The 43356-nt window shown below is 58.4% G+C and carries 41 protein-coding genes, 1 tRNA gene and 1 pseudogene; 22 read left to right on the plus strand and 21 right to left on the minus strand.

Going from position 1 to position 43356, the window contains the following annotated elements:
* The coding region (locus ASD60_RS13175) for an electron transfer flavoprotein subunit alpha/FixB family protein (protein WP_201783977.1) at positions 1 to 532 on the plus strand (532 nt) is incomplete at its 5' end.
* Positions 533 to 580: 48 nt separating this feature from the next.
* Here the strand turns inward: ASD60_RS13175 and ASD60_RS13180 are convergent.
* Positions 581 to 2449 (minus strand): sigma-54-dependent Fis family transcriptional regulator, encoded by a 1869-nt coding sequence (locus ASD60_RS13180; RefSeq protein ID WP_056854427.1) that lies wholly within the window; start codon positions 2447 to 2449, stop codon positions 581 to 583.
* 314 nt (positions 2450 to 2763) lie between these two features.
* Between ASD60_RS13180 and ASD60_RS13185 the strand changes: the two genes are divergently transcribed.
* From ASD60_RS13185 to ASD60_RS13205, 5 genes are all read left to right on the plus strand, one after another.
* Positions 2764 to 3564 carry an SDR family NAD(P)-dependent oxidoreductase gene (locus ASD60_RS13185; RefSeq protein WP_056854428.1) on the plus strand — a complete coding sequence of 267 codons (801 nt, stop codon included), beginning with the start codon at positions 2764 to 2766 and terminating at the stop codon, positions 3562 to 3564.
* Positions 3565 to 3724: 160 nt separating this feature from the next.
* Complete coding sequence (locus ASD60_RS13190) at positions 3725 to 5395, plus strand: flavin-containing monooxygenase (protein ID WP_056854429.1); 1671 nt, start codon at positions 3725 to 3727, stop codon at positions 5393 to 5395.
* 114 nt (positions 5396 to 5509) lie between these two features.
* The gene (gene gabD / locus ASD60_RS13195; RefSeq protein WP_056854430.1) at positions 5510 to 6958 is read left to right on the plus strand and encodes an NADP-dependent succinate-semialdehyde dehydrogenase; all 1449 of its coding nucleotides are present in this window, start codon (positions 5510 to 5512) and stop codon (positions 6956 to 6958) included.
* A gap of 110 nt (positions 6959 to 7068) precedes the next feature.
* The gene (locus ASD60_RS13200) at positions 7069 to 8400 is read left to right on the plus strand and encodes a carbohydrate porin (RefSeq protein WP_056854431.1); all 1332 of its coding nucleotides are present in this window, start codon (positions 7069 to 7071) and stop codon (positions 8398 to 8400) included.
* Positions 8401 to 8486: 86 nt separating this feature from the next.
* Positions 8487 to 9269: a (S)-acetoin forming diacetyl reductase gene (locus ASD60_RS13205; protein WP_056854432.1), complete on the plus strand. Its 783-nt coding sequence runs from the start codon at positions 8487 to 8489 to the stop codon at positions 9267 to 9269.
* A gap of 139 nt (positions 9270 to 9408) precedes the next feature.
* Here ASD60_RS13205 and ASD60_RS13210 read toward each other — a convergent pair whose 3' ends face one another.
* Genes ASD60_RS13210 through ASD60_RS13225 form a run of 4 tightly spaced genes read right to left on the minus strand, consistent with a single transcriptional unit; the run spans position 9409 to position 13072 of the window.
* On the minus strand, positions 9409 to 10392 hold the full coding sequence (locus ASD60_RS13210; RefSeq protein WP_007970858.1) for an LLM class flavin-dependent oxidoreductase: 984 nt from the start codon (positions 10390 to 10392) through the stop codon (positions 9409 to 9411).
* 44 nt (positions 10393 to 10436) lie between these two features.
* Positions 10437 to 11243 (minus strand): sugar phosphate isomerase/epimerase family protein, encoded by an 807-nt coding sequence (locus tag ASD60_RS13215; RefSeq protein ID WP_056854433.1) that lies wholly within the window; start codon positions 11241 to 11243, stop codon positions 10437 to 10439.
* Between the two features lie 15 nt (positions 11244 to 11258).
* Positions 11259 to 12059 carry a sugar phosphate isomerase/epimerase family protein gene (locus ASD60_RS13220; RefSeq protein WP_056854434.1) on the minus strand — a complete coding sequence of 267 codons (801 nt, stop codon included), beginning with the start codon at positions 12057 to 12059 and terminating at the stop codon, positions 11259 to 11261.
* The gene (locus tag ASD60_RS13225) at positions 12056 to 13072 is read right to left on the minus strand and encodes an LLM class oxidoreductase (protein ID WP_056854435.1); all 1017 of its coding nucleotides are present in this window, start codon (positions 13070 to 13072) and stop codon (positions 12056 to 12058) included. Before ASD60_RS13225 ends, ASD60_RS13220 begins: the two co-directional genes overlap by 4 nt.
* A gap of 157 nt (positions 13073 to 13229) precedes the next feature.
* Here ASD60_RS13225 and ASD60_RS13230 point away from each other — a divergent pair, with 157 nt between their 5' ends.
* Entirely contained in the window at positions 13230 to 14111 is an 882-nt protein-coding gene (locus ASD60_RS13230) for a LysR family transcriptional regulator (protein ID WP_056854436.1), read from the plus strand.
* 77 nt (positions 14112 to 14188) lie between these two features.
* Here the strand turns inward: ASD60_RS13230 and ASD60_RS13235 are convergent, their stop codons facing one another.
* The 3 genes from ASD60_RS13235 to ASD60_RS13245 are packed head-to-tail and all read right to left on the minus strand — an operon-like array spanning position 14189 to position 16113.
* A complete protein-coding gene (locus ASD60_RS13235) occupies positions 14189 to 14590 on the minus strand; it encodes a DoxX family protein (protein WP_008017967.1) in 402 nt (133 codons plus the stop codon).
* A 16-nt stretch (positions 14591 to 14606) separates the two neighbouring features.
* Positions 14607 to 15278, minus strand: a complete 672-nt coding sequence (locus ASD60_RS13240; protein WP_056854437.1) for an alpha/beta hydrolase — start codon at positions 15276 to 15278, stop codon at positions 14607 to 14609.
* A complete protein-coding gene (locus tag ASD60_RS13245; RefSeq protein WP_056854438.1) occupies positions 15271 to 16113 on the minus strand; it encodes a DODA-type extradiol aromatic ring-opening family dioxygenase in 843 nt (280 codons plus the stop codon). Before ASD60_RS13245 ends, ASD60_RS13240 begins: the two co-directional genes overlap by 8 nt.
* A gap of 113 nt (positions 16114 to 16226) precedes the next feature.
* On the opposite strand from ASD60_RS13245, the gene ASD60_RS13250 reads away from it, so the two are divergent.
* Positions 16227 to 17126: a LysR family transcriptional regulator gene (locus ASD60_RS13250; protein ID WP_056854439.1), complete on the plus strand. Its 900-nt coding sequence runs from the start codon at positions 16227 to 16229 to the stop codon at positions 17124 to 17126.
* Between the two features lie 27 nt (positions 17127 to 17153).
* On the opposite strand, the gene ASD60_RS13255 is transcribed toward ASD60_RS13250, so the two are convergent.
* The 5 genes from ASD60_RS13255 to ASD60_RS13275 all read right to left on the minus strand — a co-directional run bounded on the left by ASD60_RS13255 (position 17154) and on the right by ASD60_RS13275 (position 20941).
* Positions 17154 to 18107, minus strand: coding sequence for an alpha/beta fold hydrolase (locus ASD60_RS13255; RefSeq protein WP_056854440.1), 954 nt, complete (start codon positions 18105 to 18107; stop codon positions 17154 to 17156).
* Between the two features lie 55 nt (positions 18108 to 18162).
* On the minus strand, positions 18163 to 19530 hold the full coding sequence (locus tag ASD60_RS13260) for an MFS transporter (RefSeq protein WP_056854441.1): 1368 nt from the start codon (positions 19528 to 19530) through the stop codon (positions 18163 to 18165).
* Between the two features lie 90 nt (positions 19531 to 19620).
* Positions 19621 to 20235, minus strand: coding sequence for a nitroreductase family protein (locus tag ASD60_RS13265; protein WP_007970836.1), 615 nt, complete (start codon positions 20233 to 20235; stop codon positions 19621 to 19623).
* A 70-nt stretch (positions 20236 to 20305) separates the two neighbouring features.
* Positions 20306 to 20659, minus strand: coding sequence for a putative quinol monooxygenase (locus ASD60_RS13270; RefSeq protein WP_056854442.1), 354 nt, complete (start codon positions 20657 to 20659; stop codon positions 20306 to 20308).
* A gap of 84 nt (positions 20660 to 20743) precedes the next feature.
* Positions 20744 to 20941: a tautomerase family protein gene (locus ASD60_RS13275; protein ID WP_056854461.1), complete on the minus strand. Its 198-nt coding sequence runs from the start codon at positions 20939 to 20941 to the stop codon at positions 20744 to 20746.
* A 166-nt stretch (positions 20942 to 21107) separates the two neighbouring features.
* Here ASD60_RS13275 and ASD60_RS13280 point away from each other — a divergent pair, with 166 nt between their 5' ends.
* Positions 21108 to 22010: a LysR family transcriptional regulator gene (locus tag ASD60_RS13280; protein WP_056854443.1), complete on the plus strand. Its 903-nt coding sequence runs from the start codon at positions 21108 to 21110 to the stop codon at positions 22008 to 22010.
* 25 nt (positions 22011 to 22035) lie between these two features.
* Here ASD60_RS13280 and ASD60_RS29400 read toward each other — a convergent pair.
* Positions 22036 to 22248 (minus strand): annotated as a pseudogene (locus ASD60_RS29400) (MFS transporter); the annotation flags it as partial.
* Positions 22249 to 22770: 522 nt separating this feature from the next.
* Positions 22771 to 22858, minus strand: a tRNA-Ser gene (locus tag ASD60_RS13285).
* Positions 22859 to 22981: 123 nt separating this feature from the next.
* On the opposite strand from ASD60_RS13285, the gene ASD60_RS13290 reads away from it, so the two are divergent.
* Positions 22982 to 23653 carry a Bax inhibitor-1/YccA family protein gene (locus ASD60_RS13290; RefSeq protein ID WP_008006561.1) on the plus strand — a complete coding sequence of 224 codons (672 nt, stop codon included), beginning with the start codon at positions 22982 to 22984 and terminating at the stop codon, positions 23651 to 23653.
* A 65-nt stretch (positions 23654 to 23718) separates the two neighbouring features.
* On the opposite strand, the gene ASD60_RS13295 is transcribed toward ASD60_RS13290, so the two are convergent.
* Positions 23719 to 24156, minus strand: a complete 438-nt coding sequence (locus ASD60_RS13295; protein WP_056854444.1) for an Lrp/AsnC family transcriptional regulator — start codon at positions 24154 to 24156, stop codon at positions 23719 to 23721.
* A 135-nt stretch (positions 24157 to 24291) separates the two neighbouring features.
* Between ASD60_RS13295 and ASD60_RS13300 the strand changes: the two genes are divergently transcribed.
* Complete coding sequence (locus ASD60_RS13300; protein ID WP_056854445.1) at positions 24292 to 25185, plus strand: DMT family transporter; 894 nt, start codon at positions 24292 to 24294, stop codon at positions 25183 to 25185.
* A gap of 127 nt (positions 25186 to 25312) precedes the next feature.
* On the opposite strand, the gene ASD60_RS13305 is transcribed toward ASD60_RS13300, so the two are convergent.
* The gene (locus ASD60_RS13305) at positions 25313 to 26938 is read right to left on the minus strand and encodes an NADP-dependent glyceraldehyde-3-phosphate dehydrogenase (RefSeq protein ID WP_056854446.1); all 1626 of its coding nucleotides are present in this window, start codon (positions 26936 to 26938) and stop codon (positions 25313 to 25315) included.
* Between the two features lie 255 nt (positions 26939 to 27193).
* Here ASD60_RS13305 and ASD60_RS13310 point away from each other — a divergent pair, with 255 nt between their 5' ends.
* From ASD60_RS13310 to ASD60_RS13350, 9 genes are all read left to right on the plus strand, one after another.
* Entirely contained in the window at positions 27194 to 28081 is an 888-nt protein-coding gene (locus ASD60_RS13310; protein ID WP_056854447.1) for a Dyp-type peroxidase, read from the plus strand.
* A 153-nt stretch (positions 28082 to 28234) separates the two neighbouring features.
* Positions 28235 to 29002 carry a GntR family transcriptional regulator gene (locus ASD60_RS13315; protein WP_056854448.1) on the plus strand — a complete coding sequence of 256 codons (768 nt, stop codon included), beginning with the start codon at positions 28235 to 28237 and terminating at the stop codon, positions 29000 to 29002.
* Positions 28999 to 30729 (plus strand): fumarate reductase/succinate dehydrogenase flavoprotein subunit, encoded by a 1731-nt coding sequence (locus tag ASD60_RS13320; RefSeq protein WP_056854449.1) that lies wholly within the window; start codon positions 28999 to 29001, stop codon positions 30727 to 30729. Before ASD60_RS13315 ends, ASD60_RS13320 begins: the two co-directional genes overlap by 4 nt.
* Positions 30730 to 30756: 27 nt before the next feature.
* Complete coding sequence (locus tag ASD60_RS13325; RefSeq protein ID WP_056854450.1) at positions 30757 to 31002, plus strand: 4Fe-4S dicluster domain-containing protein; 246 nt, start codon at positions 30757 to 30759, stop codon at positions 31000 to 31002.
* A gap of 227 nt (positions 31003 to 31229) precedes the next feature.
* Positions 31230 to 32636 (plus strand): ABC transporter substrate-binding protein, encoded by a 1407-nt coding sequence (locus tag ASD60_RS13330; protein ID WP_162250576.1) that lies wholly within the window; start codon positions 31230 to 31232, stop codon positions 32634 to 32636.
* A 135-nt stretch (positions 32637 to 32771) separates the two neighbouring features.
* Positions 32772 to 33557: an ABC transporter permease gene (locus tag ASD60_RS13335; RefSeq protein WP_056854451.1), complete on the plus strand. Its 786-nt coding sequence runs from the start codon at positions 32772 to 32774 to the stop codon at positions 33555 to 33557.
* Complete coding sequence (locus ASD60_RS13340; protein ID WP_056854452.1) at positions 33554 to 34402, plus strand: ABC transporter ATP-binding protein; 849 nt, start codon at positions 33554 to 33556, stop codon at positions 34400 to 34402. The genes ASD60_RS13335 and ASD60_RS13340 overlap by 4 nt, the downstream gene beginning before the upstream one ends.
* Positions 34399 to 35361, plus strand: coding sequence for a HEAT repeat domain-containing protein (locus ASD60_RS13345; RefSeq protein ID WP_056854453.1), 963 nt, complete (start codon positions 34399 to 34401; stop codon positions 35359 to 35361). Before ASD60_RS13340 ends, ASD60_RS13345 begins: the two co-directional genes overlap by 4 nt.
* Positions 35358 to 35651 (plus strand): DUF971 domain-containing protein, encoded by a 294-nt coding sequence (locus ASD60_RS13350; protein WP_056854454.1) that lies wholly within the window; start codon positions 35358 to 35360, stop codon positions 35649 to 35651. Before ASD60_RS13345 ends, ASD60_RS13350 begins: the two co-directional genes overlap by 4 nt.
* A 24-nt stretch (positions 35652 to 35675) precedes the next feature.
* Here the strand turns inward: ASD60_RS13350 and ASD60_RS13355 are convergent, their stop codons facing one another.
* From ASD60_RS13355 to ASD60_RS13365, 3 genes are all read right to left on the minus strand, one after another.
* A complete protein-coding gene (locus ASD60_RS13355; RefSeq protein ID WP_056854455.1) occupies positions 35676 to 36644 on the minus strand; it encodes a 2-hydroxyacid dehydrogenase in 969 nt (322 codons plus the stop codon).
* A 155-nt stretch (positions 36645 to 36799) separates the two neighbouring features.
* A complete protein-coding gene (locus ASD60_RS13360) occupies positions 36800 to 37408 on the minus strand; it encodes a TetR/AcrR family transcriptional regulator (RefSeq protein WP_056854456.1) in 609 nt (202 codons plus the stop codon).
* Between the two features lie 29 nt (positions 37409 to 37437).
* A complete protein-coding gene (locus ASD60_RS13365; RefSeq protein ID WP_056854457.1) occupies positions 37438 to 37821 on the minus strand; it encodes a tautomerase family protein in 384 nt (127 codons plus the stop codon).
* Positions 37822 to 38200: 379 nt separating this feature from the next.
* On the opposite strand from ASD60_RS13365, the gene ASD60_RS13370 reads away from it, so the two are divergent.
* Positions 38201 to 39481, plus strand: a complete 1281-nt coding sequence (locus ASD60_RS13370) for a serine/threonine transporter (RefSeq protein WP_056854458.1) — start codon at positions 38201 to 38203, stop codon at positions 39479 to 39481.
* Between the two features lie 240 nt (positions 39482 to 39721).
* Here ASD60_RS13370 and acnB read toward each other — a convergent pair whose 3' ends face one another.
* Entirely contained in the window at positions 39722 to 42322 is a 2601-nt protein-coding gene (gene acnB / locus ASD60_RS13375; RefSeq protein ID WP_056854459.1) for a bifunctional aconitate hydratase 2/2-methylisocitrate dehydratase, read from the minus strand.
* Between the two features lie 457 nt (positions 42323 to 42779).
* Here acnB and ASD60_RS13380 point away from each other — a divergent pair, with 457 nt between their 5' ends.
* Positions 42780 to 43250, plus strand: a complete 471-nt coding sequence (locus ASD60_RS13380; protein ID WP_056854460.1) for a DUF1289 domain-containing protein — start codon at positions 42780 to 42782, stop codon at positions 43248 to 43250.
* Positions 43251 to 43356 lie beyond the last annotated feature (106 nt).

Below are 43356 nucleotides of genomic sequence, written 5' to 3' on the forward strand. Positions count from 1 at the left end.
TGACACCTTCAAGCGTCCGATCTACGCCGGTAACGCCATCGCGACCGTTCAATCGAACGCTGCGGTCAAGGTCATCACCGTGCGTGCCACCGGTTTCGACCCGGTTGCCGCTGAAGGTGGTTCCGCTTCGGTTGAATCCGTTGGCGCTGCACACGACGCTGGCATCTCCAGCTTCGTCGGCGAAGAACTGGCCAAGTCCGATCGTCCGGAACTGACCGCTGCCAAGATCGTCGTTTCCGGCGGCCGCGGCATCGACAAGCTGGGCGCTGCCGTTGGTGCTTCGCGCGCCGCGGTCGACGCAGGTTTCGTACCCAACGACATGCAGGTCGGCCAGACCGGCAAGATCGTTGCTCCACAGCTGTACATCGCCGTCGGTATCTCCGGCGCGATCCAGCACTTGGCCGGCATGAAAGACTCCAAGGTGATCGTGGCGATCAACAAGGACGAAGAAGCGCCGATCTTCCAGGTGGCCGATTACGGCCTGGTAGCAGACTTGTTTGAGGCAGTGCCGCAGTTGCAGCAATTGATCTGAACTTGAAACGATGGGGCCAGGCGCTACGTTCGTAGCGCCTGTGCATGCTCAGTTATAGGAGCCTTTGCCCGGCATTTTGATGCCGTGCTGGTTCACTTTGCGATAGAGAGTTGCACGAGAAATTCCCAATTCTTGTGCGGCCAGCAGAGGTTTCCAACGATTGCGTACAAGGGTATCAATCAATGTCTGACGTTCGGGGCTGCCCGATACCGCTTCCTGCCCCATTACCGGCGTGCTTGTGCCTAGGGTGGCAGGCAAGTCCTTCACGCCGATGATGTGGCTGGTACAGACTGCACACGCGTAGCGCAGTACGTGATGCAACTGACGCATATTACCTGGCCAGTTGTAGTTCAAGAGCATTTCCAGTGCCGCTTCGCTCAGTTCGAGCTTGTCTCCCGAGCGGTGACACTCCTCATCCAGCAGCCTGTTGATCAGCGCGAGCTTGTCTTTGCGCTCACGCAGCGGCGGTATGTCGAAGCGCGCACCGCTCAAACGAAAATACAGGTCTTCGCGAAAGCCGCCGGTTTCCACCAGCGTGGAAATATCACGGTGACTGGCGCAAATGACCTGAATGTCAATCGACTGTGGCCGGGCTCCACCCAACGGCGCCACTTCACCCTCGCTTAGGACCCTGAGCAAGCGAGTTTGTAACATCAGTGGCATATCGCCAATTTCATCCAGGAATAGCGTACCGCCATCGGCTTGCTGCAGCAGGCCGCGCATGCCTTTGCTGGATGCGCCGGTGAACGCGCCGGCGACGTATCCGAACAACTCGCTCTCAATGAGGTTCTCGGGTATCGCCGCACAGTTCACCGCAACGAAGGGTTTGTCACGGCGTTTGCTCGCTCTATGCAGTTGCAGGGCGAAGTATTCCTTGCCAGCTCCCGTCTCTCCATGGATCAGAACGGGCAACCCGCGGTCCTTGACACGCACGGCCAGCTCTAGTGCTTGGGCGACTTTGGGATCAATTGATGAAACGACATTGTTCTCAACGGTCACACTGGTTGGTCTACGTGGAGCTTTGAGTCGAACGTGCAGCCCCATTGAAGGCAGGTAGTGAACACTGTCGTCGCTGGCGGCAGGTAATCGTGCCGAGCCGAATGCTTCATGGATACTGACGGGAATTCTGCCGTGGCGCTGTAACAAGAGGCGTCGGGCGGCGGGGTTGAGCGCCTGAATCACTCCATCGCGGTCCCAGGCGAACAGGCATTGTGGCTGGCTGTCGATGTAGCCGGGCAGGGGATGTGCGCGCAGCACCCACAGATCCTGAGTGCTGTACATGAAATAGGCGTTCTCGATGTCAGTGGCGCTCTGGATGACCATCTGCCTGATCAAGTGCTGACTGCGCCGGTCATCCGGAGAGCGGATCGAAGAGACATCCAGAACAGCCAGGATCTCGCCGTTTGGTGAAAACACCGGCGCGGCGGAGCAGGTGATTCCGATAAAAGCGGCGCGGAAGTGGTCGTGTTTATGAACGGTGACCGGCTGTTTGTCGATCAGGACCGCACAGACGCCCGTTGTTCCTTCTACGCTTTCGGACCAACAGGTCCCGACATCCATGCCCGCGCGGCGGTATTCGCTGCGTATGGTCGATTCAATGCGGTAGTCAACCGTGCAACCCAGCGTGTCGGTGAGCATCACACAGTAATCGGCTTCACGTACCCGGTTGTGCAGGCGAGATATCTCATCGCCTGCCAGGTGCAGGAAGTCGTCGACGCGCTCACGGTGCTCATGGAGCTGGTGAGCCTCAAGAATTCTGGGCCCCTGCAATGAACCAGGGTCGAGTTTATGGTGCTGCACCGAGCGACGCCACGAATCGAGGATGATGTTGGGTACCGGCAGGGTCGGAGCACTTTCGGCAGTGCGTAACACTCGACTCACGTGGTCGACGTGAGTCTTTGCGTAGCCAGAGGACATGGTACCTCCGAATGGTCAGATCTTATTTTTTGTAAAGTTCATTAAAGGCTTGTTGGGCAGCCCTCACAAGCTGATTCGATCAGCCGTTCCTGCGTGAGACATAACATCTCAGTATTCGCAGCCCGATCGGAGGTGCGAGAGCCATTATGTCTTTATCAAACCACCAGACTCGACACATTTCATAAGTAGTAAGCCGCTCTATTCTGGGGCTTTCAGCCAATTATTCGAGATTTGGCATTCGACTTGCTTTTACTGTCTCAGCGAGCCGCGTGAGACGGCCGCATCTCAACAACAATAATGAACAGAGGCATCAAATGAGCGTATCCAAAGCTATCGACTTCTCCCTGACAGGCAAAGTTGCCCTGGTGACCGGTGCTGGACGTGGTATTGGACAGGGCATTGCGCTGAGCCTGGCCCAGGCTGGCGCTGATCTGGTACTCGCTGATTACGACATCGGCATCGCGGAAGAGGCCGCCGCCAAGGTTCGCGCCCTAGGTCGTCAAGCTGTCGCCCTGCAAGTTGATGTAAGTAAGCCCGAGAGCGTCGCCAGCATGATCGAACAAGTCAGGAGCGCGTTTGGTCGCCTCGATGTGGCGGTCAACAACGCGGGCGTGGTCAGCCTCGGCAAGGTCGAAGAATTGCCGGTCAGCGAATGGGACCGGATCATGAACATCAACGCGCGCGGTGTGTTCCTGTGCTGCCAGGCGGAACTCAAATTGATGCGCGAACATAAGCTCGGGCGAATCATCAATCTCGCCTCGATCGCCGGCAAAGTCGGATTCCCGGACCTGTCCCATTACAGCGCTTCCAAATTTGCAGTGATCGGCTTTACCAATGCCTTTGCCAAAGAGGTTGCCCGTGAAGGCATCACCGTCAATGCACTTTGCCCGGGAGTGGTCGGCACTGGCATGTGGCGTGGTGATGAAGGGCTTTCTGCACGCTGGGCTCAGCCTGGCGAGACGGAAGTGCAGTCCTGGGAGCGCCACCAGTCCAGCCTCCTGCCCCAAGGCGAGGCCCAAACGGTTGAAGACATGGGCCAATTAGCGGTTTATCTGGCCTGTGCGCCCCACGTCACCGGACAGGCGATCGCCGTAGATGGCGGCTTCTCGCTCTAGTTGAGCGAGCGGAAATTTACTAACCCGCTTAACCAAATATTTCTTGATCACTTCCCTGGCTGTTCAGTCATGGGAAGCAGATACGGCTTGCTTGCAGCTTTCAAAAACGCGCTGGCGTTAGTTGAAGCCTGCGGCGAATAGATCGAAACAGGAGAACATAATGACAACTACAGTTCTGGCCAAACGTTCTGTTGGCACCGATATCATTGACTACGACGCCATCGTAATCGGCGCGGGCTTTGGCGGCATTTACATGCTCAAAAAGTTGCGCGATGAACTCGGTTTGAAAGTTCGAACCTTCGATAAGGCGGGCGGCGTCGGTGGCACCTGGTACTGGAACCGCTATCCGGGTGCATTATCCGACAGTGAATCCTTCGTCTATTGCTTCTCCTGGGATCGTGAGCTTTGCCAGGAGTGGGACATCACCACGCGTTATCTAACTCAGCCGCAAATTCTGTCCTATCTGAACCACGCGGTTGATCGACATGACCTGCGTCGCGATATCCAACTGGAAACTGCGATCACCTCTGCCGTGTTCGACGAACAAAGCAGCCGCTGGCTCCTCAGCACCGATGATGGACATCAGTACAGCGCCAAGTATCTGGTCACGGCGTTGGGTCTGCTTTCAGCAACCAATGTTCCGAAGATCAAGGGCCTTGATCAATTCAAGGGCCAGATGTACCACACCGCCAACTGGCCTGCTGATGCTGTGCTGGAAGGCAAGCGTGTGGGCGTCATTGGCACAGGTTCGACAGGTTGCCAGGTCATCACCGCGATTGCCCCGATAGTCGGCCACTTGAGTGTGTTCCAACGTTCCGCGCAATACACAGTGCCGGTGGGTAACGGCCCACTCAGTCGCGAATACGTGGATGACATCAAACGAAACTACGACGCCATCTGGAAAGAGGTGCGCTCCTCGCGCCTGGCGTTCGGTTTCCAGGAAAGCGATATTCCAACCATGAGTGTCGATGCCGCCGAGCGAAAATCCATCTTTCAGCGAGCCTGGGACGGTGGCGGCGGTTTTCGCTACATGTTCCAGACCTTCAATGACATCGCAACCAGCGAAGAAGCGAACATCGCCGCCCAAGACTTTGTGCGGGAAAAAATCGCGGAAATCGTCAAGGACCCGGAAACCGCGCGCAAGTTGATGCCCCGCGACCTCTATGCGAAACGGCCACTGTGTGACAGCGGTTACTACGCCACCTTCAACCGGGAAAACGTGTCGCTGGTCGATGTAAAAGCCAATCCTATCGAAGAAATCACCGCCAAGGGCATTCGCACCGCGGACGGGGTGGAACACGAACTGGATGTACTGGTATTTGCCACCGGCTTTGATGCCGTGGACGGCAACTACAAGCGCATCGATATACGCGGGCGCGACAATGTGTCGATCAACGATCACTGGGCCGACGGACCTTCGAGTTATCTATCGGTCGCCACCGCCAACTTCCCCAATATGTTCATGATTCTCGGCCCGAACGGTCCATTCACCAACCTGCCACCCACCATTGAAACCGAAGTTGAATGGGTATCAGAGCTGATCGGCTTCATGGAGGAAAACGAGTTGGCATGCGTGGAACCCGATCCGCAGAGCGAGCATGAATGGGGTGTGACCTGCCAGGAAATTGCCGATCAAACGCTCTTCGCCAAGACCGACTCTTGGATCTTCGGTGCCAACATCCCCGGCAAGAGCAATAAGGTTTACTTCTACATGGGCGGACTGGGGGCATTCAGCGAACAGCTTACGTCGGTAAAAAACAATGACTACCGAGGCTTCAAGTTCAAGGCCGTGACTGTGTCGGACAAGCACGTGCGTATCGCCCTGCATTGATCGACGGGACGCAACTGGCAATCACGGATGCATTCGCCTGTAGCGCAGGGCGCACAGGCGAGTGTTGAACAGGTGCGGCTCCGCCGGAGCTGCGCGCCCAATGGAGAACATGCAGTGATACTGAATAACCCTCAACTTTTCCGCCAGCAATCCTATATCGATGGTGAATGGACCTCTGGTGACAGCGCCGCCACCATCACAGTTGTTAATCCGTCGTCCAATGCCTCCATTGGCCAGGTGCCACGTATGGGCAAGGCCGAGACTCGTCGTGCTATTGCGGCGGCCGAACGCGCGCTACCTTCTTGGCGTGACCTGTCGGCAAAGGAACGCGCCACTCTGCTGCGGCGCTGGTACAACCTGATCATTGAAAATCAGCACGATCTGGCTCAGATCATGACCCTGGAGCAGGGTAAGCCACTGCCCGAAGCATTGGGCGAAATCACCTTCGGCGCGTCCTATATCGAGTGGTATGCGGAGGAAGCCAAGCGTGTATACGGGGATATTATTCCGGGTGCCACGGACAAACGCCTGCTGGTCATCAAACAGCCCGTCGGAGTTTGCGCAGCCATCACCCCATGGAACTTCCCTAGCGCCATGATCACCCGCAAAGCTGGCCCTGCATTAGCGGCCGGTTGCACCATGGTCATCAAGCCAGCCTCTCAAACGCCTTTTTCAGCATTGGCGTTGGTCTACCTGGCCGAGCAGGCGGGCATCCCAAAAGGGGTGTTGTCGGTGGTGACCGGTGCGGCAGCAGAGATTGCAGAAGAGCTGACCAGCAACCCAACTGTGCGCAAAATTTCATTCACCGGCTCTACTGAAATCGGCCGTCAGATCATGGAAAAATGCGCTCACGACATCAAGAAAGTCTCGCTGGAGTTAGGCGGTAATGCGCCGTTCATTGTCTTTGAAGATGCCGATCTTGATGCTGCCGTAGAGGGAGCGTTGGCCTCCAAATTTCGCAATGCCGGGCAAACCTGCGTCTGTGCTAACCGCCTGTATGTCCACGACAAGGTATACGACACCTTCATCGACAAGCTCGCTTCAGCGGTGGGCGCACTGAAAATCGGCGACGGTTTTTCTGAGGGCGTCACCCTTGGCCCATTGATTGATGGCAAGGCCGTCGCCAAAGTCCGCGAGCATATTGAAGATGCTTTGGCCAAGGGTGCCAAAGTCATCAAAGGAGGCGCCGCCCATGCCCTTGGGGGCAACTTTTTCGAGCCGACCATCCTGGTGGATGTGCCCGATAGCGCCCGGGTAGCTAAAGAAGAAACCTTCGGCCCGCTCGCGCCAGTCTTCCGCTTCTACGATGACGCCGAAGTCATCGGCAAAGCCAACGACACCGAGTTCGGCCTGGCGGCGTATTTCTATACCGCGAACCTGGGAAGGGCGTTTCGCATCGGTGAAGCCCTGGAGTACGGAATTGTAGGCGTAAACACCGGAATCATCAGTTCCGAAGCCGCGCCCTTCGGCGGTATCAAGGCGTCCGGTGTCGGCCGGGAGGGATCGAAGTACGGACTCGAGGACTATCTCGAAATCAAGTACCTGTGCCTGGCCGGCATCTAACCCGCCACTGTACTTTTTTCAAACAACCACTTTTTTCATGACCGCAACGGCGTTGCCCTGCGGTCTGGCTAACGCTGTGTCGTAAAAACATAAAAACAAGGAAAGTCGACATGAATACCTATTGGCAACTGCCGTTGGGGCTTGGGTTGCTGGCGTGCCTACCTGTATCTGTATCAGCAGCAGACTCCTCGCCCCGATGGGGATTGGGAGATTGGGGCGGTGAACGCAGTGAGTTACTGGAAAAGGGAGTGGACGTTATCGTCGGTTATACCGGAGAAGCGGCCACCAATCTGCAAGGTGGCTACAACCATGATCACACCGCACGCTACACGGCTCAATGGGCACTCGGCACGCACCTGGATCTGCAAAAGCTCCTTGGCTGGAATGATGCAGAGTTCCAACTTTTGGTGACCGAGCGTAACGGCAACAATCTCTCCAATGATCGGATTGCCGACCCTCGTACGGGTCAACTCAGTTCCGTGCAGGAGGTATGGGGACGCGGTCAAACTTGGCGCTTGACCCAGATGTGGTATCGACAGAAGTTTTTCGACAGTGCCCTGGACCTCAAGCTGGGACGATTGGGTGTCAACGAGGACTTCAACAGTTTTCCTTGTGACTTCCAGAGTCTGTCGTTCTGCAGTGCTCCCGTCGGCAACGTTGCGGGGGATGTGTGGTACAGCGGTCCCGTTAGCCAGTGGGGGCTGCGAGCCAGGTACAACATCGATCAACAGTGGGCCGTGCAGATCGGGGTGTACGAGCAAAACCCTTCGAACCTGGAGACCAACAACGGCTTCAAGCTTAGCGGGAGTGGTACCAAGGGTGCACTCGTACCCGTAGAGGTGATCTGGACGCCGACGCTGGGCACTGAGTCATTGCCGGGTGAGTACCGCTTGGGCTACTACCACAGCAGTGCCAGCGCGAATGATGTGTACGACGATGTTAACGGCCAGCCACAAGGGTTGACCGGCCAGGCACCCAAGTCCCGCAGCAGCAAACATGGCGCGTGGATCATGGGCCAGCAGCAACTCACCACCCATCACGGCGATGCGTCACGCGGCTTGAGCGTCTTCGCCAGCGTGACCGTACACGACAAGGCCACTAGCGGCATCGAGAGTTTCCAGAACATCGGCGCGGTCTACAGAGGACCTTTCGATGCCCGGCCGAAGGATGACATCGGTTTGGGAGTCGCTCGGCTGCTGGTCAACGATGACGTGAGCAAACGCCAGCGCCAGATCAATGAAAGCTCGGGCATCGACGACTACGATAACCCGCAATTCGTCCCCGTTCAGCACAGTGAGTACGACATCGAACTCAACTATGGGATTCATGTTTCCGACTGGCTGACCGTGCGTCCGAACCTGCAGTACGTCCGTCACCCCGGCGGGGTTTATGAAGTGGATAACGCCTTGGTCGCAGGCCTGAAAATCCAGGCCAGCTTCTGACGGTTGACTGACTGGCGTGCCTGCCAACGCGGCTTTTTAGTACTCGCTGTCTGATTTCCCCATAACGATCGAGAAGGAAAAATGAAATGAGTAAATCTCACGCAAAAGTTGCTTTTGTCACAGGTGCAGGTCAAGGAATCGGTGAGGCCATTGCGATGCGACTGGCGTCAGATGGTTTTGCAGTGGCCTGTGCTGACATGAACATCGAAAGTGCAAGTTTCGTGGCGGACAGAATCAATAAGGAGGGTGGCCGAGCCCTGGCGATACGGGTTGATGTGGCCGATCGTGAGGATGTCTTCAAGGCCGTGAAGCAAGCAGTGGAGGCTCTGGGTGATCTACACGTGGTCATCAATAATGCGGGCATTGCGCCGATTGCACCAATTGAATCGATAACCCCAGAAATTTATCGGAGAACCTTTGATATCAATGTGGGTGGCGTTCTGTGGGGTATACAGGCGGCTGTTGATGCATTCAAAACGCTGGGGCACGGCGGCAAAATCATCAGCGCCTCCTCGCAGGCCGGTCACGTCGGCAATCCGGACCTGGCGGTGTATGGCGGGACCAAGTTTGCCGTACGGGGCATCACCCAAACGGCGGCCAGGGAGTTGGCCCACCTCGGCATTACGGTGAATGCTTACTGCCCAGGCATTGTGAATACACCCATGATGCGTAAGGTGGCTCAAGATGTGGCGGACAATGCCAACCAAAGCTTTGAATGGGGAATGCAGCAATTCGCCCAGCATATTGCGTTGAAGAGACTGTCTCAGCCAGAGGACGTTGCGGCCTGTGTGTCATTCCTGTCCGGGCCTGACTCTGACTACATGACAGGCCAGGCGGTCATTATTGATGGTGGCATGGTTTTCAATTGAGTCTTGACTGACGGTCATGCGTTGCTGAAGCAATGTCATGCCGAACAGGCGTCGTCCATCACTCAAGCGGATTGACGACGCCTTGTACCGGGGCATTCACCAATACCGTTTTCTTGCGTTAACTCAGCACATGGATGTCTCAGTCAAGCAGGTCGGCAATGGATTGCGCGGCCAGTTGATAGGAGCGGCAGCGTGCGTCGGGGTCATGAATTCTCGCATCGATGATCACCTCGTCCGCCTTGGTGGTCGCGATGAACTGACGCAGCCAGCTTCCCACATCATCCTGATCGCCTACCGCAGTGCAAGCCATGGCTTGCGCCAGATTATGCCGATCCGCGTCGGCGAGCCTCTCCATGTAACCCTCTTGCGGGCTCGGCAGCTTCCCTGCTTTGCCCGCGTATAAATTGGCCACCCAATGACGGTGCGAACTCGCCAGGTAATCGGCTTCGGCGCGTGAGGGGGCCGCGAAGACATTGGCGCCAGCGATGACATAGGGGCGGTCAAGCAACATCGAGGGCCGGAACGAGGCGCGATAGTGCGCGATGGCCTGCATCAGGAATCGAGGCGCGAAATGTGAAGCGAACGCGTAGGGGAGCCCCATTTTTGCAGCGAGATCTGCGCTGTTGAGGCTTGAACCCAATAGCCATAGCGGAACGTCATGGGTTTCAGGGATTGCACGAACCGGCTGATTTCCGTTGTCCGCCAGGTAGTCCGTCAATTGCTGGATATCCTGGGCAAAGTCTCGCTCGGAGGCATCACCGCGCATGGCACGAATAGCCAGCCCTGCCGACCCCGGTGCTCTGCCAATGCCCAAATCGATGCGACCGGGAAACAAGGTATTCAATGTCCCGAACTGCTCCGCCACTATTAGAGGCGAGTGGTTGGGTAGCATGATTCCACCGGAACCGATACGCAGTGTGCTGGTTGCCATAGCAAGATGCTGGATGAGCAAGGTGGTCGCCGAAGAGGCAATTCCCGGAAGGTCGTGGTGCTCGGCGATCCAATAGCGTTTGTAGCCATGGGCTTCCACGTGTCGCGCCAGGGAGGCGGCGTCATCCAGCGTGTTGGCAAAGGTTTTTCCTTCGCCGATCATCATGAGGTCAAGCACAGAAAGGGCTGTCATTGCATGTTCCGTTTTTGAGTTGAGTTCTGTGACGCGGCCATCCGCTACTTCAGCGTGAAATCCGACCAGGACGGATGACGTTCCAGGCGTTGATCGATTTCCCGTAGCGTTGCCAGGCAGCGCTGGAGCTTGAGGTAAATGTCACCCCCGTAATCCCAGCCGAGCACGCCAAGGCTGCCGGTATAACCGACGCGATTCAGCGCGGCGATCAAGGCGAAGTTGTCCATCTCACCGCGGTCGACTGGCTCCATGGTCGCCACGCCGCCCCAGCCCAACTGCGAAAGTGCACTGCCAGAAGTCACCACTTGCATGAGCCAGGGTTTCATTGCTGCAAGGCGCCGCTCCAATTCGCCTTCCTGGCTGGCGTACCAGTGATACCCATTGAACGAGGCCCCCAGGCGTGGGTGAGAAAAGAGCTCGCAAATCTGCACGACTTGCGTAGTGGTCTGGGTGACATGATGAAGATGCGGATACAAGGCGATCCGTAATCCGCGCCGCTCGGCAATGGGCAGCAGCGACTCGATAAACCGCAGAATGGCTTGGGCGCCATTGACGGTGGTCTGAATCGCCAACTCGATCAGCTCTACACCCTCGACGGTTTCGACGATGCGCCGTATCAGGGCATCGTTGCGTCCCTCATGTAGCACCAGATAAAGGCCTTCAATGTGCAGGCCATGGTTTTCCCGGACGCTGGGCAACAGGCTGAGGTCGGTCAGGGGTGTGCCACCCCAGGCGGCGACAGTGATGCCGTCGTAGCCGATCTCGGCCAACATTTCGCACTGTGTCTGAAAGGCGTATACGCCCATCGATGAGTAGAAGAAGGAATCGAGCGCATGGATGCGATGAGCCATGATTTATCTCCTGGCTCAGCGGGGCGAGTCGGTCACGACAGCCCACTCGGGGTGGGCAGCCAACCGTTGTTCCATGGACCGAAAGGCGGTGGCCGATCGGCGCAGGTTGCCGTAGACATCGCCGCCCATGCTTTCCCAGCCTAGCACGCCAAACCGTCCGTCAAAGCCACGCCGTTCGAGCGCGCCCAGCAACACGAAGTTGTCCATTTCCCCCTCATCGAGCGGTTCGATGGTTGCAAGGCCGCCCCATCCGAGCGGGGAGCGTCGAGTGCCAGCGATGTTCACCTGTTTCAACCAAGGCCACATCGCGTCAAGGCGCTGCTCCAAGGCCTGTTCTTCAGTCGCGTACCAGTGATATCCATTGAACACGATGTTGAGTCGCGGATGATTGAACTCCCTGCACAGGGCGACTGCCTCGGTGGTCGTCTGCATGCCGTAGCGGGCGTGCGGATACAGGCTGATCTCCAGGCCTCGGCGCTCGCAGATCGGGAGTAGGCGCTGGATCATTTGGCGGTCGAAGTTGGTGACTTCGTCGCCGGAGTGCAGGGCCAGTTCGATGGTGGTGCAGCCCTCGATAGTCTCGAACAGGTTGGTCACAAACGATTCCAGGCCCCTGCGATAAATCAGGTAGACGGCACCGACGTCCAGGCCCCAGGTGGGTTTGACCTGGGCGATCGACTTCAAATCGTTACTCCAGGCAGACATCGTCAATCCTTGGTAGCCAAGCTCGGCGAGCATCTCGCACTGCGCCGCCAGGGGATAGGTCCCCATGGCTGTCTGAAAAATGAAATCCATGTGATGCAAAGGACGATTCATGAGTGGGTCTGCGCTGTAGTTGGTTTGGCGGGTAAGGACGCACTTGGAAAGTGCGGCAAGAGGTATTCGCCTAGCTCGTCGATGACTTCCGAGGCGTGGCGTCGTTGAGGTTTGAAGTGCAGGGCTACGTGACTGACGCCTTGGTCCTGTTGACGTTTCCAGTGTTCGATCAGCGCGTTTCGTCCGGCACGCAGCACGCGCCCTGCCTGGAGGGGATGGTTCGGATCTCGGTCCAGGTCGAACAGAGTGCCGTAGCCATAGGGCTTGTAGACGTTGTCGCCGCAGGCTGCACGCCACCGCTCGATGATCTGGGGAATCAAGGCTGGGTTGGAAATGTAGGAAAGAATGCCGTCGCTGTTTTTACCAACCCACTCAAACGACTGGCCGGCTTGACCAATGATCATGGTTGGCATGCGTGAGCCTACTGGTTTGGGAACTAGGTCGATGTCTCCATTCAACTGGCCATAAAACCGAGACGGGTGCACGGCCCAGTGTGTTTCCGAAGCGGCGCGGATGATTGCCAGCGCATCACGGAAACGCTCTGCGCGATTGCTGAAGTCGAGTCCGAAGGCAGGGTATTCCACCGGTCGATCACCTGTGGCCAGGCCCAGAATAAATCGCCCGCCCAGCAGTTGGTCGATACTCGCGGCCTGCTTGGCAACAATCAACGGATCGCGCAGGGGCAGGACAATGCCGGCAGTACCAATGGCTATCTGCTTGGTCACGGCAGCGAGGAAGCCGGCGTATACCAACGGATCAAGAATTTGCCCCACGTCACCGAAGTTCGGATCGTAAAAGGGCACGTCCCGTAGCCAAATGGCAGAAAACCCCGCTTCGTCAACCTTATGAGCTAACTGCGCGTGATCCTGCAGGGTCGGGCCCGGGCTATCGGGATAGCTTTCCAGCGGTGCAATAAAACCGAAGGTCAAATGGCCGGGTTGAAAAACCCGTGCGAAGCCGGGGTGCTGATTGAGCGCCGGTGCGAGTTCAAGGGGGGAAGGCATCGAAGTCATTCGAGGTCTCTCATGTAGTCAGATGACGTTAACTTCGCGGTGCGATAGAGCGGGTGAAGTCACAATGGCGGTGACTATAAGTTGTATGATTGGAAAGAAAAACAGGATGAAATTCCGATCATTTACGAAAATAACGCTCAAATACATTGAGGTGGCCATGGATCATTTTGGAGCGCTCGGCGCGTTCGTTCATGCCGCGCAAACCCGCAGCTTTACCGAAGCCGGGCGCAGAACCGGCGTGTCGTCATCTGCCGTTGGCAAGGCGGTTGCGCGATTGGAGGAAGAACTGGGTGTGAGGCTGTTTCATCGGTCCACGCGGGCCATCACCCTGACGTCCGAAGGCAGCCTGTTTCTGGAACGCTGCCATCGAATTTTTGCGGAATACGAAGTCGCCAAACGGGAGATCACTCAGGCTGCCGGTAAACCCCAGGGAAAGTTGCGCCTCGGTTTGCCGCAGCTGGGGATGAGGCTGATGCCTCACTTGATTGCGTTTCAGCAGGCCTATCCCGACGTGGAGCTGGAGCTGGAGTTCAGTGATCGGTTGGTCAACGTGATCGAGGAGGGTTTCGATGCCGTGATGCGGATCGGTGAAGTTGAAGACTCGCGGCTGATGATGCGCAAGCTCAATGGCTACAGTCACCGCCTGGTGGCATCTGCTGCATATCTTTCACTGCGAGGTGTTCCTTCACGACCCTCGGAACTGTCCAGCCATTCATGTCTGCGTTACCGATTTCCCACCAGCGGTAAACTCGACCCCTGGCCTCTGGTGACGAAAAAGGGGCAGACCAGTGTTGAACTGGGACAGTCAGCTACCGCCAACGCAATTGAACCGTTGATGGCAATGGCTGAGGCGGGGCTGGGAATCGCCTGTCTCCCTGATTTTTTCGTCGAGGGCGCGATTGCTGAAGGACGATTGGTGCCGGTACTGGATCGCTACGTTCGTGACCACCGCACGTTCAGCATTCTTTGGCCATCGAGTCGCCATCCGTTGCCCAAGATCAAGGCGTTCGTGAGTTTCATGACATCGCGCCTGACGTGATGACTTACGGTTGAGTTCAAACGAAAACCACCGACGCTCCGGGGCAGGGCGTCGATGGATGTTGAGCCAGCAGTAACCTACGCGTTGCTGGATGCTTTTGTCGCCATGGCGCCGTCGCCCAGCAACGCGACAACCAGTGCTGTTGCCGCCAGGTAGACAGGATATTCCCAGCCGCCATTGGCGTTAGTGAAGCTCCAGCCATTACCGAAATGGACGGTAGCGGCCACGAACAGTTGAACCACCGCCAGAGCGGCCACCCAGCGTGCGTAGACACCCAGCACCAGCATCAAGCCGCCGATGACTTCAAAGGCCATGACCGGGTACGCCAGGAAACCCGGGAAACCAATGGACTCAAAAAAACCTGCGGTGCCAGCGGGGGTGAACACCAGGACCTTGGTCAGGCCGTGAGCAATGAACATGATGCCAAGGGCCAGGCGCATAACGAGTGCGGCATACGGAGCGGTACGTGAATCGATCATGGTGCAGTTCCTTTTTTTACTTGGAGAGAGACAGCGTGTGGTTCAGCCATTGCGAGAAGTCCGCCAGTTCTTCAGCGACGATCTCGTGGGCCATGTCGTAGAAATGCGTTTCATGGACAACGCCGATTCGATCCAGCCAGGCATCCGCTTCTTTCGCCCAGGCCACAGGCAGGACGTTGTCCTGCTGCCCATGGGCAATGAATGCGCGGACGGACTTGAGCCGATCGGCAGAGGCGATCCGAGGATCAAGTTCACGCAGCATTCGGCCGCTCAAAATGGCGAAACCGGCAACCTGCTCAGGCTCGGTGAGCCCAAGGCTCGCGCTCATGATGCCGCCCTGGCTGAAGCCGGCGATCACGGTCGGCAACGGTGGCAAGGCGTCGATGAAACGCTGCAGCAGTTGACGGCTGGACTCCGCTTGCTCTTGATTGAAGGAGGGGCCGTTGCCGGTGAAGGTCACCTGGTACCAGGCGTAGCCCTGTGGGCCGACTTGCAGCGGACCACGCAGCAGGATCACTTCCAGCTCTTGCGGTAACCATTTGGCCAGTGAGGCTAGATTCGCTTCGTTTGACCCCACACCATGCAGTAAAAGCAGACGGCCCTTGGGCGCCGCAGTATTGCTCCCTTTGCGGAAAAACAGGCCCGTTTGCGGCTCGCGTGCCGCTTCAGAAAATGTCATGTCACCCATGGTCTGTCATGCCTTGATTGAGCTGAATGGATTGAGATCCATTCTTGTGGTTAGAGGAAAAAAGGTAGCTGTCCATCGACAACACTCCGTAGCTCACGCCGCCCTCAAGAACACGGGTTTCATAGTGTTCGCCGGCCGCGCCAAGGGCGATGAGCAACGGCAAAAAATGCTCGTCAGTCGGGTGTGCGCGTTCGGCGGATGGGGCGTGCTGCATGAAGTTCAGCAGTAGATCGGTGTCCCCTGCCTTCAGGGCCTTGGCGGTCCAGGCGGCAAATTCTTTGACGTAGTCCGCCCCATGGCTGGCAGCCCCGCGAAACTCATACAAGTTATGGGTCAGGCTCCCGGAAGCCACGATCAGCACGTTCATATCGCGCAGGGGCATAAGCGCTTTGCCCAGTTTCCAGGCCTGGTAGGTGTCGAGTCCGGCAGGCATGGATACCTGAACGACGGGAATGTCGGCTTCAGGGGCCAGATAAAGCAGAGGCACCCAGGCGCCGTGATCCAGGCCTCGACGGGCGTCAAGCCGAGACTTCCATCCCGCGTTCTGTAGCAGACCCACGATATGGGCGGCGAGGGCCGGAGCGCCCGGTGCCGGGTAGCGCAACTGGTACAAGGCCTCGGGAAATCCACCGAAATCGTGAATGGTTTCGGGGGTGGTGCTCTCCGTAACACAGACTTCGCCGCGGGTCATCCAGTGCGGGGAGAGAATGACGATGGCATCGGGTCGCGGCAGTTCGCGACCGAGTTCGGCCAGACGTTGACCCGCCAGACCAGGCTCGATGGCGAACATTGGAGCACCATGCGACACAAACAACAGGGGGAACGACGTGTTCATGGTGAATGCTCCTCAATGATTTGATCTGCGTTTCAATGGCCTCAGTTTATAGGCTGTGAAAATGAGATAAATTAGGCCAAATGCGATTAACAGTTCCACTTAAAGAGACAATGATGGACAGAGCGCTAGAGATGCAGGTCTTCTGCACCGTGGTCGATAAAGGCAGTTTTATCGGCGCTGCCGAACCGCTGGGAATGTCTAAAGCGGCCATCTCTCGCTACGTGAGCGGCCTCGAAGAGCGACTCGGCGCGCGGTTGCTGCACCGCACGACCCGACGGCTGTCATTGACGGAGGAGGGGCGTCAGTTTTATCACCAGGCGCGTGAAGTCCTGGCGCTCATGGATCAGGCCGAAGAGGCCGTATCGTCCACCGCACCGGAGCCCAGTGGCGTTTTGCGGGTGAATGCGCCGGTCAGTTTCGGTGTGCTCCACTTGGCGCCCATCTGGGGCGAATTCATGAAGGCTTATCCCAACGTCGAGCTGGACATCAGTTTGAATGACCGACTGGTGGATCTTGTGGAGGAGGGCTTCGACGCCGCTGTTCGTATTGCTCGCATGGAGAGCTCTACCTTGATAGGGCGCCGACTGGCGGGCACGCGGATGTGCCTGTGTGCTTCACCCGAGTATCTGGCGAGCCACCCTCAAGTGCGCACGCTGGCAGACCTGGCAGAGCACGGAGTGATTGCGTACACCAACTTCGCCAGTGGCAATGAATGGCAGTTTACGGGCCCTGATGGCAGCGAAAGTGTGCGCACCCGCTCGATTGTGCGCTGCAACAATGGCGATACCTGTCGCAGTATCGCCCTGGCGGGGGGCGGCATTGCCTTGCAGCCCAGCTTCATGGTGGCCGACGATCTGCGCAAAGGGGACCTGATCGAGATTCTGCCTGAGTACCAATCCGTCGAGTTAGGTATTTACGTGGTCTATCCCACGCGCAAGCACTTGGCAACCAAAGTCCGGGTGTTGATCAACTTTCTCGCTGAACGATTTGCCAACCCTCAATGGGAGCAGTAGAGAGGACTTCGCCGGACGGCGGCAGACTCAATACTTGTCCAGGAAGCCTCGCAGGTCGGCCGAGAACTTTTCCGGATTTTTCAACGCCAGGAAGTGATCGCCCTGTTCGGCCTTGGTATACACATGCAGCGCAGATCCGGAAACGACCGAATTCATCCAGCGCTGGCTGTCCAGCCAGTCGCTGTATTCGCCAGTGAAAATCGCGGTAGGAACATCAATCTTTGCCTGGATGACATCCCGCCAATCGTTGGTGACGTGATCGAACAGCACGCGCTCCATAAACGCCATGTCATCCTTCATAACGGCTTGAGCCAGGCTTATTACGTTGTGAAACCAGGCTGAGTCCAGTGCAGTGGCGCGTTCCAGCACCCGAGTCGCGCTGATCAGTTGATTGGTGGGTGCTCCTTTGGCGTAGGACGCAATCATGCGCTCGGGCGAGGTGGTGAACGCCCCGGCTTGCAGTCGTTCCTGTTCCGTCCAGTCTTCGTGACAATAAACGGAGGGTGCCTGGTCAATGATGCTCAGCGTGCGTATGCCTTGTGTGCCGAACAGGTCGATATAGGCCCACAGAATCGACGCCCCCATCGACCAACCGCAGTAATCGGCTTCGGACACGCCCAGGTGATCGGCAAACTGTTTTACGTCCATGGCATAGCGGGAAATCCGGTTGCCGAAGCTGACCTTTTCGGAGAGTCCCTGGTTTCTGACATCCAGCACGTACACGTGATAGTGCTGGCTGAGGATGTGCATGAGGTGGAAATACAAGGCGCCGTTGGCTGACCATCCCGGGATGAAAATCAACGGCGTGCCAGCCCCGGCCTCCCAATAGGCGAGGTTGACCCCGTCGCTGGTGACAAAGCTGTTGAGTTTCAGGCTATCAAAGTCAGAAACCCGAACAGGTTGGCCAGGTATTTCATGGGGAAAGTGAAAGTCTTTGCCCAGCAGTGAAAGCAGCGATTGATTGTTCAGTGGGTAATTCAAAGTGCAATCCAATCCGGTTGAAGATATGGCGAGGAGGGCAGCCCCCCTCCGCGATTTATGGACGTCGAGCGGTGGCCGAATACAGATTGACCGCGATGCAAACCGCCAGGACCAATGCTGAAAACAGCATCGCGCTGGATAGCCCCGCAGAAAAATCGGTTTTGTCCGTATGAGCGATCATCGTGCCGGACACAGCAACACCTATTACTCCGCCCAGTTGCCGGGCGGAGGCCATCAGGCCGGAGGCGATGCCTGCGTCATGCTGCGTGACCGAGGACAGCATCGAGTTGGTTATGAACGGTACTGACATGGCGCTACCGATTCCCACCAGCATCAACGCACCGTTGAGCAGCCAGAGCGAGCTGTTGGATGTGGTCTGAGAGAGCGCGATGAATCCTACGATCTGAACCGTGAAACCCGTCGTGATAATGCGAGTGGCACTGAATCGCCGGGCGAACCTCGATGAGAGCATCGTGGAAAGTGTCAGCACCGCTGTCAGCGGGATAAACGACAATCCGGTTTTGAATGCGTCGTAGTGCAGGAACGCTTGAAAGTAGATGCTGAAAACAAAAACCGTCCCATAAAACGTCAAATTAATCGCAGCGCCTGCAAGCGCCATGCTCCCCAGCACTTTGTTCTTCGCCAGGTGGGTGGGCAGCATGGGATGTTTTACCCGACGCTCGATCAGGATGAATGCCACCGCACTGATCACGGCAATGGCCATTGCCGTCAGTGTCTCGCTTGCCCAGCCTTTTGCACTGGATTCGGTCAAGCCATAGGTCAGTGACGCCAGGCAAATCGCGATACTGATTTGCCCTGGCAAATCGACCTGCTTATTAACCCGAGGGGAGGCAGGGGCATAGCGCAGAATCAGCCCGACAGCCAGAAGGCCGATCGGAATATTAAGCAGAAATACGCTTCGCCAGCCGAAGTACTCGATCATCAAACCGCCAATCACAGGACCGGCGGCCAATGCGATACCCCCACAGGCGCCCCAGAGTGCAACCGCGGCACGACGCGCGTCGGGGTCATGAAATGACACGCGAATCAGGGTAAGTGATGTCGGTATCAGAAAAGCCGCACCGATGCCCTGCACGACACGCATGGTGATCAGCATGCTCATGCTGGCGGCGGCACCACAGCCAATGGAGGCAAGCGTAAAGAGAGCGAAGCCCGCTGCAAACACGGACTTCGCTCCCCATTTGTCGCCCCAGGCGCCCCCCAGGATGAGCAGGGCAGAAAAAGGCAACGCGTAGCTGTTGATGACCCACTGCAGGCCTGTGAGGTCGCTACCGAATGCACTCTTGAGGGCGCCCAGGCCGACGTTGACGACACTCACATCGAGTTGAACGACAAGGAATCCCAAACAGGCTGCGATCAGGATCGCGCGAAGCGAGGCGGGTGAGATGGGGTTCTCGGACACTGGCTTACAGTCCAGGCATGTTGTAGGCGCGTGTTGATCATGAAAGGCCCGCGCAGCCAGGGAGTACCTGGCTCTCGCTGGCAGCATGGCTTACACGAATTGCAGAACTTCGTTAACAGCTTTGCGAGGCTTTTGAGGCCAGTTGGCCGAACCAGGGTAGCCAACGGTGATCAACATCACCGGGATCTCCGTCGCGCCAAGACCGAACGCTTGTGCCACTGCCGATTGGTCGAAACCGATCATTGGCGTCGAAACAAGGCCTTGACCTTTGGCGGCGAGCATCAGGGTCATGGCCGCCAGCGAGCCCGAGCGGATTGCCTCATCGCGTTGCAACTGCGGGTTTTGCTGGTACATGCCTTGAGCGGCGCCGAGCCACATGTCGTAGATCGACTGGTCGATAATGCCGGCGTCCAGCGTCGGTTTCAGGGCCGAAGGTAGGGTTTCATGGGGATTGAGGGTGCCACAGACAATGAAGGTCACGGCGGCGTCCATGACTTTCTGTTGGCCGTAGGCCAGCGGCAGCAACCGTGCCTTGGCTTCACTGCTGCGAACGGCCAGGAACTTCCAGTTTTGGAGGTTGAAGGCCGAAGGGGCGTGCGTAGCCAGATCGATCAGGTCGCTGACCTGTTGGTCGGTCAACTCACGTTCCGTGTCGTAGCTGTTGGCGGAAATTCGGGACTTAATAACTTCAGCAATACCGGACATGGTGGTCTCTGTGCAGGGTGGGAGTGTGCGCAGCCACGGCGGTTACCGTCGGCGTGCACAGTCAATAGACTTATCGACTGAAGCCGTCGAAAGGGGTCATGTAGACCGCGCCGAACGGATCCAGGCGTTTGCGCACTTCAGCATCCGGCGTGCCGTAGACCACCAGACTGGTGATGGTGCACAACTCAAGGAAACGTTTGCCGAAGGGTGCGAAGGTGGTGTCTACGTGACTGACGATGGCGTCGGCGTTATAGCGTTCAAGGATGTGAACCGTGCTGTTGTCTTCGTTGACGCTGTATTCGTAAACCAGCGTGCCAGCCTCAGTGCGGGTGGCGGCGACGATGTTCGAGATCAGCGTCTTGAACTCTGCAAACGCTTCGGGTTTTACAGCTAGGGAGAACAGGCAGGAAATATGTGGGTGCATGAGTAGCCCTTGCTTCAGAGGCTTCCTGAAAAGCCTGTTGAGGATGCATCGCTGGCCAAGCCGATGCATTCGATGGCGGTGGGGTCAGGTTTTTTCGGGGGCGTCCCCGAACAGCTTGCCGGCGCCAGCCCAATCCGAAGCCGCCACGTCCTCGAAAATGACGTAGATGTAATTGGCATCCGTACCGGTGTGCTTAACGATGCTTTCGGTGATGTCGGCGGCAACAGCAGCTTTTTGCGCGTGTTCTTTACCTTCGAACCAGCTCACACGTACGACGGGCATGATGATGTCCTTTTTGGGCATTGATGATCGGGAGGAGGTGCACGCCGTGCGAGAGCAAACTGCACCGTTGTATTGCTGGAGCTCATCTTACTGTTGCGTCTGCTGGCGATAAACGGCCTAAAACTATAATCTGGGTAGATCAAATCTCTACAATCGGCGAGCTGGCATGGTACCTATCGAATCGTTTCAAGGCGTCATCACCTTCGTCGTGGCGGCGCGTTCGATCAGCTTCACCCAGGCTGCCGAGCGCCTCGGGGTGTCAAAATCCGCCGTCGGTAAAGCCATTGCGCGCCTGGAAGAACGCTTGGGTACACAGTTGTTTCATCGCACCACGCGTCGCATCTCCCTGACCGCCGATGGTGAGGCTTATTTCGTTGCGTGTTCTTCCGCCCTTGAAGAAATCGGTGCCGCAGAGAGCGGATTGGGCCCCGGTGGAGGCGAGCCCTCTGGACGCCTCCGAGTCGACATTCCCGTGGCATTCGGGCGTCGGGTCGTGGCCCCATTGCTGTTCGAGATCGCCAACAAGTACCCGGCTTTGCAACTGAGCCTGACATTCTCCGATCACCTGGTTGACCCCTTCGAGGAAGGCATCGATTTACTCGTTCGCTTTGGAGAACTTCAGGACACCAGCGGTCTGGTAGCGCGGCGCCTGACCCGACAACGCTGGGTCATTTGTGCCTCCCCTGACTATCTGATGCGCTTTGGCGTCCCGCAGACGCTGGAAGACCTGAGCCAGCACCGTTGCATTGTCGGGCATCGACGCGGCCAGCCGCTGTCGTGGCGGGTCATGCAGGCAGGGCAGACCGTACGTTACGCGCCACCTTCGACACATCAGATTGGCGATGGGGAAGCCATGATTCTCGCGGCGGTCGCTGGCGCCGGTTTGTGTCAGATGCCACGCAGCCTGTTCCATGAGGATATCCAGGCGGGCAGGCTGGTGGAGATTCTGCAAGGGTATGAACCCGAAGCTGTCGATGTACATGCCGTGTGGCCGAAGGTGTCTCACCTGCGACCGAAGGTCAGGTATGTGGTCGATGAGTTGGTCAGGCTCTGTGAGCATTGGCAGTGATGCAGTCTAATAAGCGGAAAAGGCCTCACTTGAAGGTTTTCTGCGTGATAGAAATGACCAGCGCAACACTGGCGACAATGATGACCGCCCAGAAGTACTCCATGCTCGCGACCAGGGTTGATTGTTGGTGCAAGGATTGGGCAATTGTCGCTACGGATATCTGACTGGCTGGCCCTGCGCCTACAGAGGGTGTCAGGGCCTGAGTCAGCGCATGAATCTGTTCCAGATAGAGCGGGTCGCCAGGTCTTTGAAAATTTCGGCTTCGATCACATCAATCGAACGTTAACTTGCATGCTCGTGCAGGGGCCTCCTGCTTTCCGACGGTCGTCGCAGCAGACGTTCCAATCAGAGCCTTCGATAATTTTTTACATCTAGGTTTTCAGAGGCAGCCAAACTTATAAAAAAGGGATTCGCTGCCTGGAGGACTTGAGACGGGCGCCCAATCCGGGTGGTACACCTCTGTGGGTAGAAGCGCGGGGTCTGCCTTTTTATGCCGCTTTGAACCGGCATGACCGTACGAGGTAAGCTTTGGTCGATTGGAGCGCGGGGGTATGACAAGGGTGGACCATGATTGTGGCTATCTGGTCCGCTTCGAGCTTTGGACGACAGCTCTGTGCTATCACGTTCGAGCGCGACGTTCCCCGGGAAGCCAAGGCAGCAGGTAGAAAAATCAAACAAAAGAGAGTGGGGGAACAGATGGGGGAACAGAAATCCCAGAAAGCAGAAAGGCCCCATAAAATGGGGCCTTTCAGTACAAATATGGCGGAGGCGATGGGATTCGAACTCATGGACCTGTTACAGTCGACGGTTTTCAAGACCGTTGCCTTAAACCACTCGGCCACACCTCCGTTTGCGTTGCGGGCGCCATAATACCTGAATGAAACACACTGTCAAACTCTCTGCATAGCTTGTTACAGGGCGTCTGTTATGATCTTTGCGACTGAACGTTTCAAACCAACAGGAGTGTCGCCATGCGCGAACAGGATTACGCAGTTAATAACAGCGTGCAGGCTGAGCAGCTAGAGGTTAGCCGCGTCCTGCGCAACACATACGGCTTGCTCGCCCTGACCCTCGCTTTCAGCGGTGTAATGGCTTTCGTTGCCCAGCAGATGCGTGTTGGCTACCCGAACATCTTCGTGGTGCTGATCGGCTTCTACGGTCTTTTCTTCCTTACCAACAAACTTCGTGATTCCGCGTGGGGTCTGGTGTCGGCATTTGCCCTGACCGGTTTCATGGGTTTCCTGCTCGGCCCGATCCTCAACCGTTACCTTGGCATGCAGGGCGGTGCTGAAGTCGTCAGCTCGGCCTTCGCGATGACGGCACTGGTGTTCGGCGGCTTGTCGGCCTACGTACTGATCACCCGTAAGGACATGAGCTTCCTCGGCGGTTTCATCACTGCAGGCTTCTTCGTGCTGCTGGGTGCGACGCTGGCGAGCTTCTTCTTCCAGATCAGCGGCCTGCAACTGGCGATCAGCGCAGGTTTTGTGCTGTTCTCCTCGGTCTGCATTTTGTTCCAGACCAGCGCCATCATCCATGGCGGCGAGCGCAACTACATCATGGCGACCATCAGCCTGTATGTATCGATCTACAACCTGTTCGTCAGCTTGTTGCAGCTGTTCGGCATCATGAGCCGCGATGACTAAAAGTCGGCACTAACGAAAAACCCGCTTCGGCGGGTTTTTTATTGTCTGCGATTGGGTGAAATGACCTACGCCATCGGCGGCAAACGGCGTTTTACCGGGGTTTTCTTGACGATGGCGGTGTTGGTTTCTGCGTGGGTATTGAGTCGGTCGAGCAGGGTATCCAATTGCTCCATCGAACGGACGTGCAGGCGGGCGATGAAGCAGTCGTCACCGGTGACTTTATCGCATTCGGTGAACTCGGGGATGGCCATGATCTGCCGTTCCACTTCATGCAACTGGCCCGGCAGCGGGCGAATGCGCACGATGGCCTGGAGTTGATAGCCGAAGCATTTCGGGTCGATTTCCACGGTGTAGCCCTTGAGCACACCTCGTTCTTCCAGACGACGCAGGCGCTCGGCAACGCTGGGCGAGGACAGCCCGCTGATTTGCGCCAACGCTTTGAGCGAACGTCGTGAGTCTTCCATCAAAGCCGTGATCAGCACCTGGTCGATGTCATCGGTCATGGCGAAACCTCTATTAGGCAGTTTTACAAGATCGCCTTCGCATTAAAGGCAGATTTGGATTTTAGCCTTCTTTTTGCGCTGGAGAAGCGCTTCGGCTGATCGGCATAATTTGCCCATCAACACAGGAGTCTAATGATGGACAACTCAATACGTCGCGGCTCATTTGAAATGACCGCTGCCATGCTCATCTCCGGCACCATTGGCTGGTTTGTGCTGGTTTCAGGGCAACCGGTACTGGATGTGGTGTTCTGGCGCTGCTTGTTCGGGGCCGGTACCTTGCTGCTGATCTGCGCGGCTTTCGGCTTCCTGCGCCCCGGCATTTTGACTCGTACCACTTTCCTGTTGGCCGTGCTCAGTGGTGTGGCGATTGTCGGCAACTGGGTGTTGTTGTTTGCCTCCTATTCCCGTGCTTCGATTGCCATCGGCACAGCGGTCTATAACGTTCAGCCGTTCATGTTGGTGGGGCTTGCGGCGATTTTTCTCAACGAGAAAATCACCTTGCAAAAGCTTGCATGGCTGGGCGTGTCGTTCCTCGGGATGTTGGCGATTGTCAGCGCCCATGGAGGGCAGGGCGAGAGTGGCAACGAATACCTGCTGGGCATTGCGTTGGCGCTGGGTGCGGCATTTCTTTACGCGATTGCCGCATTGATCATCAAACGCCTGACGGGCACGCCGCCGCATCTGATTGCCCTGATTCAAGTGAGTACCGGTGTACTGCTACTTGCGCCGTTTGCGCACTTTTCGGCCATGCCGCAGACAACGAGCGCGTGGTCCAGCCTGGTGACGTTGGGTATTGTGCACACGGGTGTGATGTACGTGCTGTTGTACGGCGCTATCCAGAAACTGCCGACCGCATTGACTGGCGCGTTGTCATTCATCTATCCGATCGCGGCGATCTTCGTCGACTGGTTTGCCTTCGGTCATCGCCTGGAGTTGCTGCAATGGGTCGGGGTTGCCGCGATTCTGCTGGCGGCTGCGGGTATGCAGCAGGGTTGGAGCCTGAAATTTCGTCGGGCCGTTACGCCGTAACGAGAGGTCAGATGTTCCAGCGCGGTGCGGTCTTCGCCAGTCGCTGGTGCACTGCGTCAAGGCGCAGCGGCTTTATGCCGATGTTGCCTTGGTGTTGCACCAGCGCTGGCAGTAAGACTCAGCCTACTTAGAAGATGTAGTCGGTGGTCAAAAAGCTCGAGCTGCGACCACTGATGATCTCGCTGATCAGGTCTTTGTTGGTCTCCTGGAATTTGGTGGCCACCAGCGTGCGGATCGAAAACACCCGCAAAGCGTCATGTACCGACAGGGTACCTTCGGCGGAGTTCTTGCGCCCGTTGAACGGGTAAGTGTCCGGGCCGCGCTGGCACTGGGCATTGAGATTGATGCGCCCGACCTGGTTGGCAAAGGTGTCTACCAAACGGCCAACGGCCACCGGGTTGGTGCCGAAGATACTCAACTGTTGGCCAAAGTCCGATTCCAGGACGTAATCGATCACGGTGTCCAGATGTCGATAGGGCACGATGGGTACGACCGGGCCGAACTGTTCTTCCTGGTAAACGCGCATCTGCGGTGTCACCGGGTACAGCACGGCGGGGTAGAAAAAAGACGCCCGGGCTGCGCCACCATTGGGGTTGACCACCTTAGCGCCTTTGTTGACGGCGTCGGCCACCAGCGAATGCAGATAGTCGACCTTGCCTGACTCCGGTAAAGGCGTCAGGGCTACACCGCTTTCCCAAGGCATGCCGGGTTTGAGGGTGGCGAGTTTGGCGTTGAATTTCTCGATAAAAGCATCGACCACATCCTCGTGGACAAACAGGATTTTCAACGCGGTGCAGCGCTGGCCGTTGAACGACAGGGAGCCGGTAACTGCTTCGTTGACCGCGTTGTCCAGGTCCACTTCCGGCAGGACGATGCCGGGGTTCTTTGCATCCAGCCCCAGTGCCGCACGCAAGCGGTGAGGTTTTGGATGGAGTTTTTTCAGGTCGCTGGCGGCTTTGTTGGTACCGATGAAGGCAAAGATGTCTATCTTGCCGCTGGCCATCAGCGCACTGACGGTTTCCCGACCGCTGCCATAGATCACGTTGATCACCCCGGCGGGGAAGCTGTCGCGAAAGGCTTCGAGCAACGGGCGAATCAATAGCACGCCGAGTTTCGCCGGTTTGAACACCACGGTATTACCCATGATCAGCGCCGGAATCAACGTGGTGAAGGTTTCGTTCAACGGATAGTTGTAAGGCCCCATGCACAATGCCACGCCCAGCGGGACGCGGCGGATCTGGCCGAGGGTGTCCTGTTCCAGCTCGAAGCGGCTGGAGCGGCGGTCGAGTTCCTTGAGTGCGTTGATCGTGTCGACGATGTAGTCGCAGGTGCGGTCGAACTCTTTTTCCGAGTCCTTGAGATTCTTGCCGATTTCCCACATCAGCAATTTGACCACGGCGTCGCGTTGCTCCCGCATCCGCGCAAGAAAGCCTTCAACGTGCTGGATGCGTTCGGCCACCCGCATCGTCGGCCACAGGCCCTGGCCGCGATCATAGGCACGGACGGCGGCGTCCAGAGCGGTCAAAGCGGTGTCGGCGTCCAACAGTGGCGTGCTGCCGAGGATCACTTGTTCGTCGCCATTGGCCCCGCTCAGGTACACCGGGCTGCGGACCTGGGCGAGGGCACCGGGCCAGGTTTTCAGGACACCGTCGACCAGGTATTCGCGCTGCTCGGTCGGACCGTCGAGACGGTATTTTTCCGGGATGCTGCCGGCCTCGGGAAACAGGTTGCCGAGGAGATCTGCTGTGCTCATGTCGCTACCCCGTGTGAGATGTCAGCCAATGCTGATGGCTTGCCGTTCGGAAATCGCTGCAAAGGTTATACGCCTTAATGAGCTGGTTTTTTAAGACAATCGAGCGCTAATGGGCAGAATAGAGGGGCTGGGATCGGGTTCTTGTGCCTCAAGCGTAGACCGCTTTGGCCGGATCTAGAAATGCAACTTTTGACCTCGGAGCACACAACGGCCGGTGCTGCGGTTAAACTTCGCGATCTTTATCAAGGAGTTCATATGAGTCATTACCAGCCGGGCATTCTCGCCACCCCCGTTCCACCTCACGCCCGTCATATGTTCTTCGCCCTGGAATCCGCCGCACAATTGCCGGCGGCGCTGGATAAGCTGCTGCAACTGGTGGATGGCAAATCGGCAGTGGTGGGTTTTGGTGAGTCGCTGGTCAAGGCGCTGAATGGCCACATCCAGGGCCTGCGAGCGTTTCCTGCGTTGACCGGTGTCGGTGTCGACAATCCGTCGACGCAGCAGGCGCTGTGGTGCTGGCTGCACGGTACTGACCGTGGCGAATTGCTCAATCGCAGCAACGCCTTTGAAGCCGCGCTGGCACCGGCTCTGCGTCTGGTGCAGGTGACTGAAGGCTTTCGTCACCGTGACGGCCATGACCTGACCGGCTACGAAGACGGCACGGAAAACCCTCGCGACGAGGCCGCTGCGGCTGCCGCATTGGTAAACGACGGCCCTGAAGGGACGGTGGGCGGCAGTTTCGCCGCGATCCAGCAATGGCAGCATGACCTCAAGCGTTTTCACGCAATGGCGTCCCATGAAACGGACGACATCATGGGTCGCCGCTTGAGCGATAACGAAGAGCTCGATGACGCGCCGATCTCTGCCCACGTCAAACGCACCGCTCAGGAAAGCTTCGCCCCCGAAGCGTTCGTGGTCCGTCGCTCGATGCCATGGATTGAAGATGAACGTGCTGGCCTGATGTTCCTTGCCTTCGGTTTTTCCCTCGACGCTTTCGAAGTCCAATTGCGTCGCATGAGCGGCCTGGAAGACGGCATTACTGATGGTCTGTACCGCATCAGCCGACCGATCACCGGGGGCTACTACTGGTGCCCGCCAATGCAAGACGGCCGACTGGACTTGCGTGCATTGCACATCGGCTGATCCTCGCAGGGCATGATCGACGTGGTGCGCTGGGACAGGGCGCCACAATGCCCTGCGCCAGTGCACTTCTAACCTTATGCGTAAACAGTATTTCTCAAGAGGAACGGCGACTCTCTAAGATCATGTCATAACTCGTTATAACAAGTGATCTTGATGACCGATAACGTTCTATCTCTCAGCCCTCTTTCCAACAGCAGTATTCCGCTGCACACCCAACTGCGTGACGTACTGCGCGCCCGCATTCTTGACGGTGAATACCCGCAAGACAGCCAGATGCCGTCGGAAAGCGAACTCGGCACGCTGTTCAAAGTCAGCCGAATTACCGTGCGCCAGGCCCTCGGTGATCTGCAGAAGGAAGGGTTGATCTACAAGATCCACGGCAAGGGCACCTTCGTTGCCAAGCCGAAAACCTTCCAGAACGTCAGCACTCTGCAAGGCCTGGCCGAGTCCATGACCGGTCGCGGCTACGAGGTGATCAACCGCCTGCGCAGCTTCAAGTTCATCGCCGCCGATAAATTGGTGGCTGAGCGATTGCAGGTCGCCGAAGGCGAGACCGTGGCGCAGATCAAGCGCGTTCGGCTGATCAACCGTGAGCCGATTTCGCTGGAAATCACCTACTTGTCCAAAGCCATCGGTGAGCGCCTGGAGAAGGCGGATCTGGTGACCCGCGACATTTTCCTGATCCTCGAAAACGACTGCGGCGTGGCCCTCGGGCACGCCGACCTGGCGATTGATGCGGTGCTGGCCGACAGCGACTTGACCCAGGCGCTGAACGTCGAACCTGGCTCGCCGATCATGCGCATCGAGCGCCTGACCCACGATGCCCAGGGGCGCCCTGTGGACTTTGAACACCTTTATTACCGTGGCGATGCGTTCCAGTACCGCCTGCGGATCGACCGGCAAAAAGGGGAGCAGGCATGAGTCGCAAGACCCTCGAACAGGAATACGACATCGTCGTCATCGGCGGCGGCACCGCCGGCCCCATGGCGGCGATCAAGGCCAAGGAACGCAACCGTGATCTGCGGGTGTTGTTGGTCGACAAGGCCAACGTCAAGCGTAGCGGCGCGATCAGCATGGGCATGGATGGCCTGAACAACGCGATCATTCCCGGCCACTCGACAGCGGAGCAGTACACCAAGGAAATCACCATTGCCAACGATGGCATCGTCAACCAGGCGGCGGTGTACGCCTACGCCACCCACAGCTTCGAAACCATCGAGCAACTGGACCGCTGGGGGGTGAAGTTCGAGAAAGACGAAACCGGCGACTATGCGGTGAAAAAGGTCCATCACATGGGTGCCTACGTGTTGCCGATGCCGGAAGGTCACGACATCAAGAAGGTCTTGTATCGCCAGTTGAAACGGGCGCGGGTGAGCATCACCAATCGCCTGGTGTGCACCCGGTTGCTCAAGGACGAAGAGGGCGCGGTCAACGGCGTGATGGGGTTTGATTGCCGCACCGCTGATTTTTATGTGATCAAGGCCAAGGCGGTGATCCTCGCCTGTGGTGCCGCCGGGCGCCTGGGATTGCCGTCCTCGGGCTACCTGATGGGCACCTACGAAAACCCGACCAATGCCGGCGACGGCTACTCGATGGCCTACCACGCCGGGGCTGAACTGGCGAACCTGGAGTGCTTCCAGATCAACCCGTTGATCAAGGATTACAACGGCCCGGCCTGCGCCTACGTCACCGGTCCGCTGGGGGGCTACACCGCCAACAACAAGGGCGAACGCTTTATTGAGTGTGACTACTGGAGCGGGCAGATGATGTGGGAGTTCCACCAGGAGCTCGAAAGCGGCAACGGGCCGGTGTTCCTTAAACTCGATCACTTGGCCGAGGAAACCATCCAGAACATCGAAGAGATCCTGCACAGCAACGAGCGCCCGAGTCGTGGTCAGTTCCACGCCAATCGCGGCACCGACTACCGCACGCAGATGGTCGAGATGCACATTTCCGAGATCGGCTTCTGCAGTGGGCATTCGGCGTCCGGGGTGTGGGTCAACGAAAAGGCCGAGACGTCGGTCAAGGGCTTGTACTCGGCCGGTGACATGGCCGCCGTGCCGCACAATTACATGCTCGGCGCGTTCACCTACGGCTGGTTTGCCGGCAACAACGCGGCGGATTTCGTCGCTGATCGCGAGTTCTCTGTGCTGGATGCCCGGCAGATCGAAAGCGAAAAACAACGGGTCTACGCGCCGTTGGATCGTGAGCATGGACTGCCACCGGCTCAGGTCGAGTACAAGCTGCGCCGCTTCGTCAACGATTACCTGCAGCCGCCGAAAGTGACCAAGAAGATGCAGATCGGCTTGCAACGCTTCAGCGATATCCAGCGCGACCTCGATCAGATCAAGGCCCACAACGCCCACGAACTGATGCGCGCCATGGAAGTCAGCATGATCCGCGACTGCGCGGAAATGGCTGCACGAGCTTCGCTGTTCCGCGCCGAAAGTCGCTGGGGGCTTTACCACTATCGGGTCGATCACCCGCAGCGCGACGACAGCGACTGGTTTTGCCATTGCCACTTGAAAAAGGGCGATGACGGTCGGATGACCAGTTTCAAGAAAGCCGTCGAGCCTTACATCATCCCGCTGGGCGCCGAAGAAATGCAGGCCTACGACCGGTTGCGGGTCGGTGCCGATGCGGCATGACGTGGTCCCTATAAGAGAGTTCTAAACATGGCCTATCAACCCCAGGAAATTTTCTTTCGTTCCAACGCACCGGTCACGGTCGATGAAGAGCTTTGCATCGCCCACAAAGGTTGCACCGTGTGCGTTGACGTTTGCCCGATGGACCTTCTGGCAATCAACCCGGCCACCCAAAAGGCCTACATGGCCTTCGATGAATGCTGGTACTGCATGCCCTGTGAAAAGGACTGCCCGACCGGGGCGGTGAAAGTCGACATCCCTTACTTATTGCGCTGAACAATGCGGGAGCGAGCCTGCTCGCGATGAGGCCGGCACAGCTTGCATTTGCATTGACAGAGCGAACGCCATCGCGAGCAGGCTCGCTCCCACAGTGGAACGAGTTCAGACAACCCAAAGCCATCCGGCAACCACCGGACGCCTGATCCACAACACCCCTCGTTTCCCACCACGCCCAGATCGTGGCGGAGACGAACATCCAATAAATGATTCGAGGGGAAACACTCATGATGTTGCGTGCAGCGTTGGCCGGTCTGGTACTGGCGTCATTCACCTTGTCGGCCTCGGCCGAAACCATCCGCATTGCCATTGGCACTCAGGACACCACCATCAACTGCGCCGCCGGTGGTCTGTTGATCCGCGAACTCGGCCTGCTGGACAAATACTTGCCCCACGACGGCCCATACAAGGATGCCAAATACGAGGTGCAGTGGAAGAATTTCACCAGCGGCGCGCCGCTGACCAATGAGATGGTCGCCGGCAAACTCGACTTCGGCGCGATGGCCGATTTCCCGGGCTCATTCAACGGCGTGGCGTTTGAAGCAGCGGGCAAGCACAGCCTGTTCATCAGTGTGTTGTCAGGCAGCACCAAAGGCAGTGGCAACGGCATCGTGGTGCCGAGTGCATCAGGCGTGCAGTCGTTGGCGGAGCTCAAGGGCAAGACCATTTCGGTGCCGTTCGCCTCCACCGCCCATGGCATGTTGCTGCGCGCCGTGGCCGCCCAGGGCTGGGACCCGCTCAAGGACGTGAACATCATCGCCCAGCCGCCGGAAGTCGCCGGCTCTGCGTTGCAGGCGGGCAAGATCGACGCCCATGCCGACTTCGTACCGTTCGCCGAACTGTTCCCGAGCCGCGGTTTCGCGCGCAAGATCTACGACGGTTCCCAGGCTGGAGCGCCAACGTTCCATGGCGCACTGGTCGACCAGAACTATGCGAAAAAGTACCCGGAAATTGTCGTCGCCTATCTGCGGGCGAGCATCGAGGCCAATCAGTTGCTCGCCGCGGAGCCCGAGAAATACAGCGAGCTGATCGCCAAGGTCACTGGCGTCGATGCCGAGGTGAATTACCTGTTCCACGGCCCTCTGGGCGTGCAAACCCGCGACCTGAGCTGGAAACCGGAGTACCGCCAGGCGGTGGGCACGGCCATCGATACGCTCAAATTGTTGAAGAAAGCCGATCGCGGTCTGGATCTGAACACCTTCATTGACGATCAGTACATCCGCGCCGCGTTCAAGGCTTCGAACCTGGACTACACCGCGCAACTGGCGAACTACGCGCAGGCGCCGCTCACTGCAACGGATGCGTCCACCGGCAAAGCCATCACCGACTTCAGCCACGTGGCGGAAATCTGGGTGCGCGGTGAGCCGAAAGTCCGCCAATACGCCTCGACGCAAGCGGCGTTCAGCGCATTGGCCAGCCTCAAGCAGGAAGGCAAAAACATCCGCGCGGTGTATGCCCAGGCCAGCGACAGCGGGATCAAGTTGCTGGCGGATCAGGCGTGGTTTGCCAGCGATGCCAACGGGCGCCTCAGCGCGTTCCTGCTCAAAGGCCAGGCCCAGCAATTCGCCAGCGCCCAAGGCGGCAAGGTTTTCGACTTCACCGATGCCACCGCGCAGGCTGTGGCTGTTCGCTAACCCAAAAACGCCGCAATCCCCTGTGGGAGCGGGCTTGCCCGCGATGGGGCCAGACCAGCCGATACCGATGTCGACTGACACTCTGCAATCGCTGGCAAGCCAGCTCCCACAGGTTTTCAAGTGAGAGGGAATATTGTGTACGGACCCTGTTTACGCTGGCTCCCCCGAGTCGCCTCGCTGTTGTTTTGCCTGCTTTTCTGGCAACTCGCCGCCAGCCACCACTGGAATCTCGGCCTGGTAACCTTCGCCAACGTGCCGACCCCCGGGGCGGTTGTTGAGGCGGCGCTGGGGCTGGGTGATTCCGGCAAGCTCGCTCGTCACTTGAGCAGCAGCCTCAGCCGGGTCTTCGCCGGTTACTGCGCAGCGTTGATCGTCGGCGTTGCTCTGGGGCTGTCCATCGGCCGCTCGAAATGGGCTGAGGATTTGCTCTTGCCACCGCTGGAAGTGCTGCGGCCAATCCCGGCGGTGGCGTGGATTCCGCTGGCAATCCTGATGTTTCCGTCGTCTGAACTGTCGATGGTGTTCATCACGTTCACCGGTGCCTTGTTCCCGATCCTGCTCAACACCGTGCACGGCGTGGAAGGTGTCGACCCACGGCTGATTGCCTCGGCGAAAAGCCTTGGGGCAGGGCGCCGGGCGATTTTGCTGGAGGTGATTTTGCCGGGCGCCGCGCCCAGCATCATCACCGGCCTGGCCATCGGCATGGGCACTTCATGGTTCTGCCTGGTGACCGCAGAAATGATCTCCGGCCAGTACGGCATCGGTTATTACACCTGGGAGTCCTACACCATTCAGAACTACCCCGACATCGTCGTCGGCATGTTGCTGATCGGCGTGCTCGGCATGGGCAGCAGCCTGCTGATAAAGCGCCTGGGCGGGTTGTTCACGCCTTGGCATCGACCACGAGGAAAAGCCTCATGAGCGTTTTTCAACATCCTGAAGGGCGGATCGATATACGTGACTTGTCGATCAGCCTCGGCGAGGGCAAGGCGGCCTTCGAAGCCGTGCAGAGTCTGGAGTGTCAGATCGCACCGGGTCAGTTCGTGTGCATTCTCGGGCCGTCCGGTTGCGGCAAATCGACGTTGCTCGGCGCGCTGGCAGGTCACCTGCAACCGCGGACCGGCACGCTCAACGTCGATGGTGCCAAAGTCTGCGGACCATCACCCCAGCGCGGCATGGTGTTCCAGCAGCACACCCTGTTTCCATGGCGAACAGTGCGAGACAACGTTGCTTTCGGCCTGAAAATGCGCGGCGTCGGCAAAGCGGAGCGGCAGCGGGCGGCCGATGAAATCCTCGCCTTGGTCGGCCTTGAAGGTTTCGCCGATCGCTGGCCGGATCAACTGTCTGGCGGTATGCAGCAGCGGGTGGAGATCGCTCGGGTGCTGGTCAATCGTCCGCGCCTGCTGCTGATGGACGAACCCTTCGGTGCTCTCGATGCCTTGACCCGCTTGAACATGCAGGAACTGCTGCTCGGCATCTGGACACGGATCCGCACCACGGTTGTGTTTGTCACCCACGACATTGACGAAGCGTTGTTCCTGGCTGATCGCTTGCTGGTCATGAGCACCCGTCCTGGTCGCATCATCGAAGACCTGCGCCTGGATTTCCCCCGGCCGCGTACCACCGAGCTGGTGACCAGCCCCGAATTTTCCCGCTTGAAGCGTCATTGCCTCGAACTCCTGCGTCACGAAGACGGTCGGCAGCTACCGCGCCTGAACCCTCTCGGATTGCCTCCTGAAAACAAACTGCCGCGATTTGCCTTATGACCTCACTATTTGACGTAACCGATAACGACGACATTCTCGCCCTGCAACCGCGCCTGACGGATGAAGATCCTGGCGTGCGCAGAATTGCCTTGATCGATCTGGCTGACCTCGAAGAACCGGACGGTTTGCTGTGGCTGGTCAATCGTCTGACACGGGACCCGACCGAAGAGGTTCGTGCCGAAGCCGCGCGATTGCTTGAAGCCTGGGAGGACGAGCCTGTGGTCGAAGCGTTGTGCCAGGCCCTGACCGATCCATCCCCGGCGGTGCAGGCTGCCGCCGCGCAAAGCCTCAGCCTGCTCAAGAGCGAGGCGGCGGGCCGGGTGATACTGCCGTGGACCGCGCATGCGGACATCAGCGTGCGCATCGCCGCGTTCAGGGCTTTGCGCGAATTGCGCTTTCCCGATGCCGCTGCGGCTGCTTCAGGTGCCTTGAACGATGAAGACGCCGGCGTTCGTCGCGAAGCGGTCGGCGTGCTTGGCTGGCTCAAACAGCTCGATGCCTTGACGGCCCTGGCGAAATTGGCCAGCGACGACCCGGACACCGAAGTCCGCCGCGCCGCCACGGGCGCTCTCGGCCTGGCCTGCGATGCGCAAGTGTTGCCAGCCTTGCGCCAGGCCCTGCAGGACCAGGCCTGGCAAGTGCGCGAGGAAGCCGCGACAACGCTGGGTAAGGTCGGGCACGTCGATGCAGGAGCGGCACTGGTCGAGGCCTTGAGTGACGATTACTGGCAAGTGCGGCTGCGTGCCACCCGCAGTCTCGGTCGGTTGCGTTATGCACCGGCGCTGGACGCGTTGATCGAAACCCTGGGCCATCGCATCAGCAATCTGCGCAAGGAGGCTGCACTGGCGCTGGGTGAGCTGAGTGAACGCGGTGCAATCGCCCCCTTGCTGGCTGCGCAAGACGACGGCGACCCGGAAGTGCGCAAAGCGGTGCGCATTGCCCTGAGTCAATTGCAATGAGCCCGCTGGCCGTTGCCAATTCCCGGAGCAAACAGCAACTGCATCTGAGCTGGCCCGACGGCCGCGAGCAGTGGCTGGATTACGCGCTGTTGCGCCGCCAATGCCCGTGTTCGCAATGTCGCGCGTTTCGCTTGCAGGGCACACCGCCGCTGGTCGACGCCCGTGTTCAGGTGCTCGGGTTGAACGCTCAGGGCTATGGCTTGCAACTGGTGTTCAGCGACGGCCACGAACGGGGGATCTATCCATGGCCTTACCTGGCACAACTCCCGTCGTACGCTGCGGGGGGTTGAGGATTTGCCTTCGCCAGCGGAGCCTTAGTGAGCGTGCTGGATGGCGGTCGGCAGGGGTAGCTCGATGGGCGTCAGCACCGGTTGCCCGGAGAAAAACGCCTGCAAGTTCTTGCCCACCAGCTCCACCGTACCCTGGGTCGCCTCGGGCGAGAGGCCTGCAACGTGGGGCGTGAGGATCACGTTGTTGAGATTTTTCAACGCATCCGGAACCTGAGGTTCGTTATCGAAGACATCCAGCGCGGCACCGGCGATCCGCCGCTGTTCGAGTGCGGTAATCAGGTCCGCGGTGACAATCACGCTTGCCCGGGCGATGTTGACGAGGAAGCCATTAGGCCCGAGTGCATCGAGGACTTGCCTGTTGACCAGGTGCTGGGTGCCCAGCCCGCCGGGCGCGGCGACGATCAGAAAGTCCGAGGCCCGTGCCAGTTCGCTGGGCGTCGAGCAGAATGTGTAGGGCACGTCGCTGCGATGCTGGCGGTTGTGGTAGCACACGCTCATGTCGAAGCCGGCATTGGCGCGTTTGGCGATGGCCATGCCGACGGCGCCCAGGCCGAGAATGCCCAGGCGTTTGCCAGCCAGGGAAGGGCGCATGATCTTTGGCCATTCTCCCCGGCGCACGGCAGCGTCGCAGCGCGGAACATCGCGCACCAGCGACAACAGCAAGGCCATCGCGTGATCAGCCACTGATGAGGCATTGACGCCGGCACCGTTGGTCACGGTGATGCAACGGTTGGCCGCTGCCTGCAGGTCGACATGTTCGTAGCCGGCACCGATCACACAGATGATTTTGAGCGAGGGCAGGGCGGCTATTTCGTCGGCATACAGACCGAGTGGGCCGCGGGTCAGCACTGCGTCGATCTGGCCGCCGTGTCGGGCAATGGCGGCGGCGCGTTCGGCCGGGGTCGGGGCGAGGATCAGGTGAAAGCCCTGATGTTCGAGGATGGGCAGGTAATCATTAATGGTTTCAACCAGTACCAGAACGGTTGCGGGCATGCTTGGCTCCTGTGTGCATCGCAGAATCGGGCTCGAACGACACTTGAGATTGCTGGCTGCGGAGCGATTTGGCAATGACCAAAACTGCCCGTCCGCGCAGCCGCGTTGATGAGTGTAGGACCTTGGGAAGCCTGCGAGGGTGTTGTCGTGAGATTTCACGCGGCAGGAGGCGTATCGGGCTTCGCTGCGGTCAGAAAACTGCACGTCGCTTCGAGGATTTCATCAGAAAGGGCTTCGCCACGGGTAGCGCGGGCGAGTGTCAGGGCGCCGACCATCATCGAATACTGCACCAGCGCTTGCTTGCGGTTTTCGCCGGGATCAGCCGATTCCATCAGTTGGCTGAAGGCGTCGAGCAGCCTGTTAAGGCCGTCCATGAACGGCTCGCGCAAGCCGCTTTCAGCGCTCTCATGGCAGATGTCCGCGGCGAAGGCCACCACGGGGCAGCTGTCGCCCGGGTTATCGCGGCTTTGGACGGACAGGTAGGGTTCAATCAAAGCCCGGCGCGCCGAGGCTTTGTCTTCGCCGGAGGCGGCCCGTTCCCGCCAGCGCGCTCCTACTTGTTTGAATGCCCGCTCGCTGGCCTCCCTGGCCAGTGCTTCCTTGGATTCGAAGTGCCCGTAGAACCCACCATGGGTCAGGCCGGCGGCCGCCATTACATCGACCACGCTGATGCCATGCAGGCCGCGCTCGCGAAACAGCCGTGTGGCGGCCTCGACAATGATTTCGCGGTTGAGGTCGGCTTGCTTGCGGGAAACTCGGGGCATCAGGCACTCACCATTAGCAGGTTTGAAAATCAGAGGGCGTATTGGGCAAGGCCATTGCCGAACGACCAGTTCTCTTTCTTCACTTCCACCAGATTAATGAAAACATCTTCCGGGCGCACCGCCAGTTGTGCATTGAGGCCATCGACGATGGTTTTATAGAGCAGTTTCTTCTTCTCCAGCGTTCGCCCTTCACTCAGGGTGATCTGGATGATCACCAGGTTATCGGTGCGCTGGATGCCCAGGTACTGCGGGTCGAAAATGAAATGTTGCTCATCGTGTTCGTTGAGGATCTGGAAGTTATCGTTTTCCGGCACGTCGATGGCGCTGCGCAAAGCGGCGTAGATCAACTGCCCGATACGTTTGGCGTAAGTGGGATTCTGCTGTTTTTTGATGTCGACGCGAACCAGTGGCATGGGCAGACTCCAGAAAGGATACAGGTGTATTCAAAATACATGACGATAGACCTTTATCAAGGTCGGTTCGTCGTCTGGGGGTGAAATGCAGTGGTGATACTGCGAATCAACTTGTAGGAGCCAAGCTTGCTCGCGACGGCGCAATCACATTCAACATTGATGTCAGTAGTTACATTGCCATCGCGAGCAAGCTCAGCTCCTACAGGGGGTGCGTCGACCACTCTCTTCGACTTGGCACCACCGTTCCTCACCTAAGTCTTTGCTTCTGTTCACTAATCCCGGACAATCGCGCCCCTGTTTCGGTCAGAGCGCTGCCTGTCGGGTATTCCGACGCGTTCTGGCCGGGTGGCAAGTGACCGGAATGTGGAGATCCCACCGGATGAATGATCAGGCCAATAGCGTCAACAAACGCTATGTAGAAACGACCCCCGCGACGCTGTCGAGCTGGAATCGCCAAGACACCACGTGGATGCTGGGCCTGTTTGGCACAGCGATTGGTGCAGGCACCCTGTTTTTGCCGATCAACGCAGGTCTGGGCGGCTTCTGGCCGTTGCTGATCCTGGCGCTGCTGGCGTTCCCGATGACGTTCTATGCACACCGTGGCCTGACCCGTTTCGTGCTGTCCGGTCGCGAAGGCGCCGACATCACCGAAGTGGTGGAGGAGCATTTCGGTATCAAGGCCGGCGCGTTGATCACGCTGTTGTACTTCTTCGCCATCTTCCCGATCCTGCTGATTTACAGCGTGGCGCTGACCAACACCGTGGGCAGTTTCCTTGAGCATCAATTGCACATCACGCCGCCACCGCGCGCGGTATTGTCGCTGGTGCTGATCCTCGGCCTGCTGGCGGTGGTGCGCTGCGGCGAGCAGATGATCGTCAAGGCCATGAGCCTGATGGTCTATCCGTTCATCGTTGCGCTGCTGTTTCTGGCGGTGTACCTGGTTCCGCACTGGAACGGCGGTATTCTCGCCACCGCCAGCCAAGTGCCTGCGCCATCCGCGCTGTTGCACACCTTGTGGCTGGCGATTCCGGTGATGGTGTTCTCGTTCAACCACTCGCCGATCATCTCGGCGTTCGCCGTCGACCAGAAGCGCCGTTATGGCGAACACGCCGAGGAGCGCAGTTCGCAGATCCTGTCCCGCGCCCATCTGTTGATGGTGGTGATGGTGCTGTTCTTCGTCTTCAGTTGCGTGCTGACGCTGTCGCCAGCGCAACTGGCTGAAGCCAAGGCGCAGAACCTGTCCATTCTGTCGTACCTGGCCAACCACTTCAGCAACCCGACCATCGCCTTCGCGGCGCCGTTGATTGCTTTCGTGGCCATTTCCAAGTCGTTCCTGGGCCATTACATCGGCGCCAGCGAAGGCCTCAAAGGCCTGATCGTCAAGAGTGGCAAGCGGCCGTCTGCCAAGTCCCTGGACCGCATGACCGCAGCGTTCATGCTGGTGGTGTGCTGGATCGTAGCGACGCTCAACCCGAGTATTCTCGGCATGATCGAAACCTTGGGCGGCCCGGTCATCGCGGCGATCCTGTTCCTGATGCCGATGTACGCGATCCGCAAAGTGCCGGCCATGGCGCGTTATCGCGGGCAGGCGTCCAACGTCTTCGTGACGGCGGTGGGCCTGGTGGCGATTACGGCGTTGATCTACTCCCTGACCGCCTGACACATCCTGCGTAGGAGCGAGGCTTGCCCGCGAAGAACAGTTTTTGATCGTTCCCACGCTCTGCGTGGGAAAGCCTCAAGGGACGCTCCGCGTTCCAGCTCTCGAAGGGGACGCGGGGCGTCCTGGGTTGCATTCCCACGCGGAGAGTGGGAACGATCACAGTGAAACCCCACATTTCTTCAGGCATAAAAAAACGCCGCCCATCTCACGATGGGCGGCGTTTTTCATTGCGTTACACCGTTAGGCTTGAACGACCGGGATGTTGGCGTTCGCAGCCGCTTCACGGAACTCGGCGATCTGGTCGAAGGACAGGTAGCGGTAGACATCGGCCGCCATGCTGTCGATCTTGCCAGCGTATTCCATGTACTCCTCGACGGTCGGCAGGCGACCCAGGATGGAAGCCACGGACGCCAGTTCGGCCGAAGCCAGGTAGACGTTCGCGCCGTCACCCAGACGGTTCGGGAAGTTACGGGTCGAAGTCGACACGACAGTCGAGTTCGGCTCTACACGTGCCTGGTTACCCATGCACAGCGAGCAGCCTGGCATTTCCATACGAGCGCCGGCTTTGCCGTAGATGCCGTAGTAGCCTTCTTCGGTCAGCTGGTGAGCGTCCATCTTGGTCGGCGGAGACAGCCACAGACGAGTTGGTAGCTGACCCTTGACCTGATCCAGCAGCTTGCCGGCGGCGCGGAAGTGACCGATGTTGGTCATGCACGAACCGATGAACACTTCGTCGATCTTCTCGCCAGCAACGCTGGAGAGCAAACGGGCGTCGTCCGGGTCGTTCGGCGCGCAGAGCACAGGCTCCTTGATGTCGGCCAGGTCGATTTCGATGATTTCGGCGTATTCGGCGTCAGCATCGGCTTCCATCAGCTCTGGGTTGGCGATCCAGGCTTCCATCGCTTGCGCGCGGCGTTCCAGGGTACGCACGTCACCGTAGCCTTCGCCGATCATCCAGCGCAGCAGGGTGATGTTCGACTGTAGGTACTCGGTGATCGAATCTTTGGACAGCTTGATGGTGCAACCGGCAGCCGAACGTTCGGCCGAGGCGTCGGACAGTTCGAAAGCCTGTTCGATGCTCAGGTTGTCCAGGCCTTCGATTTCCAGGATGCGGCCGGAGAAGGCGTTTTTCTTGCCCTTCTTCTCGACGGTCAACAGACCTTTCTGGATCGCGAAGTAAGGAATGGCGTGAACCAGGTCACGCAGGGTGACGCCCGGTTGCATCTTGCCTTTGAAGCGCACCAGGATCGATTCCGGCATGTCCAGCGGCATGACGCCAGTGGCAGCGGCGAACGCAACCAGACCGGAACCGGCCGGGAACGAAATGCCCATCGGGAAACGGGTGTGGGAGTCACCACCGGTACCTACGGTGTCCGGCAGCAGCATGCGGTTCAGCCACGAGTGGATGATGCCGTCGCCCGGACGCAGGGAAACACCGCCGCGGGTCATGATGAAGTCAGGCAGGGTGTGGTGGGTGGTCACGTCGATCGGCTTTGGATAAGCCGCGGTGTGGCAGAACGACTGCATTACCAGATCAGCGGAGAAGCCCAGGCACGCCAGGTCTTTCAGTTCATCACGGGTCATCGGACCGGTGGTGTCCTGGGAGCCCACGGTGGTCATCTTCGGTTCGCAGTAGGTGCCAGGACGCACACCGGCTACGCCGCACGCCTTGCCGACCATTTTCTGCGCCAGGGTGAAACCCTTGGTGCTTTCGGCCGGGGCTTCAGGCTTCTTGAACAGGTCGAACGCAGGCAGACCCAGTTCGGCACGCGCCTTCTCGGTCAGGCCACGGCCGATGATCAGCGGAATACGGCCGCCGGCGCGAACTTCGTCCAACAGCACCGGAGTCTTCATTTCGAAGGTGGTCAGGACTTCGTCGGTGCCGTGCTTGCAGACTTTGCCAGCATGCGGGTACAGGTCGATCACGTCGCCCATGTGCATGTTGGAAACGTCGAATTCGATTGGCAGTGCGCCGGCATCTTCCATGGTGTTGTAGAAGATCGGAGCGATCTTGCTGCCGAAGCAGAAACCACCGGCACGCTTGTTCGGCACGTAAGGAACGTCGTCGCCGAAGAACCACAGTACGGAGTTGGTGGCCGATTTACGCGAAGAACCGGTACCGACCACGTCACCGACGTAGGCGATAGGGAAGCCGGCATTGCGCATTTCTTCGATCTGCTTCATCGGGCCGGTGACGCCTTGTGCGTCAGGCACAATGCCGTCGCGAGCCATTTTCAGCATGGCCAGGGCGTGCAGCGGGATGTCCGGGCGGGACCAGGCGTCGGGAGCAGGGGAGAGGTCGTCGGTGTTGGTTTCGCCAGTGACCTTGAACACGCGCAGGCTGATCTTGTCGGCCAGGGTCGGGCGGTTCTTGAACCACTCGCCATCAGCCCAGGACTGCAGTACGCCTTTGGCGTGAACGTTGCCGTTCTTGGCTTTTTCCGCGACGTCGTGGAAAGCATCGAACATCAGCAGGGTGTGCTTGAGTTCTTCGGCCGCTACTGGCGCCAGTTCGGCGTCGTCCAGCAGGTTGACCAGGGTCACGATGTTGTAGCCGCCCTGCATGGTGCCGAGCAGTTCTACAGCGCGCTTCTTGTCGATCAGGGGGGATTTGGCTTCGCCCTTGGCGATGGCAGACAGGAAACCGGCCTTGACATAGGCGGCTTCGTCCACGCCAGGCGGAACGCGATTGGTGATCAGGTCAACGAGGAATGCTTCTTCGCCAGCCGGGGGATTTTTCAGCAGCTCGACCAGGCCTGCAGTTTGTTCGGCGTTAAGCGGCTGGGGAACGATACCCAGTGCTGCGCGCTCTTCGATATGTTTGCGGTAGGCTTCAAGCACAGTTATTACCCTCATCAGTGGTCCCAAATGGGTGTCCGGGACGCTCATCCCGAAATTGCCGTACTCATGCGCTGCATGGCGTTGTGAGCCACTTAGCCAGAATTACCGACAATTCCTTACAGAAGCTGCTTTCAAAGTTTTACGCCTGCAGAACGGGAGCTGATGAGGGTTGGCGTTGGGCTTTTCCCCGCTGGAAAAACCCCTCGCCAACACCGCTCTGAAGGAACGACTGTGCTCGTGACGCTTTGAAAACAGCTTCTAACGGACATTGGCGCCTAAAAAGGCAGGCTGATTCTACGGCAAAAAAAAATTAAAGGTAAGTCAGGGTTTATTGGACTTTGGTGGTGACGCCCGGCAAAGGTGCGTTGACCCTGACCCTTCAACTTTGAGGGGTGATGAATATCGGACAAAGGGCTAACATGCCGGCCTGTTTTGCTTTTTCGCGTTTTGCCTACCTATGCCCAATCAGACTATCAAGACGCCGTGCGTCGGCCTTTGCTCCACTGTCTACGGTGACCTGGTGTGCCGTGGCTGCAAGCGGTTCCACCATGAAGTGATTCACTGGAACGGTTACAACGAGGAAGAAAAGCGCGCGGTGTGGTTGCGTCTGGAGCAGCTTTTGTCCCAGGTAATGGCTGCCAAGGTGGAGATTTTCGACCCGGCGCTGCTACGAACCCAGCTGGAACAACGCAAGATCCGCTTTGTGCCCCATCAGTCGGAATACTGCTGGGCTTACCAGTTGATCGCGCGGGGCGCACGGGTCATCAACAACCTGGAAGCCTATGGCATGGTGTTGCTGCCGGAATTCCGCGACTGGAACCTGCCGGAATTGCGCGATGCAATCGACCGGGAGTTTTTCCTGCTGTCCGAGGCGCATTATCAGCGCTATATCGCCCCGGGTTTCCTCAAGGACGCGTTTGGCGGTTGAGAAAGCTTCGCGGGCAAGCCTCGCTCCTTGTATGTTGACCCTGAGTCCAAAGAGAGAGGTTACGCTCAAGGACTCATACAACAGCAAGTGCGTTTCTGGGGGGAGG

It is taken from the genome of Pseudomonas sp. Root562, from assembly GCF_001427125.1.
Classification (GTDB): domain Bacteria; phylum Pseudomonadota; class Gammaproteobacteria; order Pseudomonadales; family Pseudomonadaceae; genus Aquipseudomonas.

Coding starts and splice junctions, on each gene's coding strand:
- ASD60_RS13180 (WP_056854427.1), bottom strand. CDS start 2,449: ATGTCCTCTGGCTACGCAAAGACTCACGTCGACCACGTGAGTCGAGTG.
- ASD60_RS13185 (WP_056854428.1), top strand. CDS start 2,764: ATGAGCGTATCCAAAGCTATCGACTTCTCCCTGACAGGCAAAGTTGCC.
- ASD60_RS13190 (WP_056854429.1), top strand. CDS start 3,725: ATGACAACTACAGTTCTGGCCAAACGTTCTGTTGGCACCGATATCATT.
- ASD60_RS13200 (WP_056854431.1), top strand. CDS start 7,069: ATGAATACCTATTGGCAACTGCCGTTGGGGCTTGGGTTGCTGGCGTGC.
- ASD60_RS13205 (WP_056854432.1), top strand. CDS start 8,487: ATGAGTAAATCTCACGCAAAAGTTGCTTTTGTCACAGGTGCAGGTCAA.
- ASD60_RS13210 (WP_007970858.1), bottom strand. CDS start 10,392: ATGACAGCCCTTTCTGTGCTTGACCTCATGATGATCGGCGAAGGAAAA.
- ASD60_RS13215 (WP_056854433.1), bottom strand. CDS start 11,243: ATGGCTCATCGCATCCATGCGCTCGATTCCTTCTTCTACTCATCGATG.
- ASD60_RS13220 (WP_056854434.1), bottom strand. CDS start 12,059: ATGAATCGTCCTTTGCATCACATGGATTTCATTTTTCAGACAGCCATG.
- ASD60_RS13225 (WP_056854435.1), bottom strand. CDS start 13,072: ATGACTTCGATGCCTTCCCCCCTTGAACTCGCACCGGCGCTCAATCAG.
- ASD60_RS13230 (WP_056854436.1), top strand. CDS start 13,230: ATGGATCATTTTGGAGCGCTCGGCGCGTTCGTTCATGCCGCGCAAACC.
- ASD60_RS13235 (WP_008017967.1), bottom strand. CDS start 14,590: ATGATCGATTCACGTACCGCTCCGTATGCCGCACTCGTTATGCGCCTG.
- ASD60_RS13240 (WP_056854437.1), bottom strand. CDS start 15,278: ATGGGTGACATGACATTTTCTGAAGCGGCACGCGAGCCGCAAACGGGC.
- ASD60_RS13245 (WP_056854438.1), bottom strand. CDS start 16,113: ATGAACACGTCGTTCCCCCTGTTGTTTGTGTCGCATGGTGCTCCAATG.
- ASD60_RS13250 (WP_056854439.1), top strand. CDS start 16,227: ATGGACAGAGCGCTAGAGATGCAGGTCTTCTGCACCGTGGTCGATAAA.
- ASD60_RS13265 (WP_007970836.1), bottom strand. CDS start 20,235: ATGTCCGGTATTGCTGAAGTTATTAAGTCCCGAATTTCCGCCAACAGC.
- ASD60_RS13270 (WP_056854442.1), bottom strand. CDS start 20,659: ATGCACCCACATATTTCCTGCCTGTTCTCCCTAGCTGTAAAACCCGAA.
- ASD60_RS13275 (WP_056854461.1), bottom strand. CDS start 20,941: ATGCCCGTCGTACGTGTGAGCTGGTTCGAAGGTAAAGAACACGCGCAA.
- ASD60_RS13280 (WP_056854443.1), top strand. CDS start 21,108: ATGGTACCTATCGAATCGTTTCAAGGCGTCATCACCTTCGTCGTGGCG.
- ASD60_RS13290 (WP_008006561.1), top strand. CDS start 22,982: ATGCGCGAACAGGATTACGCAGTTAATAACAGCGTGCAGGCTGAGCAG.
- ASD60_RS13295 (WP_056854444.1), bottom strand. CDS start 24,156: ATGACCGATGACATCGACCAGGTGCTGATCACGGCTTTGATGGAAGAC.
- ASD60_RS13300 (WP_056854445.1), top strand. CDS start 24,292: ATGGACAACTCAATACGTCGCGGCTCATTTGAAATGACCGCTGCCATG.
- ASD60_RS13305 (WP_056854446.1), bottom strand. CDS start 26,938: ATGAGCACAGCAGATCTCCTCGGCAACCTGTTTCCCGAGGCCGGCAGC.
- ASD60_RS13310 (WP_056854447.1), top strand. CDS start 27,194: ATGAGTCATTACCAGCCGGGCATTCTCGCCACCCCCGTTCCACCTCAC.
- ASD60_RS13315 (WP_056854448.1), top strand. CDS start 28,235: ATGACCGATAACGTTCTATCTCTCAGCCCTCTTTCCAACAGCAGTATT.
- ASD60_RS13320 (WP_056854449.1), top strand. CDS start 28,999: ATGAGTCGCAAGACCCTCGAACAGGAATACGACATCGTCGTCATCGGC.
- ASD60_RS13325 (WP_056854450.1), top strand. CDS start 30,757: ATGGCCTATCAACCCCAGGAAATTTTCTTTCGTTCCAACGCACCGGTC.
- ASD60_RS13330 (WP_162250576.1), top strand. CDS start 31,230: ATGATGTTGCGTGCAGCGTTGGCCGGTCTGGTACTGGCGTCATTCACC.
- ASD60_RS13340 (WP_056854452.1), top strand. CDS start 33,554: ATGAGCGTTTTTCAACATCCTGAAGGGCGGATCGATATACGTGACTTG.
- ASD60_RS13345 (WP_056854453.1), top strand. CDS start 34,399: ATGACCTCACTATTTGACGTAACCGATAACGACGACATTCTCGCCCTG.
- ASD60_RS13350 (WP_056854454.1), top strand. CDS start 35,358: ATGAGCCCGCTGGCCGTTGCCAATTCCCGGAGCAAACAGCAACTGCAT.
- ASD60_RS13355 (WP_056854455.1), bottom strand. CDS start 36,644: ATGCCCGCAACCGTTCTGGTACTGGTTGAAACCATTAATGATTACCTG.
- ASD60_RS13360 (WP_056854456.1), bottom strand. CDS start 37,408: ATGCCCCGAGTTTCCCGCAAGCAAGCCGACCTCAACCGCGAAATCATT.
- ASD60_RS13365 (WP_056854457.1), bottom strand. CDS start 37,821: ATGCCACTGGTTCGCGTCGACATCAAAAAACAGCAGAATCCCACTTAC.
- ASD60_RS13370 (WP_056854458.1), top strand. CDS start 38,201: ATGAATGATCAGGCCAATAGCGTCAACAAACGCTATGTAGAAACGACC.
- ASD60_RS13380 (WP_056854460.1), top strand. CDS start 42,780: ATGCCCAATCAGACTATCAAGACGCCGTGCGTCGGCCTTTGCTCCACT.